The sequence below is a fragment of the Leifsonia sp. EB41 genome (assembly GCF_041262565.1).
Classification (GTDB): domain Bacteria; phylum Actinomycetota; class Actinomycetes; order Actinomycetales; family Microbacteriaceae; genus Leifsonia.
In genome coordinates, this window is record NZ_JBGCCJ010000001.1 from 3,422,522 (window position 1) to 3,480,192 (window position 57,671).

Genomic DNA, 57,671 nt, shown 5'->3' on the forward strand with positions numbered 1-57,671 from the left:
CACGCAGGTCGTCGTCAAGTGATGACACCTCGATAACGCGCACCCATCTCCAGAAAGGCAAGAGATTGGCCCACACCCCTGCCCTCGAGTGCACGGATCTGCTCGGGGAGACTCTCGCGTGAGCCTCGAAACGACCTCCTCCGACACCGATCGTCCGGAGGCGGACACGAGCCGCCCCGGCCGGTTCCGCTCGCGGCCACGGCTCATCGACACGATCCTCTGCGTCGTCCTCGGGCTGGCGAGCCTGCTGCTCGGCGTCTGGATCACGCCGCAGCACGCGACGGTCTCGCCGATCGACGAGTACGTCTACATCGACTACCTCGCCAAGGTGCCGACGCAGATCATCGTGCACAAGGGCGAGGAGACCGGCCAATACGCCCGGCTCTACCTGTCGTGCCACGGTGTGCGGACGATCGGCTTCTACCCCGACTCGTTCTGCGAGCACTGGACGGCCTCCGACGTCGCGCGCATGCCCAACACGGGCAAGACCACTGCGGACCTCTACACGCCGCTCTACTTCGGCGCGACGTGGCTCATGGCCCAGCCGCTCCGGCTCTTCGGCATCACCGACATCACCGACGCAGGGAGGCTGACCGGCTGGACCTGGCTCGCGGCCGGTGCGATCCTCCTCTACCTCTCACTGCGGCGGCTCCGGGTCCACCCCGCCACGGCGGCCGGTCTCGGCCTGCTCATGGTCGGCTCCCTCTCCGCGTACTGGTCGAACACCTACATCAGCACGGACGCCACCTCACTGCTCGCGGGCTCGCTCATGCTGTTCGGGCTGACGATGCTGAGCAGACCGGGCAGGCGCGGCGCGATCCTGTTCGTCCTGTTCGGCGTGCTGGTCACCCTCGCCAAGCTGCAGAACCTCATGGCGGTCGCCGCGGCGGCGCTGATCCTGCTGATCATGGCGGCGAACGACGCCTTCCGGTCCGAAGGCGTCTGGCGCGAACGGACGAGGACGTTCTTCCGCGACCGCCGGATACTGATCGCGGCGATCGCGGTCGTCGCCTCGCTGGTCGGCCAGGTCATCTGGATCCTGATCCGGAACGCCGCGACCGTCGGCACCTTCCCGGACCAGGGGGTCTCCACGCCGTTCGGCAAGAAGGCCTTCGTCGACGAGGTGTTCAAGTTCTTCCCCGGCGTCGCCAACGGGGCGATCCAGCCCAGCCAGGTGGGGTTCGCCGCCGTCATCGCGGCGACGCTGATGACCTGGGTGATCGTGGCGGGCGTCCTGGGCCTCCTGGCGGCGGCGAAGCGCGGCACGCAGCACGAGGCACTGGCGCTCGGGTCGTTCGTGGTCGCCCTGCTCGCCGGGCCGATCCTCGCGGTCGCGAACATCGCGGTGAGCGGGTACTACTTCTCGCTGCCGCCCCGGTACGGCATGTCGCTCATCCCGTTCTTCCTGGCCTGCGCGGGAGTGCTGTTCACGCGCGCGGTCTGGACCCGGTACCTGGCCCCGGCCGTCGGGCTGGCCAGCTACGTGGCGGTCATGAGCATCCCGGGCTGACCGCCGGACGAACGACGAAGGGGGCCGCTGCTGAGCAGCGGCCCCCTTCGTGTTGCGTACGGGCGTCTACGAGGCCGAGAACGGCGGGTAGGTCGGTTTCGACGGGCTGGCCTGGATGTCGAGCTGCAGCGCCGATATCAGCATCTGCGTGCCGAGCATGAGCGGGAGCGCCGCGAGCATGACGGTCGCGGCCGTGGCGACGACGGAGGCGGCGATCTGGAAGCACACCCAGATCGCGACGCCCAGACCGAACAGGGAGAGGATCAGGCCGAGCACGAGCAGGAGGGCGATCGGGGAGAACGACCACAGCACGTAGCGGTACCAGATCCGCCGCCAGAAGCCGCGGGTCAGCAGGCTGAGCAGCTCGGGCACGACCCGGCCGAGCTTGATGCTGGAGACCTCGTTGCCGTAGACCGCGGGAACGGGGACGTCGACGGCCGGCACCTGGAGGATGTTCAGGTGGATGAGCAGGTCGTTCTCGAACGAGTAGCGGCGCGCTACGTGATCGAGCGGGACCCGGCGCAGCACGTCGGTCCGGATCGCGGTGTAGCCGTTCTGCGGATCGAACAGGTGCCAGTACCCCGACGCGAGCTTCGTCATGAACGACAGCACGATGTTGCCGAAGATCCGGTAGCGGGGCATGCCGTGGAACGACTCCGGCGCGAAGAAGCGGTTCGCCTTGGCGAAGCCGTAGCCCTCCGTCGTCACGTGGTCGATCAGCGCCGGCAGGTAGGTGGGGTCCATCTGGGCGTCGCCTGCCATGATGACGTTGACGTCCGCGCCGAGCTCGATCGCCGCGCGGTGGCCGGTGATGATCGCGCCGCCGACTCCCTGGTTCTCCTCGTGGCGGATGAGGGTGATGCGGGGGTCCGGGTTGGCCTTCACCACACCGCTGGTGTCATCGGGGCTGTGGTCGTCGACGATCACGATGTGATCGACGTAGTCCGGCATGGTGTCGATCACCGTGGTGATCATCAGCTCTTCTTTATAAGCGGGCACCACTGCGGCGATCGTTGCGCCGTTGTACATCCTCAGTCCTCTCGGGCGGCCTCGGAGGCCGTGCTCGATCGTCGGGGGCCGGCGAAGACCCAGTAGCGATAGGCGAAGTAGTTCCACACCGTCGTGACGGCGGTCGCGATGACCTTGCCGCCTGCCCAGCTCAACGGGGACTGGTCGACCAGCGCGACGATGACGGACGTCGCCACGGTGTTCACGACGACCAGAAGAGTGTACTTGATCAGCGCAGGGCCATGCGGCACCTGCGAGTTGAAGCCCAGCACCCGCTGGATCGTGTACGTGAACGCGAAGCTGATGACGAAGGCCGTCGCGGCCGCGAGCCAGGTGGCCCAGCCGAACACCTCGTGGAACAGCCACAGCAGCGTGAAGTCGACGATGAAGGCCAGGCCGCCCGCGACGAGGTAGCGGACGACCGGATGGTCGGCGAACGCGCGCACCGGATGGGTGCGCTTGCTCTCCTCGGTGGGGCTCTCCTGCGGCGGCGGGCACGCTCATCCCTGCAGGACGGGCCGGCGCGCGATCACCTGGTCGATGACGCGGTGCGGAGCGAGGATCGTCGCGCGCTCGGCCGCGGCGTCGGCCGTGCCGTCGATCACGTCGAGGAATCGCCCGAACTGCGTCGTCAGCGGCTCCGCAGAGCTGACCAGCTCCGGGATCTCGATGACCGTCTGCTGCCGGTAACCGCGTCCGTCGTCGACCGAGTTCTCGGAGACGTGGTGGTAGACCGTGACATCGCGGCGGAGGAGGTCGACCTCGATCAGGCGGTCGCGCTCGTAGATCGAGAGCTGGCGGATCTTGCGCTGGCCGACCCGGCTCGCCGAGATGTGCGCGATGGCGCCGCCGGGGAAGTCGAGCAGGGTCTCCGCCACATCCTCGGCGTCCGCCAGAGAGTCGGGGTGGAAGTGCCCGAGCCGCGACTCCACATTGCCCGGCGCTGCGCCGATGATCCCGATCGCCAGGTCGACGTCGTGGACGAGGAGGTCCCAGGCGACGCCGGTGCGGATGCGCGGAGCGTACGGCGAGTGGCGGGTGGCGGTGACGTGAACAGGCTCTGCGATCAGCTCGCGCGCCGTCATCACGGCGGGGTTGTAGCGCTCGAGCAGGCCGCACATGAAGGGGAGGTCGCGCTCGTCGGCCAGCGCCAGGATCTCCTCGGTGCGCAGCAGGCTGTCGGCCACCGGCTTCTCGACCAGCAGCGGGGTGTCCTGGGACAGCACCTGCATGGCCAGGTCGTAGTGCGCCTCGGTCGCGGCCGCGACGACCACGCCGTCGATGTCGGACAGGTCGGGCAGCTCGGGAAGCCACTTCGCGCCGAAGCGCTCGGCGACCGCGGTGCCCACGGACTCCCGCGGGTCGACCAGCACGGTCAGCTCCGAGCGCGGGGACTGGGCGATCACGCGGGCGTGGTGGCTGCCCATCGTGCCGGCGCCCACCAGGGCGATGCGAGCGGCGGTCATGCTCCCGCCACCTTGCGCACGGCGGCGACGATGGTCGAGAGGTCGTCGTCGGAGAGGGCGTTGTGGACCGGGAGCGAGACGACCTGACGGGCGACCTGCTCGGCGACGGGCGCCTCCCGGCGCAGGACGCGCGGGTGGTCGCGGTAGGCGTCGTAGTCCCACAGCAGGCGCGGGTAGTAGACGCCGGCGCCCACCCCTTCGTCTGCGAGGCGCTGCACGAACGTGTCGCGGTCGACCCGCGCCTCGTCGGTGACGCGGATGGTGAACTGGTGCCACACGTGCGAGCGGCCGGGCAGCTCGCGGGGGGCGACGACGCCGGGGACGCCCTCCAGCCCCTCGATGAGGCGGGCGGCGTTGCGCTTGCGGGCCTCCACGATCGACGCGTAGCGCCCGAGCTGGGGGAGGCCCAGCGCGGCCTGAAGGTCGGTCAGGCGGTAGTTGTGGCCGGCCATCTCGTAGACGTACCTGGCGCGCATGCCCTGGTTGCGCATCACGCGCAGCTTGTCGGCGATCGCGTCGTCGTTCGTGGTGATCAGGCCGCCCTCGCCCGTGGTGAGGTTCTTGGTCGCGTACAGCGAGAAGGTGCCGAGGCCGTAGCTGCCGGCGAAGCGGCCGTCGTAGGTCGCGCCGTGGGACTGGGCGGCGTCCTCCAGGATGCGCAGGCCGCGCTCGGCGGCGAGCTCGGCGATCGGCGCCATGTCGGCCATCTGGCCGTACAGGTGCACGGGGAGCAGGACCTTGGTCGCCGGGCCGACGGCCTCCTTCAGGGAGGCGGGGTCGACGTTGAAGTCGTCGAAGCGGATGTCCGCGAACGTCGCGGTCGCACCGGCCTCCAGGATCGCGTTGAGCGTGGCCACGAAGGTGAACGGCGAGGTGACGACCTCGTCGCCCGGCTGCAGGTCCAGCGCCTGGAGAGCGGCGACCAGCGCGGTCGTTCCGTTGTTGACCGCGATCGCGTGCGGGACGCCGTGCATGCGCGCGAACTCGTCCTCGAGCCGCGCCACCTTCGGGCCTTGAGCGATGGACCCGGAGCGGAGGACCTCCAGGACCTCACGCTCTTCTTCCGGACCGAACTTGACCGTCGTGATGGGAATCATGGAGCCTTCGTGTGGTTAGGGTGTGTGGGTGCGGGAAAAGTATGCGCTGCCACCTTACCTTGTCTCTTCGAGCCGGGACTGCGAGCGATGAGCGACGCCGCGAACTCGATCCATCCGTCCGCGCAGCTCATCGGCGACGTCCGGCTCGGGTCGGGCAACACGATCGGCCCGCTCGCCGTCATCATCGGCCCGGTGGAGATCGGCGACGGGAACTGGTTCGGGACCGGCGCTCTCGTCGGCGCCCCTCCCGAGGTGCGGGGATTCGAACATCCGCGCGACGCCGGCTCGTTCTCCGCCGGTAACGGCGTGACGATCGGAAGCCGCAACACCATCCGCGAGTACGCGCAGATCCACCAGGGCTGGCACGACCGCACCGTGGTCGGCGACGACGCCTTCATCATGAACCAGTCGTACATCGCGCACGACTGCCTGCTCGGCGACGGCGTGACCCTGGCCTCCAGCGTGCTGCTGGCCGGGCACGTGCGACTGGGGGACGGCGCGAACCTCGGGCTGGGCGTCTCCGTGCACCAGCGCCGCATCGTCGGACCGGGGGCGATGGTGGGAATGGGCGCCGTCGTGACCAGGGACGTGCCGCCGTGGGCGAAGGCCTTCGGAAACCCCGCGCGTGTGCGGGGCGCGAACGCAGTGGGGATGCGGCGCGCCGGCCTTCCCGACGACGCGGTCGACGAGCTCGTCCGCCTCTACGCAGAGGGAGGCGCCGCGGAGCTGCGCCCGGAGCACCCCGACCTCGCACTGCGGTTCGCGGAGTGGGCTGAGTGGACGGATCCGGCCGGCAGGGCATAATCCGTCTGTGCCCTCACCCCGAATCGACGCCCCTGCCGCTGACGCGCCCGGCTCCGTGCCGGACGACGTCGCAGCGCGAGGCGACCTCGCGCCGGACGGCGCCCCGTCGCCCGCCCCGCAGCGGACCGCCTGGGTGTTCTGGACGGCCTTCGCCCTGTTCGCCGCGCTCTGCGTGAGCTGGGCGCTCGCCTCGCCGATCTTCTCCGTCCCCGACGAGAGCGCGCACGCCGTCAAGGCGATCGCGCAGGTGCGCGGTGAGCCCATCGGGCATGCCGAGCCCGGCATCCGGAACCTGGTCGTCGACCTGCCCGCGTCCTATGCGGTCAACCCGCAGATCATGTGCTTCGTGTACCACCCGAACACACCGGCCGACTGCGGGAGTTCCTTGGGCGCACCGGGTGGCACGCTCTGGTCCGCGAGCTGGGTGAGCGCGTACAACCCGATCTACTACTACGTCGTCGGCTGGCCGAGCCTGCTGCTGGGCGGTTCGGCGGGGATCTACGCCATGCGCATCGCGAGCGCGCTGTTCGGCGCGCTGTTCTTCGCCTGGGCCGTGCAGGCGGCGGTCGCGTCGCGCCGCGCCCGCTGGATGCCGCTCGCGCTGTCGTTCGCCGCGCTCCCGATGGTGGTCTACCTCAACGGGGCCATCAACCCGAACGGCGTCGAGATCGTCGCGGGCCTGGCGTTCACGGTCTCGCTCCTCCGCCTGCTGCGCCGGTTCGGGGCGGAGGCGCCGGAGTCGTCGTCCGCAGCCGGGCTGAGCCTGCCCTACCTGTGGACCATCGTGACGGTCTCCGGGATCGTGCTCGCGAACGCCAGGGCGCTCGGGCCGCTCTGGGTCGTCGTCCTGGTCGCGCTGTGCGTCGTCGCGACCGGAGTGCGCGCCTTCCTGGCCGTGTTCCGGCGGCGGACGTCGTATCCGTGGCTGGTGCTGCTCGCGCTCGGCGGCATCTTCTCCGTCGGCTGGACCCTCGTCGGCGGCAGCCTGTCCAGTCAGGCCGAGAAGGGCGACGCGCCGCTGGTCGGCGGGAGCTTCCTGTCGGGCGCGGCGTACATGGTCCGCGGCACCCCGTCCTTCCTGACGCAGGCGCTGGGCTACTTCGGCTGGTTCGACGCACCGCTGCCCGGGTGGGCCTTCTGGCCGGCCATCGCCGCTCTCGCGCTCCTGGGCGGGCTGGCGTTCCTCTCGGCACGGCGGCGCGAGCTCGTCACGCTCGCCGTGGGCTGCGCGGCGGCCTTCCTGGTGCCCGTCCTGGTGCAGGCGTACGGCACCCATCAGACCGGGGTCATCTGGCAGGGCCGGTACGGTCTGTTCCTGTACCTCTCGGTGGTCGCGGTCGCCGGGTGGGTGCTCGGCCGCGGCGGCGGGACGCGGATCGCCTTCCTCTCGGTTCGCGCGACCTGGGTGGTCGTCGGCCTGCTGTGGCTGTTCGGGGTCGTCGCGTTCGTGCTCGCCCTCCGCCGGTACGTGGTGGGGGAGAGCACGCCCATCACCCGGATGCTCCAGCACGCGCAGTGGCAGCCTCCGCTCGGCTGGATGACGCTTGTCGTCCTGTTCGTCGTGCTGTCGGCCGGGTTCGCCGCCTTCATCGGCCTCCTGGCCCGTCGCGCCGCGGCCGACGACCTGGCGCCGCGCGCAGGCGACGAGGCGCTCGCACGGTGAACGCGGACGAACCACTGCAGGTGGCCGTCGTCTACGACTGCCTCTACCCCGTGAACACGGGAGGCGGGGAGCGGGTCTACCGCGCGCTCGCCGAGCGGTTCGGCGAACGCGGCGCCGCGGTGGACTATCTGACCCGCAGGCAGTGGCCGGCCGGGCAGGCCCCGGCCACGGACTTCGCCATCCGCGAGATCTGGCAGGGCGAGATCGCCGACGCGCACGGCGACCGGATGCCGAGGGCCGCGGTCGCCTTCGCCCAGGCGACGTACCGCGCACTCCGCCGCTCGCGCGGGCGCTACGACATCGTCGTCGTGAGCGCGCTTCCCCCGCTCAACGTCCTCGCCGCACGGCTCGCGCTGCGCGGGACCAGGAGCTGGCTCGTGGCCGACTGGCTGGAGGTGTGGTCGCTGCGGAAGTGGTTCGAGTACTCCGGGCCGGTCGTCGGGTCCGTGGCCTGGCTGCTCCAGGTCATCGGCCTCCGGTTGAGCGACGAGGTCACCGTCAACAGCTCGTTCACGCTCCGCAAGGCCCGGCGGCGCGGTCGAGGCGGCCTGGTCCTGGGGCTGATGGACCTCGCCGGTGCGGTGGCGCCGAGCGCGGAGCGGGAGCCGGACCGGCACCTCATCCTCTTCGCCGGCCGCCACATCGCCGACAAGCAGCTCGGCTCGCTGCCGGCCGCGATGCGCGTGGTCCAGCGCTCGCACCCCGACGCGCGGCTGGTCGTCGCCGGGTCGGGACCCGAGACTCCCGCGCTGCTCTCCGCGGCGCGCGAGGCAGGCGTCGAACCGGAGGTCCTCGGACGCGTCCCCGACGCCGACCTCGAGGAGCTGATGGCGCGCGCGTCGGTGCTGGTGAACCCGTCCCGCCGCGAGGGGTTCGGCCTGGTGGTCGCCGAAGCGGCGTCGCACGGCACGCCCAGTGTCGTCGTCGCGGGCGAGGACAACGCGGCCGCCGACCTCGTGGTGGACGGGGTCAACGGCTTCCTCTCGCGCAGCGTCTCTCCTGCCGATCTGGGCGGCGCCGTCGTCAGGGCGCTGGACGGCGGCGACGAGCTGCGCGCGTCGACGAGGCGCTGGTTCGCCGAGGCCAGTGCCACCCGTAATCTGCGGGCGTCGGTGGACGAGCTCCTCCGGCGCTACGAGCGCGCCAGGACGGACTGAAACTCCGCGAGCGTGCGGTCGGCGGCGTGCTTCCAGGAGAACTCGCTCGCGCGCTCCAGCCCGGCTGCCCCGCGGCGGTCGAGCTCGGCGTCGTCGCGCGTCAGCTCGCCGATCGCGCGCGACCAGGCCGCGACGTCGGACGGGTCGAGGTACACCGCCGCGTCGCCGCCGACCTCCCGGAGCACGGGAAGGTCGGAGCACAGCACCGCGCGCCCGCGCGACATGGCTTCGAGCACGGGCAGTCCGAACCCCTCGAAGCGGGTCGGGAAGGCGACGAGCGACGACCGACGGAAGGCGCTCTCCAGCTCCTCGGCGGAGACCCACCCGAGGAAGTCGACGTCGGCGGAGACGCCGAGCTCGTCGGCGAGCGGCCGGAGCGGGTCGTCCGCGCCGCCTCCCGTGAGGGCGAGGCGGGGACGCGCCTCCGCGGGAAGGCCGGCGATGGCCCTCACGAGCGTCTCGACGTTCTTGTGCGGCATCCGGTTGCCGACGCAGAGCACCTCCGGCCGGGTGGCTGTGACGCGGGGCGACGGGATCGCGGCGGCGTCCCCGGCGAGCGGGATCGCGACCACGTTCGCAGGGTCGACGCCGAGTGCCCGCACGATGCCGGCGGCCGATGCGTCGCTCACGGTCAGCACCCGTGCCGCGTTCGCGACCGTCCGCCGGATCAGCCAGCGCAGGACGGCGCCGTGCCGGCCGGGAACCCACTCGGGATGCGCGAACGGCAGGACGTCATGGAGGGTGAGCACGACGGGCACGGAGGCGCGGTGCGGCCCGACGTTCGCGGGAGCGTGGATGAGATCGGCGCCGATCCGGCGGGCGTGCCTGGGCACCGCGCGCAGCTCGCCGAGCGCCCAGGCGACCCGGTCCTCGCCGCTCACTCCCGAGTACACGACGTCCCCGGGGAACCAGGACAGGTCCAGCTTCGCGGCCTCCGAGGAGACGAGACCGACGAACTCCACGTCGGCGTCGCGCCGCATCGCCCCGTAGAGCCTGCGCACGTAGGACTCCATGCCTCCCTTGCCTCCGGTCAGGAAGAGGAGGTCGACGAGGATGCGCGCGGTCATCCGGCCGCACCCTCGTGCGCGGCGACGCGCTCGGCCGTCTTCCTGCGCCGTGCCGTCTCGTAGAGCACGGCCTGGAAGAGCTCGCCGCCGAGCAGGACGGCGAAGATCCAGACCAGGTCGTTCGTCGCCACCACGGCGAGGGCGGCGAGGAAGGTCGCAACGGCCGCAGTCGCGCGCAGCAGGGTCAGCAGTTTCGCCTCGCCCATCCGGCGGAGGCTCGCGAAGGGGATCGTCGACGCCAGCGACGCCGCACGCCACAGGCAGGCGACGAACAGCGGGACGGCCGTCGCCGCCTCGGTCCAGGTGCCGTGGAAGGCGTAGCCGAACACCCCGAGCCACTCGCACACGACGATCACCACGATGGCGCCGACGACCGCTGCGGCGGAGACGACGATGTCCACGCGCGAGTGCGCCTTCAGCAGCCGGAGCCGCATGAAGTTCAGCGGGATGGCGAGCAGGCCGGAGACCGTCGAGATCGACGTGAACAGGACCGCCGACGCGGGTCCCAGCAGTGCCAGGACCGTCGCGTTCAGCAGGGGGTAGATGCCGCCGGTGATCGCGACGTCCGTGACCACCCAGCCCATCACGCGCGGCTCGGGTCGCGAAGCCTGGTGCGACACCGGCATCGAACGGATGACCGTCGCGACGAAGATGCCCGCGACGAGAGGGATCAGCGCCCACTCGATGTGGGCGAAGCCGGCGACGACCCCCACGAGTGCGCCGACGCCCACCGTCACGGCCGCCCAGAACTCGCGTGCGTCGAGCCGCTCCGCCACCGAGACGCCGCGGCCGACTTCGAGGGAGGCCACCAGCACGGGCAAGGCCACGCAGAGCACGACGGCGTTCGTGTACGCGACCGCGACCGCGATCGCGGCGAGCATCGAGAGCCCGGCGAGCCAGAGCGGGAAGGTGACCCTGCGCTCGGTGGAGGCGGAGCTGAGCCGCGACTCGACCACGACCGCGAACACGAGCTGCCCGACGAACGTGGCGACCATCGTCGCCACCGCGATCGCGCCCTGCTCGGGCAGCGGGAACACGCGTGATGCGATCGAGACGGTCGCGGCAGGGATGACGGCGAGCGGCACGCCACCGACGAGGGTGACGAACGAGACCATCGCCCTGCGCAGCCCCAGTTCGGGGGGCGGCTCGAGGCTCACTCGCCGCTGCTCATCGTGATCGTCACAGTCACCACTATCGCATCCCCGCGCTCCTGGCCGGATTCGGGCACGCTTGCGGTTATTATCAGATCGCTCTCACGCCCTGACAGACGACAGAACGGCCACGGTCATGACGACTACGGACACCCCCGCGCTGGCCGACGGCCCGTTCGCGCGAACGGTCGAGCCCGCCCTCCTCGCCCCCGCGGCACCCGCGGTGCCTGCGCCGTTCGTGGCCGCGGAGACGGCGGCCGACGCCATCGAGCTGTCGATCGTGATGCCGTGCCTGAACGAGGCGGAGACCCTCGCGACCTGCATCGACAAGGCCCAGGGCTACCTGCGGCGCAGCGGCGTCGTCGGGGAGATCATCATCGCGGACAACGGCAGCACCGACGGTTCGCAGCACATCGCCCGCGAACACGGCGCGCGCGTCGTCGACGTGCCGGACAAGGGGTACGGCGCGGCGCTCATCGGCGGGATCGCGGCAGCCTCCGGCACCTACGTCATCATGGGCGACGCGGACGACAGCTACGACTTCTCCGACCTGGACGCGTTCCTGGAGCGGCTGCGCGCCGGCGACGAGCTCGTCATGGGGAACCGGTTCCGCGGCGGGATCGAGCCGGGTGCCATGCCGCCCCTGCACAAGTACCTCGGCAACCCGGTGCTCTCCACCATCGGCCGCCTCTTCTTCCGCTCGCCGATCCGCGACTTCCACTGCGGACTGCGCGGATTCGACCGTGCCGCCATCCAGTCGCTGCGGCTGCAGACGACGGGCATGGAGTTCGCCAGCGAGATGGTCGTGAAGGCCTCCCTCGAGGGCCGCAGGGTCAGCGAAGTGCCCACGACGCTCAAGAAGGACGGGCGTTCCCGGCCTCCGCACCTGCGCAGCTGGCGCGACGGCTGGCGCCATCTGCGCTTCCTCCTCATCTTCAGCCCGCGGTGGCTGTTCCTCGTGCCGGGGACGGCCGCGTTCGCCATCGGCATGCTCGGCACGCTGTTCCTCAGCTTCGGTCCGCTGGTCGTCGGCGACATCGGCTTCGACGTGGCGAGCCAGGTGTACCTCGCGGCGCTCGCCGCCGTCGGCTACCAGGGTGTGATCTTCGCCATCCTGACCAAGATCTTCGCGCAGCACGAAGGTTTCCGCATCCCGCGCAGCCGCAACTTCGACCGGTTGGAGCGGCGGATCAGCCTGGAGTCGAGCGCTCTCGCCGGTGTTGCGCTGTTCCTCGTCGGCCTGGTGGTCGGGGTCGTCCAGTTCTCGGTGTGGGCGTCCTCCGGGTTCGGCGCCTTGCACGCCATCGCCACCGTCCGGGCGGCGATCCCGGCGGCCGTCCTGATGATCCTCGGCGCGCAGACCGTGATGGCGGGAATGTTCCTCGGCGTTCTGTCGGTGGGCCTGAAGCGACGCTGATGGCTGCTCCGAGCACGAGCGTCGCGCTCTGCACCTTCGATGGTGCGCGCTTCGTCGAAGAGCAGGTGCGCAGCATCCTCACCCAGGACCCGCCTCCGCAGGAGCTCGTGGTGTCGGACGACGGCTCCCGCGACGGGACCCTGGACATCGTCAGGAGGGTCGCCCAGGAGCCGTGGCCGACGATCGTGACCGTGCTGGAGGGCGACCGCCCGCTCGGGGTGACCCGGAACTTCCAGCGAGCGGTCAGCGCCGCCGACGGCGAGGTCGTGGCGCTGAGCGACCAGGACGACGTCTGGCATCCCGGGAGGCTGGCGACGCTCGGCGCGCGATTCGCCGCCGAGCCGGACCTCGTGCTGCTCCACACGGACGCCGACCTGGTGGACGCGGACGGCGCGCCCCTCGGGCGCACGCTCTTCGAGTCGCTGGAGGTGTCACCGCAGGAGCTCGAGGCCGAGCGGCAGGGTCGCGCATTCGACGCGTTCCTGCGCCGCAATCTGGCCACGGGCGCCACGGTCGTCTTCCGGCGGTCCCTGCTCGACATCGCCCTGCCGTTCCCGGAGCCGTGGGTGCACGACGAGTGGCTGGCTGCCATCGCCGCCGCGACGGGACGGGTCGACGTCGAGACCCGCGCGACGATCGACTACCGCCAGCACGGCGGCAATCAGATCGGCGTCGGCGCACCGACGCTCCGCCGCAAGGTCGGGCGCGTCCTCGAGCCGAGAGCGGACAGGAACCGGCTTCTCGCGCGGCGGTTCGCCGTGCTCGCCGACCGTCTGGCCGTGCTCGGAGACCTCGTGCGACCCGGCTATCTGGACGCGGCCCGCGCGAAGGCCGCGTTCGAGGCCGCCCGGGCGGCGATGCCGGGCAATCGCCTCGCCCGCGCCCTCCCTGTGCTGCGGCTCGCGCGCACCGGCCAGTACCAGAGGTTCGCGAGCCGCGGCACCGCCGACGTGCTCCGCGACCTCGTACAGCCCGCCTGAGGCCGTCCCTGGTACGGCGACGGCCTCAGGCCGATCGCGTCAGCCGAACATGCCCCAGCCCGAGCCGGCCGTGACGGACGCCGCGTAGCCGGGGATCGGGATGATCGTGTTCGGATAGTAGACGAGCGCCCCGTCGTTGCGCACGCCGATCAGGTCGCCGGAGCGCCCCGTCGAGCGATCGCCGGTCCCGGTGACCGAGGAGAAGGTGTTCCAGCCCCCGCCCATGAGCGCGGCGCCGCCCCAGCCGATCCCGCCGGACGACGTGCTGCCGGTGCCGGCGTAGAACCAGAGCGTCCCGTCGGACCGGGTTGCGACGAGGTCGGCCTTGCCGTCGCCGTTCGCGTCGCCGGAGTTCACGAAGGTGAAGCCGTTCCAGCCGTTGCCCACCTGGACACCCTGGCCGAACCACGCCGTCGAGGACGACGTGTGCCGGATGCCGGGGTAGAACCAGAGCGATCCGTCGGCGCGGGTCGCGATCAGGTCCTGGACGCCGTCGCCGTTGTAGTCTCCGGCGATGACCTGCGTGAAGACCCCCCAGCCGCTGCCGATCTGGACGCCTGCCGTATAGGCGCCGGACCCGGCCGCGACGGTTCCCGTGGACGGGTAGAGCCAGAGACTGCCGTCGTTCCGGACGGCGATCAGGTCGCGCGTGCCGTTGCCGTCGAAGTCCCCGCCGTCGATGACCCGGGTGAAGGAGCCCCAGCCCGATCCGATCAGGACCCCGGACGTGTATCCGGAGTTCACTCCGCCGGTCGAACCGCGGCCCGGATAGCACCAGAGCGTCCCGTCGTTCCTGATGGCCACCACATCGGGCTTCGCATCCCCGTTGAGGTCGCCTGCGCCGATGACGGTGGTGAACGTCTGCCAGCCGGAGCCGACGACCTGGGCGCCGCCGAAGGCCGCCTGGCCGCGTGCGGTTCCCGCGAAGAAGTTCAGCGTGCCGGAGCTCGTCCGGGAGAGCAGATCCGGCTTGCCGTCCCCGTTCGCGTCCCCCGGCGCGACGAGCAGGTCGCTCGCGCTCAATCCGGGGATCGTCACCTGGGTACCGGTGGTGAACCCGGAGGCGGAACCCTTGTAGAGCCAGAGCGAGCCGTCCGGACGGAAGCCGAGCAGGTCGTTCCAGCCGTCGCCGTCGAGGTCGCCGGCGCCGAGAACCTGGCTGAAGATGTTCCAGGAGACGCCGATCTGCACCCCGTTGGAGAAGCCGACGTTGCTCCCGGAGACCGCGCCTGTCCCCGCGTAGAGCCAGAGCGATCCGTCGGGACGCCGGGCGAGCAGGTCGGGCTTGTGATCGCCCGTCACGTCGCCGACGGCGATGAGGTCGGTGTAGATGTCCCAGCCCTGGCCGAGCACGACCGCCGGGCCGAAACCGCTGTGGGTTGCGTCGATGACGCCCGTGCCGGGGAAGAAGACCAGGGTCCCGTCCGTCTTCCGCGCGAGCAGGTCGGGTTTGCCGTCGCCGTTGAGGTCGCCCGCCACGAGGATCTGATCGTAGATGCCGAAGCCCGACATGATCTGGACCCCGTTGAGGTAGCCGGCGGAGGACCCGCTGGCTCCCGTCCCGGCGTAGAACCAGACGCTGCCGTCGGGCTTCCGAGCGAGCAGGTCGGGTTTGCCGTCGCCGTTCAGGTCGCCCGCCCCGATGATCGGCTGCGCCATCGCGCGTCCGGTGATCGCGAGCTGCTGGAGCGCGGCGGCGCTGCCGTTGAACACGTCCTGATCGCCGGGGAAGACGCCGGCGTCGGCCCACTGCCACATCGTGTACGCGCCCCAGCCGGCGGGGAGGGTGCCTGCGCCGTCCGAGACACTGCTCGGGTAGCGCGCGATGAAGAGCGGGTTGATGCCGAAGGCGGCGCTGTTGCCCGTGCACCGCGTCCACCAGTCCGTGGTCGAGTAGATCGCGGGGTAGCGGCTCGTGCGCTTGAAGACGGTGTTGGAGAAGTCGGCGATCCAGTTGACCATCGCCTGAGCGCTGAGGCCGTAGCAGGTCGCGCCGTAGGGGTTGTACTCGATGTCCAGGAGCGGGGGGAGCGTCCGTCCGTCCTGCGACCAGCCGCCGCCGTTGTCGACGAAGTAGTTGGCCTGGGTGGCGCCGGAGCTCGTGTCCGGCGTGGCGAAGTGGTACGCGCCGCGCGTCAGGCCGGCCGCGTACGACCCGCTGTACTGGCTGGCGAACTGGCTGGACACGTAGTCGGTGGACTCCGTCGCCTTGATGTAGACGAACTTCGCGCCGTTCGCGGCGACCTGCGACCAGTTGATGCCGGTCTGCCAGCCGCTGACGTCGAGTCCGGGCAGCCCGGGCGGGACGGCGCTCGGCGACGCGGTCAGGTTGGGCGAGGCCGTCTTCGAGCCGGGCAGGTTCTGCGGGATGGTCGATCCCATCGCGTGGTTGCGCGCTTTGTTCTGCGTGGCGAGGTCCGGGTCCTGGCCCGTGACGGGCGAAGTCCCGGATGACGGCGAGGGTGTCGGAGTGGGTGTCGGCGCAGCCGGGGCGGCTGTGGCGGCCGGCGCAGCAGTGGCGGCCGGGGTGGCCGGCGCGGGCGTCGCCGTGGCGCCGGCGGTCGCCGCCGGGGCCGGTGACGCCGTGCCCCCGGTGGCGGGGGCCGCGGTCGCCGGAGCGAGGCCGGCGCACGTCACGAGAGTCGCCACAGCGACGGCCGTGGCGACGGTGATCAGGGATGGGATTTTTTTGGTGTGCATCGGAAGCCTCCCGCTCGGGATGCGCCGCGTCGGGTCCCGGTCGGTGGGCCGCCGCGCACGATGATGGTATACGCGGATACGCAAGCAGTCAGCCGATCCGCCGCGTGTTCGGCGATGAACAGCCCACAAGTGGGGGCAGAAGGGCCGTCTCCTCGGACTGGTACTGTGACTGGCGATCGATTCGGGGAGGTAGCCGGTGCCACGGTTCACCAGTGCATTCATCATCGTGGCCGTGCTGGCGTCCACTGCTCTCACGGGGGTCGCGGCGCAGCCCGCCCTCGCAGCCGGACCGCCGTCGCCGTCGGCTCCGCCGCCGACCGCGACCGCGTCGCCGAAGCTCGCCGGTCACCCGCACAAGCGCACCTGCGCCGATCCGCGGCCCGGGCACGCGGCCTGCTTCGCCGAGGTCGTGGAGGGCGTCGCCTCCCCATCGGTGGGCAACCCGGTCGGGTACGGGCCGGCCGACCTCCAGGCCGCGTACAACCTCTCGACGGCGGCCACCGCCGGGGGCGGCGCCACCGTCGCGGTCGTCGACGCCTACGACCTCCCGTCCGCCGAGGCGGATCTCGCGGTCTACCGCTCGCGCTTCGGCCTCCCGGCCTGCACGAGCGCGAACGGCTGCTTCCGCAAGCTCGACCAGCGTGGCGGCACCGCTTACCCGAGCGTCGATCCGGACCATCATTGGGGCCCGGAGACCGACATCGACCTGCAGATGGTCAGCGCCGCGTGCCCGAACTGCCGCATCCTGCTCGTCGAGGCGGACGACAACAGCGTGGACAACCTCGGTGCGGCGGCGCAGACCGCCGTCTCGCTCGGCGCCAAGTACGTCAGCAACTCCTACGGCGCGCTCGACAACGCCGACTTCAGCGGCTACGACCACTACTACGACCACCCGGGTGTCGTCGTCACGGCGGCCAGTGGCGACGACGGCTACGGCACCCAGTTCCCCGCCGCCTCCCAGTACGTCACGGCCGTGGGAGGCACCTCGCTGTCCCCGGTCGCGAACCCCGCGCCGGGCGCACGCGCCTGGTCGGAGTCGGCGTGGAGCGGTGCGGGCAGCGGCTGCAGCGGCTACAGTCCGAGCCCGTCCTGGCAGACCGGGACCGGGTGCTCCACCAAGGCCGTCGCCGACATCTCCGCCGTCGCGGACCCGCAGACCGGTGTCGCAGGGTACGTCCCCACCATGACCGCGCCGTACTCGCCGGCCTGGCAGGTCCTGGGCGGCACCAGCGTCGCGTCGCCTCTGATCGCGGGCATGTACGCCCTGGCCGGCCAGCCCGCGACCGGGACCTACCCCGCGTCGTACCCGTGGGCGAAGCCGTCCGCGCTGAACGACGTGACCACCGGGTCGAACAGCACCGGCGGCTGCACCCCGGCGAACCTGTGCACGGCCGGCCCCGGCTACGACGGCCCGACCGGCCTCGGCACCCCGAACGGCGTGAGCGCGCTCGCCGCCGCGACGCCCGGCCCGACGACGGAGGCGATGGGCGACTTCAACTTCGACGGCGCGGCCGACGTCCTGGCGCGGACCACCTCCGGAGCACTCTCCCTGTTCCGCGGCAACGGCTCCGGCGGCTGGCTCGCGCCCGCCTCCGTCCCCGTCGGCGCCGGCTGGAACGGGATGACCGCGATCCTCTCGCCGGGAGACTTCGACGGCGACGGCCGCAACGACATCCTGGCGCGCGACTCCTCAGGAGCGCTCTGGCTCTACCCGGGCGACGGCGCGAGCGGCTGGCTCCCGCGCAAGCTGGTCGGCTCCGGCTGGAACGGCATGACGAGGATCATCGCCGTGCACGACTTCAACGGCGACGGCACCGCCGATGTCGCCGCGATCGACACGACAGGGGCGCTCTGGCTCTATCCCGGCAACGGTCACGGCGGCTGGCTGCCGCGCCAGGCGATCGGCTCGGGCTGGGGCGGTATGACGGCCGTGCTCGGCATCGGCGACTTCACCGGCGACGGGAAGCCGGACATCCTGGCCAGGAACGCCTCAGGGCAGCTCTGGCTGTACGGGCACACGCCGGCCGGCTGGGCGACCCCGAAGGTCGTCGGCTCCGGCTGGAACAGCATGACCGCGATCGTCTCGGTCGGCGACTTCGACGGCGACGGGCACGACGACGTCATCGCGCAGCGCTCCGACGGCGCGCTCGTCCTCTATCCCACGAACGGGCAGTCCGGCTGGGGCACGCCCCGGGCCATCGGGTCCGGCTGGAACATCATGTCCTGGATCGGCTGACCGGAGCGCAGGAGGGGCTCAGGCCCCGTCGCGGTGCGGCAGCCTGAGCCGCCAGCTCATACCCTGCGACGCTTTCACCGTGCAGATCACCATCAGCATCCAGCCGGACTCGATCAGGATCGAGCTCTCGAAGACGCTCGTGACCAGCAGGGCGACGAGCACGAGCGGCGCCCAGGCATAGACGACGCTGCGGCGGTTGGAGGCGAGCAGCCAGGAGCGGCCGAACGCCAGGGCGATGAGCGCGACGAAGATCAGGAGGCCGATGAAGCCGACCTGGAGATACACGTCCAGGTAGGCGTTCAGGCCGTCCGGGTGGTACGTGCCTGTCGCGTCCTGGATGGCGTTGAACGGGTAGAGGTCGGTCGGCCAGGCGCCGACCCAGCCCCAGCCGGCGATCTGGTTGATCGGGATGAGCTCCCAGATCTGGATCCAGAGCTTGTAGCGCACCTGGAAGTCCGCGCGGGCGTTGAGCAGATCGATCACGCGGGTGCGGTAGATCCACCCGGTGACCAGGATGGCGATGGTCACGACCGCGAGCGCCCACTGCACCAGCGTCCGGCGGTGAGCCGGCACCTTCCGCAGCAGGTACAGCGCGAGCGTGGCGAACCCGACCACCACCGACACGGCGGCGATGACGGGGGAGTGCGCCAGCAGGATGCACAGCGCGGCGAGCGTGATCGAGAACGCCGCCACCGTCGGCCGCACGGAGCGGGTGCGCAGCTCGACGAGGAACGTGACGAACGCGATCAGCGCGACGATGCTGAGCTGGTTGCGGGTGCCGAACAGGCCCTGGATCGGGCCTCCCGCCGCGATGTTGCCCGCGATCCCCAGGAAGCGGATCGGCAGGTCCAGCAGCAGACCGCTCAGGACCTCCAGCGCGAGCGACACGGTCAGCAGCACGCGGAGGGCGTCGCCGACCACCCGGACGATCTGGATGGCGTCGCGCACCAGGGCGATGTAGACGGCCAGGAACGCGAACAGGAGCTGGTAGAAGACCCCGCCGATCGTCGCCCACTGGTAGTCGCTCCAGATGATGGACAGCGCGCACCAGCCGACGAACAGCAGCGCGGAGATCGGCAGCAGGCCGTGCCACTCGATGAGCTTGCGCTGGGCGATGAACGACATCGCCGCAAGGACGGCGATGGTGCCGAGCACGCCGATGAGGCCGGGCCAGCCCATCAGCGCGCGGATCGCGTGCGTCGAGAATCCGGTCACCACCGCCAGCAGCGCGAGGGTGGAGTTGAATCGTGCCGATCCGAGGAACTCGGTCACCGCGGGCGGCACCAGGGTTCGACGGGGTTCGGCCATGAACAGAATCCTACGTGGCGGACTGCTTGGTCTTCAGGGCGAGCAGCGCGAGGAGGGCCCAGCCCCCTTCGATCAGCATGCGGCTCTCGGCGAGGCTCTGGGCGAGCAGGGCGGCAAGCAGCAGCAGCGGCAGGAGGGCGAGCGCGGTGTACGGCAGGTCGTCGGAGACCGCCACCCGCGGCCGGTCGACGGCCAGGAACCAGGACCGCCACAGCGTGCTCAGCACCAGGAGGGCGAAGATCACCACCCCGACGATCCCGAGCTGCAGCCAGACGTCCAGCCACGCGTTGTGCGCCTGCAGGTAGGTGACGCCGCTGCGCACGGCGAGGTCCTTGAACGGCGACACCCAGGGCGCCCAGTAGCTCACCCAGCCCCACCCGAACGCCGGGCGCTCCTGGGCGAGGTGGATGACGGAGTTCCAGATCGTCAGCCGGCCGGTGAGGTCCTCGCTCTTGCCGAGCAGCACGGGGATGCGGGAGGCGAACAGCACGACGGACACGACCACAACAATCGTGAGCGCTGCGGCGGTGAGGTACACCGGCCGCCTGTGCTCGGGGCCGGCGCGCCGCGTCCAGAGCGCGAAGCCGAGCACGACCGCCGTGACCACCGCGGCGATGAACACGGTCGAGGAGCGGGTCAGCGCGAAGGTCAGCACGGCGACGACGACCCAGGTGATCGCGGTCCCGCGGCGGATGCTGCGATCGGCGAGCTGGATGCCGAACACGACCAGCCCGAGCAGCGCGACCATCGCCAGCAGGTTGCTGTTGCCGAGGATCCCCTGGATCTGACCGCCGTGGAAGAGCAGGTCGCGGCTCCAGTAGAAGGCCGACGGGATGTGCGTCGGCGGCGCCGGCTGCACGGGCGTGAGCGGCAGCACGGGCTTGCGCACGAAGACGGAGACGATCAGCTCGAACAGCAGCGACAGCCCGAGGATCCAGCGGAACGCGTTCGCCAGGGCCGTGAGCAGCGCCTGCCAGCTCAGGCAGAACGCGAGGAACAGCGCCGCGCCCGTCGTGGCGAACTGAGCCACCAGCCCGAGCGCGGTCGCACCGGGATACGCCGACCAGGCCACGGAGACGACCGCGTATGCCAGGAAGAGCACCAGCGACTTCGGCAGTTTGCGCCAGCGCACCGCGGGCCGCAGCCGCACCAGGAGGACGACGCTCCCCACCGCCAGGACGGCGGCGAGCACGAAGTAGCCCGGCCAGCTGATCAGGTTGCGCCAGAAGTCCCCGGCGAACAGGGTGAACAGCACCAGCACCGCGAACACCGAGACCCCGGTGCCGGAGGCGCCGCGGGCGGCGTCGACGCGGTCGCGCAGCGGTTTCGATCCGCGCGCGGAAGGGGAGGGCCTGCTCACCCCCGAAGGATAGCTCACCGGTTCGGCGTCGCCAGGAAGAGTGTTCCCGCGCCGGCATATACCGTCAGCGTGCCCTCGTCCGCCGTCACCACGGCCGCCTCGCCGCGGGAGAGCCGCAGCGTGCCCGTGGCGCCGCGGAGCTCGACGTCCCCGGCCGTGCAGAGCGCGATCGCCGTGCCGGGCAGCTCGACCGTGGTGGACGGCACGTCGCCGCCGACCTCCACGCGCGCCAGCCGGAAGTCCGGCACGTCGGGCACGAACTCCTCGACGCCGGGCGCCGGCCGCTCCCGGACCATCGGGGTCACGGCGAACGGCGCGAAGTCGAGGATGCTCACCAGCTCCGGCACGTCGATCCGCTTCGGCGTCAATCCGCCACGCAGCACGTTGTCGGAGGCGGCCATCAGCTCGACGCCGAGCCCGCGGAGGTAGGCGTGGATGTTGCCGGCCGGGAGGTAGAGGGCGTCGCCGGGGCGCAGCGCGACCCGGTTGAGCAGCAGCGCGAGGACGATCCCCGGGTCGCCGGGAAAGGCCTCCGCGAGCATCCGGACGGTGTCGGCGTCGACGCCCTCCGCGGTCCTGGCCGCCTCGACCACGGAGTCGACCACCGCCGCCACCTCCGGCTCTCCGCCCAGCAGCCACTCGGTCGCGCGGCGCAGCGCCTGCTGCGGGTCGCCGTCGAGCGTGGCGGCGAACGCCGCGACCGCGGGGTCGCCGCCCGCCAGCCGTTCGAGCGCGGCGCGGCCGTCCGCGGGCTCCCGGAAGCCGCAGAGCGCGTCGAACGGGTCGGACAGCGCGAAGATCATCTCCGGCTTGTGGAACGGGTCCTTGTAGTTGCGCTCGGGGGAGTCCGGCGCCAGGCCTTCGGCGTTCTCGCGCTCGAACCCGGCGCGCGCCTGCGCCGACGAGGGGTGCGCCTGCAGCGACAGCGGCCCCGCCGCCGCGAGCACCTTGAGCAGGTAGGGGAGCTTCCCGGCCGTCTCGCTCCAGTGCGCGAGGTCGGCGGCTCCTCCGGCCTCCTCCGGGTCGAGGATGCGGGCGGGGGAGCCCGGGTGCGCGCCCAGCCACAGCTCCGCCTCCGGGGCCTCGCTCGGCGTCGTGCCGAGGAGGTGGGCGATCGCGGTGGTGGAACCCCACGCGTAATCGCGCGGGGTGTTGCCGATGCGCACAAACATCCGTGGTGTTCCCTTCGATCCGGTTAGACCAAAGTACCAATCGCTTTGCCGAGCCCGGGGCCGGTCCCTAGGCTGGCGGTCTCTGCCGACCGCATGCACTGGAGCACACATGGCCTTCGAATCCCTCGCCAGCGACTTCTACGGCTTCGAGAACCTCCTGACCGAGCGCGAGCGCGACTTCATCGCGAACCTGCGCGCGGCGCTCGAGACCGAGCTGAAGCCGATCGTCAACGAGTACTGGGAGCGTGCGGAGTTCCCGCGGCAGATCGTGGACGTGCTGCACGCCGCAGGAGCGATCGGCCTCGGCTTCGAGGAGACCGCGCCGTTCGAGAACTCGGCGGTCTTCCGCGGCTGGGTCGCCCTGGAGCTGGCCCGGGTCGACGCCTCCGTCAGCACCTACGTCGGCGTGCAGAACGGCCTGGCGCTCGGCGCGATCGGCGTCTGCGGCTCGACGGAGCAGCGTGCGGAGTGGCTGCCCAAGCTCGCCAGCGGCGAGGTGCTCGGCGCGTTCGGCCTCACCGAGCCGGACTCCGGCTCCGACTCCGCCCAGGGCCTGCGCACGGTCGCGACCCGCGACGGCGACGACTGGATCCTCAACGGTTCCAAGCGCTGGATCGGTAACGCCACCTTCAGCGACATCACCGTCATCTGGGCCAAGAGCGCGGAGGACGGCCAGGTGAAGGGCTTCATCGTCCCGACCAGCACACCCGGTTACACCGCGACCAAGATCGAGGGCAAGACGTCGCTGCGCATCGTCCAGAACGCGGACATCACGCTCGAGAACGTGCGCGTGCCCGAGTCGCTGCGCCTGCAGAACGCGAACAGCTTCCGCGACACGGCTGCCGTGCTGCGGCTGACCCGCGCCGAGGTCGCCTGGGCCGCCGTCGGCGTCGCGGTCGGCGCGTATGAGGCGGCGCTGCGCTACGCGAAGGAGCGCGTGCAGTTCGGCAAGCCGATCGCCAAGCACCAGCTCATCCAGGACCTCCTGGTGAAGTCCATCGGCGACATCACCGCCTCCATCGCCCTCTGCACCCGGGTCTCGCAGATGCAGGACGACGACGAGCAGCGCGACGAGCACTCGGCGCTGGCCAAGGCGTTCGCGACGGCCCGAATGCGCGAGACGGTGGCGCGCTGCCGCGAGCTGATGGGCGGCAACGGCATCGTCCTCGACTACGACGTCGCCCGCTTCTTCGCCGACGCGGAGGCGCTCTACTCCTACGAGGGCACCCGCGAGATGAACACCCTGATCGTCGGCCGCGCGATCACCGGCGAGGCCGCCTTCGTCTGACCGGCCACCCACCACCACGCCGCCGAGACGTGAGTAGTTGCGGGAATCGCGCGAGCTGAACCCGCAACGACTCACGTCTCGGTGGCTGTGTGCGCCCGCCTGGCGTCCATCCCGGGAACGATAAGGTGGCCGGGACCCCAGGATTGCGAATGAGCAGGAGGACGCCCGTGGCGTGGTTGGTGACCGGAGGGGCCGGCTACATCGGCTCCCATGTTGTTCAGGCGTTCCGGGCGGAGGGCATCGACGTCGTCGTGGTCGACGACCTGTCCAGCGGGCATGAGGAGTTCGTCCCTGCCGATGTGCCCTTCTACCGCGGCACCATCCTCGACGGCGCGCTGCTGGAGCGGATCTTCCAGGAGAACACCGTGAGCGGCGTCGTGCACGTCGCGGGCTTCAAGTACGCGGGCGTGTCCGTGCAGCGGCCGCTGCATACCTACGAGCAGAACGTCACCGCCACCGCCGTGCTGCTCGCCGCGATGCAGGAGGCGGGGGTCGACGCGATCGTCTTCTCCTCGTCCGCCGCGGTGTACGGCACCCCGGACGTCGACCTGGTCACCGAGTCCACCCCGAAGAGCCCCGAGTCGCCGTACGGCGAGTCCAAGCTGATCGGGGAGTGGCTGCTGCGCGACCAGGGCGTCGCCGCGAGCCTCCGCCACACCTCGCTGCGCTACTTCAACGTCGTCGGCTCCGGTGACCCTGCGCTGCGCGACACCAGCCCGCACAACCTCTTCCCGCTGGTCTTCGACGCCCTCGTCGCCGGCCGGACACCGCGGGTCAACGGCGACGACTACCCGACGCCCGACGGAACCTGCGTGCGCGACTACATCCACGTCGCCGACCTCGCCGTCTCGCACGTCGCGGCGGCCAAGCGCCTCGATGCGGGGGAGCCGATCCAGCCGGTCTACAACCTGGGCAGCGGCGACGGCGTCAGCGTGGGCGAGATCATGTCGACGGTGGCCCGCGTGACCGGCATCGCCTTCACCCCAGAAGTGGGGCCTCGACGGCCGGGGGACCCGGCGAGGATCGTTGCCTCAGGAGAGCTCGCCGCGCGCGACCTCGACTGGAAGATGCGCCACTCCCTCGAGGAAATGGTAGGCAGCGCCTGGGAAGCACGGCAGGCGGCGTCCTGACCTGCAGCTCGATGGGGGTAGACAGGTCGGGCGTGTCGCGATTGTTGTCGTGCCTCGGCGCGTCGTGAACTCTCGACCAGGCGTTAAGGCTTTACGATTCGCGACTTGACGGAAGCGAATGACAACGGTGTAATTATTGCGACACGACAAACGTGTACGTCAGTTAGAGGGTGGGGAACCGATATGGCAATTCCTGAATATCGTTCTGGGGTACCCGACGACTGGTTCGTGGATCCGGTGCGACTCGGGGTTCCGGGGGTCCGGGCGGCTGTCGAGGAAGACAACCCGCTCGCCTGGCAGTCCGACGCCCTGTGCGCGCAGACGGATCCGGAGGCGTTCTTCCCCGAGAAGGGCGGCTCCACTCGCGACGCCAAGCGGATCTGCACCTCGTGCGAAGTCCGGTCCCAGTGCCTCGAATACGCGCTCGCCAACGACGAGCGGTTCGGGATCTGGGGCGGGCTCTCGGAGCGCGAGCGTCGCAAGCTCCGCAAGCGCGCGGGCTGAGCCGGGTCGAATACGCGCCGCGCCCGATGCACTACCGGGATCGGCGCAGCCCCAACTTAGGCTGACTCCCGATGTATCCGAGAGTCACCGCCATCGTCGTCGCCCCGAGCGGCGGCAGCAGCCTGCAGCGCACTCTCGACGCCCTCGCGGCACAGACCCGACAGCCGGACGCCGTGATCGCCGTCGACTGCGCGAGCACGGACGACGCCGCCCGCCTCCTCGCCGACGCCAAGCCCACCCAGCTCCTCCGCAGCCCGGAGAAGCTGTCCTTCGGCACGGCCATCGCCACCGCCGTGCGCGTGCTCCCGCCCACCACCTCGTCCGACGAGCTGCTCTGGCTGCTCGCCCACGACACCGCGCCGGAGCCGGAGGCACTGGCCGCGCTGATCGGCGCTCTCGAGGTCTCGCCGTCCGTCGCCATCGTCGGCCCCAAGCTGGTGGACGCCGACGACGCCGCGTTCATCCGCGAGTTCGGCGAGTCGATGACGCCCTTCGGCGCCTCCCTCCCGCTGGTCGAGAACGAGCTCGACCAGGCCCAGCACGACGGCCTGAGCGACGTGCTCGCCGTGTCGGCCGCCGGGATGCTCGTCCGTCAGCCGGTCTGGGACGCCCTCGACGGCTTCGACCCGGCCCTGCCCGCCATCGACACCGGGCTCGACTTCTGCACCAGGGCGCGCCTGGCCGGCTACCGCGTGACGCTCGTCGCCCAGGCCAGGGTCGCCGTCGGCGGCGACGGCCTGGCCGGCCCCAACCTGTCGCGCAAGTGGTCGGTGCGCCGCAAGCTCGCGGGGGAGCGCCGCAGGGCGCAGCTCCACCGCCGGATGGTCTACGCGCCGGGCTGGGCGCTCGTGCCGCACTGGCTGACGCTCGTGCCGCTGGCGATCCTGCGCTCCATCGTGCGCCTGCTCCGCAAGGAGCCCGGCTCGGTCGGCGGCGAGCTGGGCGCGGCCTTCCGGGTCGCGTTCTCCGGGATGGCGGTCGGCAACGCCCGCCGCCGGCTCGCCCGTGCCCGCACCGTCGGCTGGGCGGCCATCGCGCCGCTGCGGCTGCCGTTCGCCGAAGTGCGTCGCGGCCGAGCGCTCAAGCGGGAGGCGGCGATGGTCCGCCAGCAGGGCGAGCGCCAGGAGCTCGACTTCTGGGGCACGGGAGGCGGCTGGGCGGTGCTCGCCATGCTCGCCGTCGGCGTGGTGCTCTTCTACCCGCTGGCCGGCTCCGGCGCGATCACCGGCGGCGGGATGCTGCCGCTGAACACCTCGGTCGGCGACCTCTGGGCGAACCTCGGCTACGGCTGGCGCGACATCAACCTCGGCTTCACCGGCGCCGCCGACCCGTTCTCCGCCGTGCTCGCCGTGCTCGGCACCCTCACCTTCTGGCAGCCGAGCGTGTCGCTCGTTGCACTCTGGCTGCTCGCCCTTCCGCTCGCGGCCCTCGGCGCCTGGCTCGCCGCCGCGCGGCTGACCGTCCGGCCGACCCTCCGGGCCTTCGCCGCCGTCGTCTACGCGCTGGCTCCGACGCTGTTCGTCGCACTGCAGGGCGGCCGTCCCGGCGCCGTGCTCGCGCACATCCTTCTGCCGTGGCTGTTCTTCGCGGGCCTCGCCGCCCGCCGGTCGTGGACGGCCAGCGCCACAACGGCCCTGATCGCGGCCGCGACCGTCGCCTGCGCCCCTGTGCTCATCCCGGCGCTCGTCATCGCCTGGATCGCCGCCATCGCGTTCGCCGGCCGCCGCGCCGCGCGCATCGTCTTCATCCCGCTGCCGGCCGTCGTGCTGTTCGCACCGCTGGTCTGGCAGCAGGCCTCCCGCGGGGCGTGGCTGTCGATCTTCGCCGACCCCGGCGTCCCGCTCGACGCCAGGCAGACGCCCGCGTGGCAGCTCGCGCTCGGCTTCCCGGACGGCGCGCTCGGCGGCTGGCACGCCCTCGCGCACGAGTTCGGGCTCGGCGCCCTGCCCGGCAACATCATCGTGCCCATCCTGCTCGCGCCGCTCGGCATCCTGGCGATCCTCGCCCTCTTCCTGCGCGGAACGGTCAGGGCGGTCGTCGCGCTGCTGGTCGCGCTCGCCGGCTTCCTCACCGCAGTGACGGCCCTGCACCTCGAGCTCGCTGTCTCCGGGTCGGCGGTCGTCCCGATCTGGCCGGGGAGCGCCGTGAGCCTCTACTGGGTCGGCCTCATCGGCGCCGCCGTGCTCGCGCTGTCGACTCTCCGGCGCGGTGCGCTCGCGCCGGCCTGGGTCGCGATGGTGGCCATCGCGATCGCCGCCGTACCCTCTGCGCTCGCCACGCACGACGGCCAGGCCCTGGTGACGGTGAGCGACGGGCGGACGATGCCGGCGGTGGTGACGGCGAAGGCCTCGACCCAGCCGCGCACCGGCACGCTGCGGATCACGCCCCAGCCGGACGGCGGCCTCCGAGCCGAGGTCGTCCGCGGAGCCGGGCAGACCCTCGACGGCCAGACCACGCTGAGCTCGACCGCGCGGTCGCTGTCGTCCGGCCAGCAGGAACTCGCGACGCTCGCCGGGAACCTCGCGTCGCGCAGCGGCTTCGACGCCTCGGGCGAGCTGAAGCGGCTCGGCATCGACTTCGTGCTGCTCACCCCGTCGGCGACGGCGCTGGACGAGCACGTCGGGGCCAAGCCGGACACCACGGCGGCCGACGCCACCCGGACGCGCGCGAGCGTCGCGATGGATTCGAACTCGCTGCTCGCCCCCGTCGGGCAGACCACCACCGGCTCGCTGTGGGCCTTCGACCGCGGCACGACCGTCGAGCCGCCGGCGGCGCTGATCCCGCCGGACGCGGGCGGGATGTGGCGCGTGATCGTGCTGCTCGTGCAGGGACTGATCGTCGGCTTCACGCTGCTGCTGGCCATCCCGACCACGCGGTCGGCCGACCGCGTCTCCGAGCTGAACTCCCGGCGCCCGGCGCGCAAGCACGGCGGGGAGCCTCCCGCCATCGAGCCGGACGACGAGCCGGACCCGCCGTCGGACGGCGACCTGCCCGTCTCGGGCGAGAGCCTCGACGAATGGGACGCGGAGCCGGAGGACGAGGCCGTCGTCGAGTCCGCGGACGAGGACGAGGCGCGCGAGGCGCACCCCGAGCCGGAGGAGACCACGGCCCCGAAGCCCGAGCCGAGCCAGGTCACGGCGCCTGAGCCCGCGCTGGCGGAGCCCGCGCTTCCGGAGCCCGCCACGGGGCCGAACGCCACCGCCCACGACTTCGCCCTCCAGGCCGCCGTCTCGTTCGACGCCCCGACCACGCTGGAGGAGGGCCTCGACGAGACCATCATCCGGCCCCGTCCCGCCATCGAGAGGAGCGACCGTGGCTGACCGCCGAGCCCTCGCCCAGGGCGGCGTCCGCGCGATCGGAGGCCTCGTCGGCATCGGGATCGCCGCCGCGGTCATCGCCGGCGCGACCCTGCTCCCGCTGTCCGGCTTCGCGATCGACGCGCCGTCGAAGACCGTCCACCCGGTCCCCGCCGACCAGCAGCGCGTGTGCCCCGGCCCCGCGCTCGCCCTCGCCGCCGACACCGGCCAGGCGTCGCAGCCGAGCGCCATCGGCAGATTCTCGACCGTCTACGGCACCGACGGTCCCGACACCCAGACCAGGAACCTCAAGCCGGACGCCTCCACCGACTCGGCCGACCAGGCCCCGCTGGCGCTGACGGCCGCGACCCCGCAGGGCGCGACCCGTCCTCCGCTCTTCGCCGGCGCCCAGGTCCAGAACGTCACCAGCCAGGACCTCGCCGGGCTGGCCGCGGCCTCCTGCGCCGAGGCGAGCGCCGACAGCTGGCTCGTGGCCGGCGCGACCACCCTCGGCCAGACGAGCCTCGTGCTGCTGTCCAACCCGACCTCCGTCGATGCGACCGTCAACCTCGACATCTACACCGAGACCGGCCGGGTCGCCGCGCCGGGCGCGACCGGCATCGTCGTCCCCGCCGGAGCGCAGAAGGTCGTTCCGCTCGCGGGCCTCGCGCCCTCCGCCACCGCCCCCGTGGTCCACGTGACCACCACCGGCGGCGCCGTCGTGGCCACCATGCAGCAGAGCTTCGAGCAGGGCATCGACCCGCGCGGCCTGGAGCTCGCCGGCCCCACGGGCCTGCCCTCCCGGGTGCAGACCATTTCCGGGGTGACGATCGCCTCGCTCGCCGCCGTCACCGCCGCGCAGTCCGCGGAGGCCGTCAGCGTCGAGTTCCCGACCGTGCGCGTCTTCGTGCCGGGGACCCAGGACGCCCAGATCACGATCGGCGCCGTGGGGGAGGCCGGCACGGCTGCGGGCAACTCGTACGCGCAGACCGTGAAGGCGGGCAATGTCGCCGAGATCCCGCTCGACCATCTCAAGGACGGGAACTTCGACGTCACCGTCCGATCGAGCGTCCCCGTCGTCGCCGCCGTCCGCACGTCGGTCATCGGGACCAAGACCCGTGACTTCGCGTGGTTCGTGTCCGCCCCGCCGATCACGGACTCCCAGCTCGTCGCCGTGCCGCCGGGACCCGGAGCGCGCCTGCACTTCGCCAACGCCGCCGACAAGGACGTCACGCTGAAGATCCAGCCGGCGTCCGGCGCACCGTTCTCCCTCAGGGTGCCGGCGGAGGGCGGCGCCGGCGCGGCGGTCGCCACCGGGCGGTACACGATCACCGGAGGCGACGGCCTCGTGGCCGGCGTCAGCTTCGCCGCGGACGGGGTGTCGAGCGCGTTCGCGGTCTCGCCCGCGGGCCCGCTCGCGGCCCCGATCGAGGTCTACCCGCACTGAGGCCGGGCTGCGACCGCGGTCCGGCTCAGAAGTGCCGGAAGCGGTCGGGCGCGAGGTCCCACGGGTCCTTGCCGAGCAGCTCGGCGACGGCGCGGAAGACGCAGCCCTCGATGTACATCCGGCGGTGCAGGTCGTCGTCGCGGTGCAGCTTGGTCAGCCGCTGGATGGGCACCCGGTAGAGCACGACACGCCTGCGCGCGTGGTCGACATACCAGCGGTCCACGCCGTCGCTCCCGGTGTTGCCCACCGGCGTGGCAGCGACCTCGAAGTGCACGTCCGCCAGCTCGTCCGGCCAGACGCCCTTGAGGTAGTCGGCGGTGGAGGCCACGGTCATGTCGAAGAAGTCGATGCGGTTCTGCAGCATCGGCAGATGCGGCCCGGTGACCGGCCCGCGCGCGCCGCGGCCGTGACGGCTGCGCCACCGGCTGGTCGCCGGAGGGTTGCTGCTGGTGCGGCGGTTGCGGGGCATGTCGCAATCCTACGTCGGCGGGGCTCCGGTAGTCTGAGGCCGATGTTGAGTCGCCCGTGTTCCCGTGTCGCGTGTCCGCGCGACGCTGTGTCGACGCTGACGTACGTCTACGCGGACTCGATGGCGGTGCTCGGCCCGCTCAGCCTCAATCACGAGCCGCACTCGTACGATCTGTGCGCCATCCACGCGGAGCGGCTGTCGGCCCCGCAAGGCTGGCAGATCGTCCGCCACGAGGTCTTCGGCGAGATCAAGTAGTGTGACCGGGTGCACACATCTGACTCGATCGACGACTACCGCGACGCCCTCTCCGGAGTGATCAAGACCTACGATGTGCGCGGGCTGGTCGGCAGCGGCCTGACCCCCGAAATCGTGACCGCGATCGCCGCCGCGTTCGTCGACGAGATCGGCGCTGCCGGGTCGGAGGTCGTGGTCGGCCACGACATGCGTGACTCCTCTCCGGAGTTCGCCGCCGCGTTCGCGCGGGGCGCGCAGGCCCGCGGCGCGGACGTCGTGTCGATCGGGCTGTGCTCCACCGACGAGTCCTACTTCGCGTCCGGCGCGCTGCAGGCGCCCGCCGCGATGTTCACCGCGAGCCACAACCCCGCCACCTACAACGGCATCAAGCTCTCCCGCGCCGGTGCGCAGGGCCTCAGCCTCGACACCGGCCTCGCCGCCGTCCGCGACCGCGCGGCCGTCTACCTGGCCGAGGGGATGGAGCCCGTCGCCGAGCCCGGCTCGTACCGCGAGCAGGACGTGTTGGCCGACTACGCCGCGTACCTGCGCGGCCTGGTCGACCTCAGCGACATCCGACCGATCAAAATCGTCGTGGACGCGGGCAACGGCATGGGCGGGCTGACCGTCCCCGCCGTGCTCGGCGAGGCGGCCGGGCTGCCCGCTCTGCCCATCGAGATCGTCCCGCTGTACTTCGAGCTCGACGGCACCTTCCCGAACCACGAGGCGAACCCGCTGGAGCCGGCGAACCTGGTCGACCTCCAGGCGGCGGTCGTGGAGCACGGCGCCGACCTCGGCCTCGCCTTCGACGGCGACGCGGACCGCTGCTTCGTCGTGGACGAGACCGGAGGCGCGGTGTCGCCGTCCGCCGTGGCCGCGATCGTCGCCCTCCGCGAGATCGACCGCGCCCGCGCGGAGGACCCGGACGCCGAGATCACGGTCATCCACAACCTGATCACCTCCAACATCGTCCCGGAGACGATCGAGGCCGCAGGCGCGACGGCCTACCGCACGCGGGTGGGCCACTCGCTCATCAAGGCGGCCATGCGCGAGTCGGGCGCGGTCTTCGGCGGAGAGCACTCCGCGCACTACTACTTCCGCGACTTCTGGAGCGCCGACAACGGCATGCTGGCCGCGATGCACATGCTGGCCGAGTTCGGAGCGCAGGAGCGCCCGCTGTCCGAGCTGGCGGCGGCGTACACGCCGTACTCGCAGTCGGGCGAGATCAACTCGACGGTGGAGGACGTCCCCGCCGCCTACGCGCGCGTCGTGGAGGCGTTCACCGGCCGCGCCGAGTTCGACGAGCTGGACGGCCTGACCATCACCGGCTACACGGACGAGACCGAGCCGTTCTGGTGGTTCTCGGTGCGCCCGTCCAACACCGAGCCGCTGCTGCGCCTCAACGTGGAGGCGGCGGACGCCCCCACGATGACCCGCATCCGCGACGAGGTGCTGGCGCTCATCCGCGCCGAATAACACCCTCCCGCCGTCATCGGACTGGTGCGATAACGCGGGCATGGGAGAATGTCGGCATGCCTTCCGCCGTCACTGACACCTCCCTGCCGTTCCGCGTCGCCGACCTCTCGCTCGCCGAGGCGGGCCGGCACCAGATCCGGCTCGCCGAGAACGAGATGCCCGGCCTGATGGCCCTCCGCGAGGAGTTCGGCCCCTCCCAGCCGCTCGCCGGCGCCCGCATCGCCGGCTCGCTGCACATGACCGTGCAGACCGCCGTGCTGATCGAGACCCTGGTCGCCCTCGGCGCGCAGGTGCGCTGGGCGAGCTGCAACATCTTCTCCACCCAGGACGAGGCCGCTGCGGCCATCGCGGTCGGCCCCACCGGCACGCCGCAGGCGCCCGCGGGTGTCCCCGTCTTCGCGTGGAAGGGCGAGACCCTCGACGAGTACTGGTGGTGCACCCAGCAGATCTTCGACTGGAGCGCGGAGGCCGCTGTCGCCGGCGCCGACTGGACCGGCCCCAACCTCATCCTCGACGACGGCGGCGACGCCACCCTGCTGGTCCACAAGGGCCGCGAGTTCGAGCTCGCCGGCGCCGTGCCGGCCGACGCGGAGGGCGACAGCCACGAGTACCGCGTCATCCTCGCCGCCCTGCGCGCCTCCCTGGCGACGTCGCCCGACCGCTGGACGCGCGTCGCCGACGGCATCCTCGGCGTCACCGAGGAGACCACGACCGGCGTCCACCGCCTCTACGAGCTGGCCAAGCACGGCGAGCTGCTGTTCCCGGCGATCAACGTCAACGACTCGGTCACCAAGAGCAAGTTCGACAACAAGTACGGCATCCGCCACTCACTGCCGGACGGCCTCAACCGCGCGACCGACGTGCTCATGGGCGGCAAGGTCGCGTTCGTCGCCGGCTACGGGGACGTCGGCAAGGGCGCGGCGGAGGCGCTGCGGGGCCAGGGCGCGCGCGTCATCGTCAGCGAGGTCGACCCGATCAACGCCCTCCAGGCGGCGATGGACGGCTTCCAGGTGACCACGCTGGAGTCGGTCATCGACCAGGTGGACATCGTCATCACCGGCACGGGCAACGTGAACGTCGTGACGCTCGACCACATCCTCGCGATGAAGCACCTCGCGGTCGTCGCGAACGTCGGCCACTTCGACAACGAGATCGACATGGCCTCCCTGGAGTCGCTGCCCGGCGCCGAGAAGGTGGAGATCAAGCCGCAGGTGCACGAGTGGCGGCTGCCGAACGGCCGCAGTGTCCTGGTGCTGTCCGAGGGCCGCCTGATGAACCTGGGCAACGCCACCGGCCACCCGAGCTTCGTGATGAGCAACTCGTTCGCCAACCAGGTGCTCGCCCAGCTCGAGCTCTTCGTCTCGACCGAGAACTACCCGATCGGCGTCTACGTGCTGCCGAAGCACCTGGACGAGAAGGTCGCGCGCCTCCACCTCGCCGCCCTCGGCGTGAATCTGACCACCCTCACGGACGAGCAGGCCGCCTACATCGGCGTGCCGGTCGACGGCCCGTACAAAGTCGACCACTACCGCTACTGATGGCGCTCGACTTCGCAGACCGGGAGCTCCCCGGCGGCCTCCTCCTGCGCCTGCGCCGGGAGGAGGACGCCCCGGCGCTCGCCGCCGCCTACGTCCGCAACCGCGGCCACCTGGCCCCCTGGGACCCGACGCGCTCGGAGGAGTTCTTCACCGAGGCCGGGCAGCGCACCCGCACGCTGGAACTCCTGGCGCTCCGTTCGCTGGAGACCGCGGTGCCGCTCGTGATCGTGGACGGTGATGAGATCGCCGGAGGGATGGACCTCAGCAACATCGTCCGCGGCGCCTTCCAGAGCGCGATGGTCGGCTACTGGCTCGACCGCGGCCACACCGGCCGCGGCCTGGCGTCGGTGGCGCTGACCGCCCTGCTCGACGCGGCCCGCGACGACTACGCCCTGCACCGCGTGCAGGCGGCGACCCTGCTGGCCAACCACGCCTCCCAGTCGGTCCTCACACGCGCAGGTTTCGAGCGGATCGGCGTCGCGCCGAACTACCTGAAGATCGCCGGGCGCTGGCAGGACCACGTGCTGTTCCAGAAGATCCTGCACGACTGAGCAGGCGTCCGGAGGGAACTCGTCACACCTCCGCGAACGCCCGCACCGGGAACGTCCCGAACCCCTCCACCGCCGGCGGCGCCGCCGTGAAGTGCGCGCCGCGGGCGGGCAGGTCGCCGAGCCGGGTCAGGTGCTCCACGACGTGGATGCCGTGCGCCAGCAGGATGCTGTGCGCCGGGCGCGAGCCGCCGCTCTCGGTGTCGTCGATGTTGAGGGAGTCGATGCCGACGAGCGTCACGCCCGCGTTCGCCAGGTGCTGCGCGCCGGCCTCCGTGAGGTAGGGCGCACCGGTCGCGTAGTCCGGCGTTCCGAAGCGGGTGTCCCAGCCGGTGTGCAGCAGCACGGCCGTGCCGGCCAGGTCGCGGTCGTAGAACGCCGACGCGGGGATGCCGCGCTCGGCGGCGTCCGCCAGGTGGAACACTTCGGCGGGCAGCCCGACCAGGGTCGCGAGGTCGAGCGAGGCGAGGTCGCCGCCGTCCGCGTAGCGGTGGTAGGGGCTGTCGAGGTACGTACCGGTGTTGCCGATCATCGTGATGACATCCATCGCGAACTCGGTGCCGGGGGCGTAGCGCGCGCGGGAGTCCTCCCGGGTGAGGTGCGGGGTGATGACCGGCTCGGGGAGGCCGGGGTAGGTGACCAGTCCGGCGCGGATGCGGTGGCTGAGGTCGACGACGCGGCGCGCCGGGGAGCCGGGCGACGGTGTCTCCATCCCACGGCTGCCGCGGTGCTGCTCGGCCACGATCCGCAGGTCCCGCAGCTCGACGGCGCCGACGAGCGCGAGGCCGAGGTGACGGACGAACAGCTCGGCGACCTCCTCCTCGCCGACCGACGCCGATGGCACGTCGAGCCGGAACCCCTCCGCGGTCAGCCCGCCGCCGTTGACGAACGACACGCTCGCGTCGAAGTGGGCACGGTACTCGGTCATCGGCGCTCCTGGGTGTGCGGATGGGGTCAGCGGTGCGGGACGCGTCAGCGATCGGGGAAGGAGTGCGGCAGCGCGTCGAGCACCGGCTCCAGGCGCTGCAGCCGCTCGGCCTCCAGCGCCAGCCCCGAGGCGTCCCGCTGCCGGCGGAGAACGGCCACCGCGACGAGGAACGCCTCGGCGTCGACCTGCGGCAGCGGCGACACGTACGGCGCCGCCTCGCGGGCGAGCTCAGTGCTCAGCCCGTACCGGGCGGCGGGGGTGAGCTGCGGAGCCTGCCGCACGAACTGCGCGATCCGGCGCGACAGCCGGTCGGGCAGCCTCCCGACGTCCGCGTTCTGCGCCCAGCCGGCGAGCTGCGGCGGCAGGTACAGCGTGAGCGGCTGCGGGTGCGGGACGCGCTCGAGCTGGCTGTAGGTGCCCGCCAGCAGGTCGCCGAGGCGCTTGGAGCGCGAGTTGAGGAGGCCGGTCAGCGCGGCGATGCCGCCGAAGGTCAGGTAGATCTCGAGCACGCCGGCGAGGGCGCGGATGAACGCGTGACGGAAGCCGATCGCGCCGCCGTCGTCGCGCACGATGCGGGCGCCGACCGCCAGCCTGCCGAGCGAACGGCCGCGGGTCAGCAATTCCATCCCGGTCGGGAGGATCACCATTCCGAACACCAGGATGAGGATGATCAGCGCGCGTACCAGCGCCTGGTCGAGTCCGCCGCCGGTTCCCACCAGGATGAGGATCAGCCCGAGCATGACGAGCATCGAGAACAGCCAGTCGATGATCGTCCCTGCCGCGCGGAGGATGTAGCTCGCCGGCTTGACGTCCAGGGTGACGGCCTCGCCCGTGACCAGCTCGCGCTCGGGCGCGGGACCCCCCGTCGAGAGGCTCGCCGTCGAAAGGCCCCCACTCGGGAGGAGGGGCGCGGATGCCGTCATGGCTATCATTCAAGCAGATGGATCTCGACGCATACACTGCCGCGCACAGCGCCGACTGGGAGAGGCTCTCCCGGCTGGCCCGCCGCCGACGCCTGGACGGCCGCGACGCCGACGAGCTGATCGACCTGTACCAGTCCGGGGCGGCCGATCTGTCGGCCATCCAGACCAGCGCGGGCTCGACAGCGGTGGGGGACCGGCTCTCGGTCACGCTCGCCTCGGCCCGGCTGCGCTTCACGGGCGCGGGCTCGAATCTGTTCTCGCAGCTGCCGCGGTTCTTCGCCCTGCAGCTCCCCGCGGCGCTCTACCGGATCCGCTGGATCGTGCTGGCCGTCGCGGTCGCGACCGTGATCGTCTCCACCCTGTACGCGCTCTGGATCAGCGGCAACCCGGAGGTGCTGCGCAACCTCGGCGACGACGCCGCCCTGAAGCAGTATGTGAACCACTCGTTCGTCGACTACTACTCGAACAATCCCGCGGCGTCGTTCGCGGGCCAGGTGTGGACCAACAACGCCTGGATCGCCGCGCAGTGCATCGCGTTCGGGATCACCGGGCTGTGGGTGCCGTACGTGCTCATCCAGAACGCGGTCGGGATCGGCACGGCGGCCGGGGTCATGTTCGCCTACGGCCGCGGCGACGTGCTGTTCTCGTACATCCTGCCGCACGGCCTCCTGGAGCTCACCAGCGTGTTCGTCGCCGCCGCGGCGGGCCTGCGGATCTTCTGGGCCTGGATCGCGCCGGGCGCCCGCACGCGCGGGCAGGCGCTCGCCGAGGATGGCCGCGCGCTGTTCACGGTCGCGATCGGCTGCGTGATCAGCCTGTTCGTCTCCGGCCTGATCGAGGGCTTCGTGACGCCGTCCGCGCTCCCGGTGTGGCTGAAGATCGCCATCGGCGCGCTCGCGCTCGCGGCGTACCTCTTGTACATGCTGTTCGTCGGCGGCCGCGCCGTGCGCGCCGGCGAGACCGGCGACCTCACCGAGTTCGAGGCCGGCGACCGCCGCGTCGTCGCCGGCTGAGCCACACGATTCGTGCCGAATGTCGCGTTTCGCGGCGCCAAAGGCACGATTCGTGCCGAATGTGCCGGCCGCGATTCGTGCCGAATGCGCGCAATAACGGCGTCGAAGGCGCGATTCGGCAGGAATGTGCGGGCGCTCAGAGGCGGCCGGCGGCCTTCAGCGCGAGGTAACGGTCGGCGAGGGCCGGCGGGAGGTCGGCGGGGGAGCCCGTGACCACCTCGCCGCCCAGGCGGCGCACGGCGGCCGACACACGCGCCACGTCGAGCAGCGCCCGTTCGGCGGAGGCTGCTCGGTAGACGTCCTCGCGGCGGTCGCGCTGCGTCGTCGCGGCCTCCGTGTCCGGGTCGGTCACGCTCGCCACCAGCACGAGGTGCTTGCGGGTGAGCTGCGGCAGCACGGAGAGGAGGCCGCGCGAGCCTGCCGGCGCGTCCAGCGAGGTCAGCAGCACGACGAGCGAGCGCTGGCTGGTCAGCGTCCCGACCTGGGCGGGCACGGCCGACCAGTCCATCTCGATGAGCGCGGGCTCGATGCCCGCCATCGTGTCCACCATCCGAGAGAGCAGCTCGGACCCGGCCGCCCCCTGCACGCGGCCGCGGACGACGCGATCGTACGCCACCAGGTCGACCCGGTCGCCGGCCCGGGAGGCCAGCGCCGCCAGTAGCAGCGACGCCTCGAACGCGGTGTCGATGCGCGGCTCGTCCGCGATGCGCGCCGCCGAGGTGCGGGCGGTGTCGATCACCAGCACCACACGCCGATCGCGCTCCGGCCGCCAGGTGCGGACCATCACCCGGGCGCCGCGGCCTCCGGTCGGGTCGTGCCGCCGGGCGGTCGCCCGCCAGTCGATCGACCGCACGTCGTCGCCGCGCACATACTCGCGCAGGGAGTCGAACTCGGTGCCCTGGCCGCGCAGCATCACGCTCGTGGTGCCGTCCAGCTCGCGGAGCCGCGCCAGCCGTGACGGCAGGTGCTTGCGGGCGTTGAACGGCGGCAGCACGCGGATGCGGCCGGGGGCGGAGAGCGTTGCCTGCCGCGCCCAGAGGCCCAGCGGCCCCAACGCGCGAACGGTGACCTGCTCCACCCGGCGCTCGCCGCGCCGCCACGGTGTCAGCGACGCCACGACGCGGCGGCGCTCGCCGGCCGGGACGCTGATCGCGGTGCGCGTGGGCTCCGCACCGGCCGACGGCTCCCACGCGTCGCGCAGCACGCCGCGCAGAGTCCGCGCGCCGGTGTTGGTCACGAAGAGCTCGCTCGCGGCCTCCGCGCCCAGGCGGACCCGAGCCGGCAGCTCCCTGCTCAGCCGCAGCCGGCGTGGGGAGGCCGCCAGCGCGAGGTCGATCGCTCCCAGCACCAGGCACAGCAGCACCCAGCCGCCGAGCGCGGCGTAGGCGGGCCCCGTCGCGCCGCCGAGCAGCACGACGGGGACGACGCCCAGCGCGAGCAGGGCGACGAAACGTCCGGACACGGTCATCGTCGGGGCCTAGATCGGAACCTGGACCTGCTGCACGATCGAGCGCAGCACGGCGTCGGCGCCCACGCCCTCCAGCTCCGCCTCCGGACGGAGCTGGATGCGGTGCCGCCAGACCGGCACGAGCATCGCCTGGACGTGGTCCGGCGTGATCGAGTCGTAGCCGGACAGCCACGCCCAGGACTTTGCGGCGGCGAGCAGGGCGGTCGTGCCGCGCGGGCTGACGCCGAGGCGCACCGAGGGGCTGCGGCGGGTGGCGCGGGCCAGGTCGACGATGTAGGCGAGCACGTCCGGGTTCGCGCCGACGGCGGCGGCAGCGGCCCGTGCGGACTCGAGCTGCCGGGCGTCGAGCACCGGCGTCACGCCCGCCCCGGCGAGGTCGCGCGGGTTGAAGCCGGCCGCGTGCCTGCGCAGCACCTCCACCTCGGCCTCGCGCTCCGGCACGTCGAGGGTGAGCTTCAGCAGGAACCGGTCGAGCTGGGCCTCCGGCAGCGTGTAGGTGCCCTCGTACTCGATCGGGTTCTGGGTGGCCGCGACGATGAACGGGTCGGGGAGGCGGCGGCTCACGCCGTCGACGCTGACCTGACGCTCCTCCATCGCCTCCAGCAGGGCCGACTGGGTCTTCGGCGGCGTGCGGTTGATCTCGTCCGCGAGCAGGATGTTCGTGAACACCGGGCCCTCGCGGAACACGAACCCGCCCGTCTGCGCGTCGTAGACGAGCGAGCCGGTGACGTCGCCCGGCATCAGGTCGGGCGTGAACTGGATGCGCGTGGTCGTCAGGCTCAGCGCCTCGCTGAGCGCGCGCACGAGCAGCGTCTTCGCGACACCGGGCACACCCTCCAGGAGCACGTGGCCGCGGGCGAGCAGCGCGATGATCAGGCCCGTGACCGCGCCCTCCTGGCCGACGACGGCCTTGCCCACCTCGGCGCGCACCCGCGCCAGGGCGTGCCGCAGGTCGGAGGAGCCGGGCGTCGGCGGCGCCGCGGCGCCGTCCGGTGCTGCCGAGGCCGAGTGGGAGCCGGTCGTGAGGTCGGTCATGGTTCCATTCTTCCGGTCGTTCGCCGAGTGTGTGGAGTGTGCGGAGAGTGCGGCGAGGCGGCGTCGGCCGTCGCGCTTTCGAGCTCGGCCAGCCGGTCGGAGAGCTCGACGAGCTCCCGGTCGCTGCCCGGACGCTGTTCCAGGAGCAGGTAGCGGATGCCGGCGTGGTCGCGGCCGGTGATCGCGGCGACGGCGTCGGCGACCTCCTCAGTGGTGGCCACGCGCGGGAGGCCGACCTGGGAGGCCAGGCGGCCGATCGCCCCGATGCGCAGGGCGTCGGCGGCGCGGAGCCGTGCGGACGACCGCTGGTACAGGCGGGCGCGGCCCTCCCGGGTCTCGCCGGCGCGCACGACGACGGGGAGGTGTTCGACCACCAGCGGCCCGAAGCGGCGCCCGCGCCAGACGGCGGCGGCGACGAACACCAGCGTCAGCAGTAGGAGGACCGGCGTCACCCAGCCCGGTGTCAGCGTCGCGAGGTCGGGCGGCCCGGTGACCGGCCGGTCGAGCAGGCCGGGCAGGTACCAGACCAGCGTGCGGTGCTCGCCGAGGAGCCCGAGGCCGAGGGCGGCGTTGCCGAGCCGGTCGACGCCGTCGTTCATGAGGGTGGCGGCGGACCCGAGCAGGTAGACGGTGCGGCCGTCGTAGGTCGTGTGCACGAGGGACGCGCGGCCTCCCGACGCCACGAAGCAGGCGGTGGCGTCGCCGGTCACGCGGAAGCTGCCGGGTGACGCGACGCCCTTGGTGTTGGCGGTGGGCCGCGGGTCGATCCGGACTGCGCGCTGGGCGACGGGCAGGTCGCAGCCGGCTGCGGCCGTGGAGCCGGGGTCGCCCGCCGCGTGCACGCCCGGGGCGAGGGCCTGCAGCGCGGCGAAGTCGGGCTCGACCAGCACGATGGTGCTCGCGATCGAGGTGAGCTGGTCGTAGCCCTGCCGGTCGAGGTTGCCCGCCGGGTCGTAGACGAGCACGGTGGTGTCGTCTCCCGCGGCGGCGCGCACCTCGTCGAGCGTCCCGGCCGTGCGCACGGTCACGCCCTGCTGGCCGAGCACCTGCACGAGGGCCTTGCCGCCGGCGGGGCCGGGGTTGGTGGCGCTCAGCGGGTCGCCGCCGATGCCGCGGTCGCCGTTCAGCAGCACGCCGGACAGCCCGACGATCACGGCGATGACGGCGAGGACGATCCACGGCACGGCGCGGCGCGCGGTGCGACGGACGGTGGGGGAGACCGCGGGAGCGTCGGCCGGGCCGGCCTCCGGCGCGGGCGGGCGCTCGGCTTCTGGTGCGAGGGTTCCGGTCATGCCAGGGTTCCGGTCATGCTCTCGGGGGCTTCCTGGGCCGGCCGCACCCGCTGGAGCCGCCCGTCGAGGTCGAGGAGGTGCCGGTATCCGGCCCCGGAGCCAGGTCGGTCGAGGTAGCGCACCTCGTCGAAGGTCCGGGCCGCCTGGCGCAGCTCGGCCGCCTCCGCGGCCGCCGCACGCGAGGCCTGAGAGGCGAACTCGGTCGCGGTGGTGCCGGGGCGGACCTCCACCAGGGTGCGCTCGTCGAGTGCGGCCGCGATGGCGCGGAACTGCTCCTCGATCGCGAGCGGCCAGTCCTCGGCGCGCGCCGCGTCGGCCGCCGACCGCCGCAGCTCGTCCGCCGACCGCGCGTCGCCGGCGCCGAACAGCGCGCGCGGTGCGGACGCCGCCCGCCGGTTGACCCTGGGCCGGCCGAACACGAGGAACGCAACCACGATGACGGCCGCGACGATCAGCACGACCACGACGAGGAGCACAGGACTCGCAGACCCGGTCGGACCGTTCAGCAGCGACGCGAGCCAGTCCTGCACCGCCTTGGAGGCGATGTCGAACCAGGTCGGCTTCGCCGTCTGGTACTCCGGCTTGGCGAGCTCGTTGCGGATCCAGTCCTGCGCCTGCGGCGAGCTCGGATCGACCGGGATGTCGAGGTGCACGCTCAGGCGCCCGGCCAGCCCGCGTTCGGGGCGGTCGCGTTCGGAGCGGTCGCGCTCGGCGCGGGCTGCGTGAACGGATCCGGCAGCTCCTGACCGGTCTGCCTGGCCTCCACGAACCGCACGAGCTCCAGGTCGAGGCCCTCCTTGCGCATCCGGAGGTCGATGTAGATCAGGCCGAGGGCGGCGGACTGGACGACGCTGCCGATCGCGCCCACGATCGCGCCGACGATCGCCGACAGCCCGTTCACGCCGAGCTGGCTGATGATGGCCTGACTGTACGAGTTCGGATCGGCGGTGCTGAGCGAGGTCGGCGCGAAGATGCCGCCCAGCATCCCGCCAATGATCGCGAACGGGAACGCGATGACCTGGGTCACGGCGTAGATGATCATCGCCAGCAGCACGATCACCCCGAACGTGCGCCAGAAGTAGCCGGTCGTGAGCCGCCAGGAGCGGGCGATCGCGGAGCGGAACGGGAGGCGCTCGATGACGAGCGCGCTCGGCACGATCGAGAGCTTGGTGTAGAGCCAGATGAAGACGGCCAGCAGGCCGAGGCTTCCGCCGATCCCGACCAGGACCGCGCCGAGCACTCCGGCCGTGCCGCCGAGCATCGCGAGGGCGATGATGATGGAGACCACGAGCGCGAGGGCGACCAGCCAGAACAGCGACCACAGGAAGGTCCAGCCGACCAGCGCGCCGAACCGGGAGCGGATGAGCTGCCAGAGCGCGCGCAGGTTCAGCTTCTCACCCAGCGTCTCGCGCGACACCTCGGCGACGATGATGCCCTGGAGGAGCGCGCCGAAGATCCCCGAGATGACGATGACGAGGACACCGAGCACGATGCTGCCGCCGACCGCGCCGGCGGTGATGGTGCTGCGATCGGCGGCGTCAGCCGTCGCGACCCGGGAGAAGAGGAGGTAGAGGCCGCCGTAGAGGATCGCGGTGACGAGGATCGCGGGGACCCCCTGGAGCAGGAGGGCCGCGCCGACGGTGATCTTCGGGTTGCGGCGCAGCGCCTGGAACGGCGCGCCGAGCAGGTTCCCGAACGACAGCGGGCGCAGCGGGATGAGTCCCGGCTTCGGCGGCGGAGCCCAGCCGGGCTGAGCGCCCGTGGCGTACGGCTGCTGCCAGCCCTGCTGCTGCCATGCCTGCTGCTGGTAGTCGTACTGCGGGTACCCGGGCTGTTGCGGGTAGTCCGGCTGCTGGGGGTAGCCCTGCGGCGGCGGGTAGCCAGGCTGCTGGGGGTAGCCCTGCTGCGGCGGGTAGCCAGGCTGCGGCGGCTGCTGCGGATACCCCGGCTGCTGCGGATACCCCGGCGCGTACTCTCCGTACCGCGGCTGCTCCGGCGCAGGCCCACCCGCCTGCTGCCCTGCAGGCGCGGAGCCGTCGGCCCCCGTGCCCTGGCCGTCCGGATCCCCGGACTCCCCAGGTGCCCGCCAGCTCTGGTCGTCGCTCACGCCGTGCCTCTCATCCCCCGTGTGGTGCGGTGCTCCCATGCTGGCACATCCACCGTCCCAGCGATGCCCCGTCCATAGGGCACGTGGACAACCCGGTTCTCCACAGTCTCGACGTGCCCACAGCCCGCATCGGGCCGGCATACAAGGCTCGCGCAGCCTCCTCGACTACGCTTGACCCGTTACAGCTGCGGCCCGCGCCGCCCGAGAGGGGTTCAGGGGAATCTTCGGACATGACTAGTCGCATCCTGGTGGTCGACGACGACACCGCCCTCGCCGAGATGATCGGCATCGTGCTCCGCACCGAGGGATTCGACCCCGTGTTCTGCGAGGACGGCGCGCAGGCGCTCGACATCTTCCGCGCGGCCAAGCCCGACCTCGTCCTCCTCGACCTGATGCTGCCCGGCCTCGACGGCATCGAGGTGTGCGGCCGCATCCGAGCCGAGTCCGGCACGCCCGTCATCATGCTCACCGCCAAGTCCGACACCGCGGACGTCGTCAAGGGCCTGGAGTCCGGCGCCGACGACTACATGGTCAAGCCGTTCAACCCCAAGGAGCTGGTCGCCCGCATCCGCACCCGGCTGCGCCCGGCCCCGACCAGCCCGCCCGCCGAGCAGCTCCGCGTCGGCGACCTCGTCGTCGACGTCGCCGGTCACGAGGTCCGCCGCGGCGACTCCCGCATCGCACTCACCCCGCTCGAGTTCGACCTCCTGCTCGCACTGGCCTCCAAGCCCCAGCAGGTGTTCACCCGCGAGATGCTGCTGGAGCAGGTCTGGGGCTACCACTACAAGGCCGACACCCGGCTGGTGAACGTGCACGTCCAGCGCCTGCGCGCCAAGGTGGAGCAGGACCCGGACAACCCCAAGATCGTCATGACCGTGCGCGGGGTCGGCTACCGCGCCGGCGCGGCGACCTGACCGGGAGCCCGCGATGCGCTTCCGGTGGCCCGACAGGGAGTGGTGGCGGCAGGTGCCGTCCGAACTGTCGCGCCTCTGGAGGCGCTCTCTGCAGCTCCGCACGGTCACGATCACGGTGCTCCTGACCGGCGTCGCGATCCTCGTCACGGGCGTCTACATGGCGCTCAGCATCAGCAACGACCTCTACCAGTCACGGCTGGATCAGGCGCTCCGCGACTCCAGCCGGGCCACCACGGCCGCGCAGTCGACGCTCAACGCGTCCGACATCTCGTCCAGCGACGCCGGCAAGAACCTGCTCAGCTCCACTCTTCAGTCCGTGCAGGCGTCGACCTCCAGCCGCCTGATCGCGGCGTATCGCGTCCCCGGCCAGGACACCAGCGTGCTCGCCCCGCCCGACCGCGGCAGCCCCGCGCTCAACCCGGTCATCTCCCAGGAGCTGCGCACCGCCGTCGAGAACGGCGGGACCAAGCAGTTCTACCAGTCGGTCGCGCTGCCGGCGACGTCGGACTCCACCGATCCAGGGATCGTCGTCGGCACCCAGCTCACCCTGCCGTCGTACGGCCGCTACGAGCTCTACATCGGCTACAACCTGAGCGACTCGGAGAGCACCCTGCTGTTCGTCCAGAACACGCTGCTGCTCGCCGGGCTGGCGCTCATCGTCCTCATCGGCGCGATCACCTGGCTGATCGTGCGCTTCGTGGTCGAGCCCATCCGGGTGGCCGCACGGACCAGCGAACGGCTCGCCGCCGGCGACCTCGCAGTGCGCATCCCGGAGAAGGGCGAGGACGTCTTCGCCTCGCTGGCCCGCTCGTTCAATGGGATGGCGGACAGCATGCAGAGCCAGATCAACCAGCTCGCGACGCTGTCCCAGCTCCAGCAGCGGTTCGTGTCGGACGTGTCGCACGAGCTGCGCACGCCGCTGACCACCATCCGGCTGGCGGGTGACGTGATCTACGACCAGCGCGGCTCGTTCCCGCCCGCGACCTCCCGCACGGCCGAGCTGCTGCACACCCAGATCGAGCGGTTCGACCGGCTGCTCTCCGACCTCCTGGAGATCAGCAGATACGACGCCGGCTCCGTCGTGCTCGACCCGGAGCCCACGAACCTGGTGCGACTGGCGGAGGAGGTCGTCGACGAGCTGCGGACGCTCGCCGAGCAGAACGGCTCGGAGCTCCGCCTGGAGGCACCAGGCGGCTACTTCGACGTGGGCATGGACCCCCGCCGCATCCGCCGCGTCGTGCGCAACCTCATCGGCAACGCGATCGAGCACGGCGAGGGCGCTCCGGTGGTGGGTCTCCGTCGACAGCAACGAGACGGCGGTCGCGCTCGCCGTCCGCGACTACGGCATCGGCATGAGCCAGCAGGACGTCAACCACGTCTTCGACCGGTTCTGGCGTGCCGACCCGTCCCGCAAGCGCACGCTCGGCGGGACCGGGCTCGGCCTTGCCATCTCGCTGGAGGACGCCACCCTGCACTCGGGCTGGCTGCAGGTCTGGTCGATGCCAGCGCAAGGGTCGTGCTTCCGGCTCACCCTGCCCCGGTTCACCGGCAAGGGCATCATCGCCTCCCCGATCCCGCTGCCTCCCGTCGACGCGGGGACGAAGCCCGCGCGCCCCGAGGGGCCGGCGGCGGACGACACCGGCGCGCTCGACCGCGGGATGGGGAACCTCGATCCGGCGCCGCGGCCGGGAAGCGAGGCGCGCGCATGATCCGGAGGACGTCCCGCGGACTCGGCGCCGCCGTCGCCCTGGTGCTCGCCCTGGCGCTCGCGGCGTGCGCGAGCATCCCCGACACCGGGCCCGTGCGCCAGGGCGGTCCCGTCGCGCAGGTCAACGACCAGCTCGACCTCGACTTCAACCCGTCGCCGCCCGAGAACGGCGCGACGCCGCAGCGGATCGTGCAGGGCTTCATCGACGCGGCCTCCAGCCCGAAGAACAACTTCCAGATCGCCCGGGAGTACCTCACCCGGTCGACGGCGGCCTCCTGGAACCCGGACGAGTCGGTCACCGTGGACGACGGCCGCAGCCGCACCTTCGACCACAGCGGCAACCAGTGGTCGGTCGACGTCAGCCCGGTCGCCAACGTGGACAGCGCAGGCAGCTACCATCCCGTCGCGAGCAAGGCGCCGGTCGGGCTCAGCTACCAGGTGGCCAAGGAGAACGGCCAGTGGCGCATCTCCGCGGCGCCCGCCGGGGTGGTCATCGACGATCCGACCTTCCGCGCCGTCTACAGCCAGCAGACGCTCTACTTCTACAACGCGGACTACTCCTACTTGGTGCCTGACGCCCGCTGGTTCCCCGCCCGCGTCGCGACGGCGGCGACCCGCGTGGCGAGCGCTGTGCTCGCCGGGCCGGCCAAGTGGCTGAGCGGCGCCGTGATCAGCGCCTTCCCCCAGGGCACGCAGCTCGCGGTCCCCTCGGTCACGACGTCGAACGGCACCGCACACGTGGACCTCAGCTCGGAGGCCGGCCAGGCGAACCAGCTCCAGCTGCAGAGGATGCAGCTCCAGCTGGAACAGAGCCTCGGGTCGCTGGCGTCGTCCGTCCAGCTCTCGATCGAGGGCAACCAGCAGCAGGTGCCGCCCCTGCCGGACGGGTCGGTGCCTCAGCAGGATCCGCCCGTGGACTCGCACGCCGTGGTCTACCGCGGGGAGTCGTTCGGCCTCCTCAACGGCTCGACCATCACCCCGCTGAGCGGACTCAGCGACAAGGTGGTGGCACTGGCGCCCAGCGCCGCGACGGTGAACGCCGCGCGCGACGAGGTCGCGGTGCTGTCGCGCGGGGCCGCGGTGCTCGTGCGGAAGTCCGGCGATCCGGTGCACGTCGACATCCGCCCGGGGCTCATCGCGCCTGCGCTGGACAACCAGGGCTGGCTGTGGAGCGTGCCCGCCGCGTCCCCCGACGCGCTCCAGGTCGCCGGCGCCAACGGGCAGCCGCACGCCGTGAAGGTGGACTGGCCCGGCGCGGTCGGCATCGTCTCCCTCGCCGTCTCGCGCGACGGGACGCGGGTGGTGGCGATCGTGCGCACGGCGACGGGCTACTCGGTGGTCGCCGCGGGCGTCGTCCGCGGGTCGGACGGCCTGCCGACGTCCATCACGGCCCCGATCGAGCTCACGGTCGGCGACGGCATCCCGACCTCGATCGCCTGGACGGGCGAGCTCACGGTCGTGGTGCTCAGCGCGACGAACGGCGACGCGACCGGGATCGCCGAGCAGACCATCGGCGGCACGACGTCGACCACGACGGGCCCCGCGACCGGGCGGACGATCGTGGGGGCGGGCGGCCTGTCGCGCTACCTGGTGCTCGCGGGGGACGGGACGCTGCAGGCGCCCACCGGGAGCGGATGGCAGACGCAGGCGGACAAGGTCGGCGCGGTCGCGGTGCAGCTCGGGCAGCCCTGAGCTGTCCTGCACGGCTCGGTTGTCCTCCACAGCTGACGGCGATCCACGACTTGTACACGGATCTGGTGATCGATGCCCGGCCGCGCGCTGCCGCGGCGAGGCTGGATCCATGACGATCACCAACGCCTCACCTCGCCCCGCCCTCAGCCCGGGCCTCCGCTCGACCATCCACTCGACCATCCGCGACGCCGTCCTCGACGCCGGCGCCGTGCTGCTCCCGGTGAGCTGCGCGGGATGCGCCGCGCCCGACCGCGCGCTCTGCGCCGACTGCGCCCGCGCCCTCACCCCCGAGGTGCGGCAGCGCACCGTCAGCGGTGTCGCCGTGTGGTCGGCGCTGGACTACGACGACGTCCCGCGCACCGTGCTCCTCGCCTACAAGGACGGCGGGCGGGTGGACGCGGTGCGTGCTCTGGCCGGTGCCCTGGCTCCGGCGCTCGCCGCAGCGGGCGGCCCGCGCGGCCGCGGTGCCGTCCCCGTCCTGGTCCCGTCCACCCGCGCGGCGTGGCGGCGGCGCGGCTACCACCCGACGGGGATGGTGCTCGCGCGCACCAGGGCGCTCGCGCCTCCGCTGTGGCACGCGCTCCGGCTCACCAGGCAGACCGCCGACCAGGCGGCGCTCGGGAACGCCCAGCGCGCGGACAACCGTGCGGGCAGCATGGTCGCGTCCCGGCGGCTGCGCGGCCGGAGGTGCGTGATCGTCGACGACATCGTGACCAGCGGGGCCACGATCGCGGAGGCCGCGCGCGCGATCCGGTCGGCCGGCGGCACAGTGGGCGGCGCCGCGACCATCGCCCATACGCCGCGCCGGCGACGATGACCAGCCCCGCGCGGCATGGTCCAGCGGACGTTCAGCAGAATCGTGGAATTCACCCGCTGATCACGGTTCCGTTACGTGCGGGGGAGCACTACGGTGGTCGAAAAGGCGCGAGTGATCCGCCCTTCGTGATCCGGGCGGACATCACGCCGGATCAGGGAGGTCTTCATGGACATCAACATCGTCGGACGCAACCTGGGAATCACTGATCGCTTCCGTGAGTACGCGACGGAGAAGGCCGATAAAGTCGCGCATCTCGCCGAGCGGGCGATCTCCTTCGAGATCAAGGTCAGCAGGCACAACGAGAAGCTGGGTTCCCAGAACGGCGACGACCGGGTCGAGCTGACCCTGGTCGGACCACGAGCCGTCGTCCGGTCCGAAGCGACCGGAACGGACAAGTACGCCGCGTTCGACATCGCGCTCGGGAAGCTTCTCGAACGTGTCAGGAGGGCCAAGGACAGGCGCAAGGTGCATCGCGGGCAGCACCGGCCGACCTCGCTGCGCGAGGCGAGCACCGACGGCTTCAGCGCGGTCGGGCTCGCGGCGGCCCCGGTGTCGGTGCTCGACCAGGTGCGCACCGGCAATGTCCCCGTGGTCTCCGACGAGACGGCGGAGGTGGGGGAGACCGAAGAGGAGTACAGCCCGGTCGTGATCCGCCAGAAGGTCTTCGCGAGCATCCCGATGACCGTCGACGACGCCCTCTATTACATGGAGCTCGTGGGCCACGACTTCTACCTGTTCGTGGATCAGGAGACCAAGCGCCCGAGCGTCGTCTACCGCCGCAAGGGCTGGGACTACGGCGTGATCGCCCTCGACGACGATGCCGAGGAGCTGCAGGAGGTCGCGACCGCGAGCCGCAAGCTCGGCTGACGTCCGCGTCGATGGCGTGCGCCCAGGCGGCGCACGCCATCGGCATTCACCGGTCTCGCAGTGCCCTCCCAGGGACCTTGGGACGTGCTCCGGGGAGGACCAAGTACGATGTTCTCTATCGTCGGCGGAGTATGCCGTGCGGCGTGCGTCCGCCGTGGCGCGGGCATCACCGGCCCGATCGATCAAAATGGAGTGCATCAGTGGCCTCAGTTCTTGAAAAGGTTCTCCGCGTCGGCGAGGGACGCACCCTCCGGCGCCTGGAGGCGTACGCGAAGGCGGTCAACGCTCTCGAGGACGACTTCAGCGAGCTGACCGACGACGAACTCATGCACGAGACCGTCGAGCTGCGCGAGCGCTACAGCAACGGCGAGTCGCTGGACGACCTCCTCCCCGAGGCGTTCGCCGCCGTGCGCGAGGCGTCCAAGCGGACGCTCGGCATGCGCCACTTCGACGTGCAGATCATGGGCGGCGCGGCCCTCCACCTCGGCAACATCGCCGAGATGAAGACCGGTGAGGGCAAGACGCTGGTGGCGACCACCGCGGCGTACCTCAACGCGATCACGAGCCGCGGCGTGCACGTCATCACCGTGAACGACTACCTGGCGAGCTACCAGTCCGAGCTGATGGGCCGCGTCTTCCGCGCCCTCGGAATGACGACCGGGGTGATCCTTTCTGGCCAGACGCCCGAGGAGCGCCGCGAGCAGTACGCCGCCGACATCACCTACGGCACGAACAACGAGTTCGGCTTCGACTACCTGCGCGACAACATGGCGTGGCAGGCGAGCGACATGGTCCAGCGCGGCCACTTCTTCGCGATCGTGGACGAGGTCGACTCGATCCTCATCGACGAGGCGCGCACCCCGCTCATCATCTCCGGGCCGTCCTCCGGCGAGGCCAACCGCTGGTTCAACGAGTTCGCCAGCCTCGCCACGCGCCTGACCGCCGACGTCGACTACGAGGTGGACGAGAAGAAGCGCACCGTCGGCGTGCTGGAGCCGGGCATCGAGAAGGTCGAGGACTACCTCGGCATCGACAACCTGTACGAGTCGGCGAACACCCCGCTCATCTCCTTCCTCAACAACGCGATCAAGGCCAACGCCCTGTTCAAGCGCGACAAGGACTACGTCGTGATGAACGGCGAGGTGCTCATCGTCGACGAGCACACCGGCCGCATCCTGGTCGGCCGCCGCTACAACGAGGGCATCCACCAGGCCATCGAGGCCAAGGAGGGCGTGGAGGTCAAGGCCGAGAACCAGACCCTCGCCACCGTCACGCTGCAGAACTACTTCCGCCTCTACAAGAAGCTGTCCGGCATGACCGGTACCGCCGAGACCGAGGCCGCCGAGTTCATGAGCACCTACAAGCTCGGCGTCGTCCCGATCCCGACGAACAAGCCGATGCAGCGCAAGGACCAGCCGGACCTCGTCTACAAGAATGAGAAGGCGAAGTTCGACCAGGTCGTCGAGGACATCGCCAAGCGGTACGAGAAGGGCCAGCCGGTCCTCGTCGGAACGACGAGCGTCGAGAAGAGCGAGTACCTGTCGCGCCTGCTCGCCAAGAAGGGCGTGCGCCACGAGGTCCTGAACGCCAAGAACCACGCGCGCGAGGCCGCGATCGTCGCCCAGGCCGGACGCCTCGGCTCGGTCACGGTCGCCACGAACATGGCCGGCCGTGGTACCGACATCATGCTCGGCGGCAACGCCGAGTTCATCGCCGTGGCCGAGATGAACGCCCGCGGGCTCTCGCCGGTGGAGACGCCGGACGAGTACGAGGAGGCCTGGGAGGGCGTCTTCGACGACGTGAAGGCGAAGGTCTCCGAGGAGGCCGAGAAGGTCATCGACGCGGGCGGCCTGTACGTGCTCGGCACCGAGCGCCACGAGTCGCGCCGCATCGACAACCAGCTCCGCGGCCGCTCCGGCCGTCAGGGCGACCCGGGCGAGAGCCGGTTCTACCTGTCGCTGACCGACGACCTGATGCGCCTGTTCAACGCGGGCGCCGCCGAGAGCCTGATGGGCCGCACCAGCGTCCCGGACGACATGGCCATCGAGTCGAAGGTCGTCAGCCGCGCCATCCGCAGCGCGCAGTCGCAGGTGGAGGCGCGCAACGCCGAGATCCGCAAGAACGTCCTCAAGTACGACGACGTCCTCAACCGTCAGCGCGAGGCGATCTACGGTGACCGCCGCCACATCCTGGAGGGCGACGACCTGCACGAGCGTGTGCAGAAGTTCCTCACCGACGTGGTGGACGACATCCTCGACCAGCACACCGGCGAGGGCAGCGGGGACGACTGGGACTTCGACGCGCTGTGGGCCGAGCTCAAGACGCTCTACCCGGTCGGCGTCTCGATCGACGAGGTCATCGCCGAGGCGGGCAACAAGGGCCGCATCAACCGCGACTTCATGCGCCGCGAGATCATGTCCGACTCCAAGATCGCGTACCAGAAGCGCGAGGAGTCGATCGGCTCCCCGGCGATGCGCGAGCTGGAGCGCCGCGTGGTGCTCTCGGTCATCGACCGCCGCTGGCGCGACCACCTCTACGAGATGGACTACCTCAAGGACGGCATCGGCCTGCGGGCGATGGCGCAGCGCGACCCGCTGGTCGAGTACCAGCGCGAGGGCTACGCCATGTTCCAGCAGATGATGGGCGCGATCCGCGAGGAGACCGTCGGCTTCCTGTTCAACCTCGAGGTGGAGGTCAACCAGGCTCCCGACGAGATCGCCCCGGCTGTGGCCGCGAAGGGCCTGAACCGCGCAGAGTCGGAAGCCCCCCTCAGCTACTCGGCCCCTGGCGAGCAGGGCGACGTCGAGGTGCGCAACCAGCGCGGACAGCTCGAGAAGGCGGCGACGGACCGCGCTCAGCGCCAGCAGCGCCAGGCGGCCCCCGCCCAGGCGGCGCCGCCGGCCCAGGGCGCGTCGCAGCGCGGCGCGTTCGGCCAGCGCGTGGAGGACGGGGACGAGGCTCCCGTCAACCGCGCGGAGCGCCGCGCCCAGGCCAAGAAGCGCTGACCCTCACGCGCTGAGCAGGTTCCCGGACGGCGGAGCGGTCGATGACCGCTCCGCCGTTCGTCGTCCGCGGCGCCGGCCCGCTACAGCACCGTGATCGCGGTGGCGCGCCAGCGCATCCGGTGGCGTTCCAGCCGGAGCGCCACCGCCCTCGATCGGGACGGCTGGTGGATCATCACGACCGCCTCCACGACCGAGTCCCCGAGCCGGTTGAGCACCGGCTCGCCGACGCGCACGCGGGGCCGCTTGACCTCGTCGCCCGTGACCGCCCGGGAGCGGGCGGCGATGACGGTGCGGCGCAGAAGCTGGATGAAGACGGAGTCGCTGACCCAGCGGCCGAGCTGATCGAGCGGGCGCGCGCCCGCCAGGATCTCGATGACGCAGAGCGCGAGCTTCGCGCAGAGCAGGCGGGCATCCTCGCCGATGCCCGAGTCCGTCCGCAGGCCGTCTCCGGAGGCCTGGAGCTCTGCGTCGAGCGTGCGTGGCTCGAAGGGCGCCAGGTCCGGTGGTGGACCCGGGACCGGCGGCGCCACGACCCGCTGCGGCGGTACGAGCCGGAGCGGCGGCCGGGCCGCGTTCGGCCGCTCGACAGCGGGCCGTTCGAGGACGGGGGAGAGGAGTGCGTTCATGCTGATGGTGCTCGATTCTTTCTCGTCGACGGTGTTCGTCGGTGCGTGGTGAACACTCAATCAGCGCGCCTCGCGGGTGGTCCAGGGCCTGAACGCGGGTGTGGACAACCGGTGCCGCGCGGGCTGTCTATAGTGGGGGAGTGTCGACCCTCAGTGATCTCGTCAATGCCCAAGGTCGTTCCTCCGAGGCGGACGTGGAGTGGCTCCACAGCCTCGTCGGCGACTGGCAGCTCCTGGCCGACCTGGCCTTCGCCGACATCGTGCTCTGGGTGCCGACGTCGGACGGCGACTTCGTCGCCGTGGCGCACGCGCGGCCGTCGAGCGCCGCGACGCTGTTCTACCGCGACTTCGTCGGCCAGCGGATCAAGCCCGAGTGGCGCCAGCAGGTCACCGACGCGTACCTGACCAAGCAGATCATCGACACCTCCGCCCCGGACTGGTACGAGGAGACCCCGACGCGCGTGCGCGCGGTCCCCGTGATCCGCCGGCTCAGCGTCCACTCGCCGCAGACGTCGGACGAGCCCGTCGCCGTCATCACCCGGCACACCAACCTCAGCGAGGCGCGCACCCCCAGCCGCCAGGAGCTGACTTTCAACGACTGCGCGAACGACCTGTTCGCCATGATCGCGACGGGCGACTTCCCCGACCTGGGCGCGCCCGCCGCTCCACGCCGCGGCGCTCCGCGCGCGGCTGACGGACTGATCCGGCTCGACGAGACCGGCATCACGACCTTCGCCAGCCCGAACGCGCTGAGCGCTTTCAACCGGATGGGCTTCACGGGTGAGCTGGAAGGCGAGTCGCTGGCGACGGTCACGACGAAGCTGCTCGCCGGCAGCCTCACGTCCGACGAGTCGCTCCCGCTGGTCGTCACCGGCCGTGCGCCCTGGCGCACCGACATCGAGGCGCGCGGCGTGACCGTGTCGCTGCGCACCATCCCGATCCGCAACCGCGGGGAGCGCGTCGGCGCGATCGTGCTGTGCCGCGACGTGTCGGAGCAGCGGCATCAGGAGCGCGAGCTCATCACCAAGGACGCGACGATCCGCGAGATCCACCACCGGGTGAAGAACAACCTCCAGACGGTGGCCTCGCTGCTGCGCATCCAGGCGCGGCGCACCCACTCCGAGGAGGCCAGGGAGGCGCTCAGCCAGGCTATGCGCCGCGTCGCCGCGATCGCGGTCGTGCACGACACGCTGTCGACGGGCCTCGCCCAGATCGTGGACTTCGACGACGTGTTCGACCGGGTGCTGCTGCTGGTGGCGGAGGTCGCCGCCAGCCACACCACGACGGTGCACCCGAAGAAGTCGGGCACCTTCGGCTCGCTGCCGAGCGAGTACGCGACCCCGCTGGCACTGGCGCTGACAGAGCTGGTCACCAATGCCGTCGAGCACGGTCTCGCGGGCCGTGAGGGCCAGGTGGAGATCGTGGCCGACCGCACGGAGGAGTCGCTGAGTGTGAAGGTCGTCGACAACGGCTCCGGACTCCCGGAGGGCAAGGTCGGCTCGGGCTTGGGCACGCAGATCGTGCGCACGCTCATCCAGGGCGAGCTCGGCGGCGCCATCGACTGGCACACGATGATGGGCCAGGGCACCGAAGTGACCATCGAGGTCCCGCTCCGCTACCTCACCACCGTCTGACCACCCAGCCCTGCATCGAGGGGCACGTTGTTGTCACTGTTCGCACCGAAAAGTGACAACAACGTGCCCCTCGGCGGGTGGGTGAGCGCGAAAACGCCGAGGGGCGCTTCCGGACGGTGACGTCTGCTAGGTGTTCGGAAGCGCCGCCTCGGCGGCGATGGTGCTGTGATTCGGGATGGATCGCTGTGTTCGTGGGCCCTGTGTCAGGACGCGCGGCGGGCGCGGGCGGCGCGGCGCTTGAGGGCGCGGCGCTCGTCTTCGGAGAGTCCGCCCCAGACTCCGGAGTCCTGACCGGTCTCGAGGGCGTACTGCAGGCAGATCTCGGTCACGGTGCAGCGCGCGCAGACCGCCTTCGCCTTGTCGATCTGGTCGACCGCGGGTCCCGTGTTGCCGACGGGGAAGAACAGCTCGGGGTCTGCGGTCAGGCAGGCGGCTTTGTCGCGCCAATCCATGAAGATATGCTCCTTGTTCGCTGGATGTTTCCTGGCCCGAGGGGGCCTAGAATGCAGGTAAGCAGCCGCGTTACAGGGTTCTTCAGATCCATGGGGAATGAGACCTGCCCACCACCCTGTGAGCACTAACTCGGCCTTGAATATGCTCCCATAGCAGTTGATTCGGATCAATAGTTCTGCATGGGATAACGCTGTGAACACGAGCACGAAACGTCAGGATGCTATAGTGACCGACCCCTCCGCGCCCGGCCTTCCCGCGTCCGATCCGGCGCGCTCCCGGCCTCCGCTGCTGATCGCGCTGGCAGTGATCCTGACGCTCGAAGCGCTGCTGGTCACGGGCCTCGCGGTCTGGCTGCTGTTCGAGCTTCTCACGACGACCCCCCAGTCGTACACCACCGCGGTCGCGATCACCATCCTCGTCGTGCTCGGCGCCGCCTGGCTGATCCTCACGCTCGTCGGCATCCTCCGGCTGCACGCTTGGGCGCGCGCCTCCACGGTGACCATCCAGATCCTGATGATCGCGGTGGCCGTCGGAAGCTTCGAGGGCCTCGTCGCGCGGCCCGACCTCGGCTGGGCGCTGCTCGTCCCCGCCGTCATCGCCGGCGTCCTGGCGCTCGCGCCCTCCGTCGTCCGGGCCACCGCGCGCCCCGTCGAGGCCGACGAGGAGCCCGATCGCAATACGGGGACACACGAATAGCGTGACGGCGGGAACAAGGCGCAGACTCGCACTGTTATGGCTGACATCGTGACTGAACTCTCCGCTCCGGCCCTCCCGTCCCCGTCCACCATCCAGACTGCAGAGGCCGGCTACGCCGACTGGCGCGCCTGGCGCCTCTCGTCCGTCGCAGCCCCGACCGGCAACCTCGCGCTCATCGAGACCCGCTGGCTCGCGGACGGCGAGGAGACCACTGCGGAGCAGGCGCTCGCCGGGCACCCCGCGACGGTGACCGCCACCGAGCTCAGCCGCCGCAACCTCGACACCGGCGCACCGGAGCGCGGAATCCGGCTCTGGGACGCCGCCTCGCCCGCGATCCGCGCGTTCGAGACGATCGACGCGTTCCCGTTCGACCCGTCCTGGATCGTGGAGGCCACCTTCACGCCGGTGAGCGGCGAGCGGACCATCCCGTTCGAGCACATCCGCGACAACGGAGGCACCCGCGACCTGGTCGTGCCTGGCGACATCACCTTCGAGCGCGACGGCGTCGACTACACGCTGAGCGCATTCGACGACGACGGGACGCTGCTGCTGGTCTTTGGCGACCCGACGAACGGCGACGACGGGCCCGACGGCAGCTACGCCTCCGGACGCTTCCTCTTCGTCACGCGCGACGGCGACCGCGCCGTCCTCGACTTCAACCGTGCCTTCGTGCCGCCGTGCGGCTTCTCGGACCAGTACAACTGTCCGCTGCCGCCGCGGAACAACCGCTTCCCCGTCCCGGTCACCGCGGGCGAGAAGCGCGTCGTGCTCCGCGACGGCGCCGCGCGCTGAGCCTCGGCTCCCCTCTGCTTCACCCCCTCGCACACCCCCACTCCACACAGCACAGGAGAACTCCGTTGAGAAAGACCCCCCTGCTCGCCACGATCGCGATCGGCATCGCCGCGTCCCTGGCACTCGCCGGCTGCTCCGGCGCGTCCTCGTCGTCCTCCGGCGGCACTGACGCGTCCATCGCCGTCGGCTCGCTCTACGAGCCCGTCAACCTGGACAACACCGCCGGCGGCGGCCAGGGCGTGACCGAGGCGCTGAACGGCAACGTCTACGAGGGCCTGTTCAAGCTCACCGACGACGGCAAGGTCCAGCCGCTGCTCGCCACGAAGTACACGACGAGCTCCGACGGCCTCACCTACACGTTCACCCTCCGCGAGGGGGTGAAGTTCCACTCCGGCAAGCCGCTCACCAGCGAGTCCGTCAAGACGAGCATCGAGCGCGTGCTCGCCACCGACTCCCAGTCGGCCCGCAAGTCGCAGCTCGCCGTCATCTCCGGCATCCAGACCCCGGACGACAAGACCGTGGTCATCTCGCTGAAGTCGCGCTCCATCTCGCTGCCGTACAACCTCAGCTACGTCTGGATCTACGGCCCTGGCACGACGAACTACAAGACGGCGGAGGACGGCACCGGCCCGTACACCCTCGGCACCTGGAAGCGCGGCAGCTCGCTGAGCCTCGAGCGCTGGAACGGCTACTGGGGCGGCAAGGCGAAGAACAAGGAGGTCGTCTACGACTACTTCACCGACGCCAGCGCCCTCTCCAACGCCCTGCTGACCAACCAGGTCGACGTCGTCACCAGCATCCAGAGCCCTGACTCGCTGACCCAGTTCGAGGGCAACAAGAACTACACGATCAGCAACGGCAAGTCGACGACGAAGGAGCTCCTCGCCTTCAACGACAAGGTGGCGCCCTTCAACAACGCGGAGGTCCGCAAGGCGGTCTACTCGGCGATCGACACCAAGAAGCTGCTCACCTCGATCTGGGGCAAGTACGGCACGCTCATCGGTTCGATGGTCCCGCCGAGCGACCCCTGGTACGAGGACCTCACCAAGGTCAACCCGTACGACACCGCACTGGCGAAGAAGGAGCTGGCCGCGGCCGGCCTCCCGAACGGCTTCGCGTTCACCCTCGACACCCCCACGTACGACCCGCACCCCGCGGTCGCGGAGTTCCTCAAGAGCGAGCTCGCGAAGGTCGGCATCACGGTGAACATCAACTCGATCTCGGCCGACCAGTGGTACACCAAGGTGTTCAAGAACCACGACTTCACCGCGACCCTGCAGGAGCACGTCAACGACCGCGACGTGGTCTGGTACGGCAACCCCGACTTCTACTGGGGCTACGACAACCCGCAGGTCACCACCTGGGTGAACGAGGCCGAGCAGTCCAGCACCACGGCGGAGCAGACCGCGAAGCTGAAGCTGGTCAACGAGCAGATCGCCAAGGACGCCGCCAGCGCGTGGCTGTACCTCTACCCGCAGATCGTGGTGGCGTCGAGCTCGGTGAGCGGCTACCCGGTGAACGGGCTGAACTCGCAGTTCTACGCGTACGACATCGTCAAGAAGTAGGCAGGCGGAGTCCTCCACAGAGGCTCCTCCTCGTCGAGTTATCCACTGATGCTCGGGAGGCCCGCACCGGGTCTCCCGAGCATCTACGCTGAATTGATCATGACCTCGTATCT

General features: G+C 71.3%; 48 protein-coding genes and 2 pseudogenes (2 of these 50 running past the window's edge). 30 read left to right on the top strand and 20 right to left on the bottom strand.

What is annotated here, in order from left to right; translation table 11 throughout:
* Positions 1-22: the end of a hypothetical protein gene (locus ABH923_RS16895; RefSeq protein ID WP_370056553.1), read on the top strand. Its footprint begins 2,534 nt before the window's first position; the window shows 22 of its 2,556 coding nt (coding positions 2,535-2,556); its start codon lies off the left edge, out of view; the stop codon is at positions 20-22.
* A gap of 96 nt (positions 23-118) precedes the next feature.
* The gene (locus tag ABH923_RS16900) at positions 119-1,510 is read left to right on the top strand and encodes a hypothetical protein (RefSeq protein ID WP_370056555.1); all 1,392 of its coding nucleotides are present in this window, start codon (positions 119-121) and stop codon (positions 1,508-1,510) included.
* A gap of 66 nt (positions 1,511-1,576) precedes the next feature.
* Here ABH923_RS16900 and ABH923_RS16905 read toward each other — a convergent pair whose 3' ends face one another.
* From ABH923_RS16905 to ABH923_RS16920, 4 genes are read right to left on the bottom strand one after another with little or no spacing between them, the layout of a single operon-like run.
* The gene (locus ABH923_RS16905; RefSeq protein ID WP_370056557.1) at positions 1,577-2,539 is read right to left on the bottom strand and encodes a glycosyltransferase family 2 protein; all 963 of its coding nucleotides are present in this window, start codon (positions 2,537-2,539) and stop codon (positions 1,577-1,579) included.
* 2 nt (positions 2,540-2,541) lie between these two features.
* Complete coding sequence (locus tag ABH923_RS16910) at positions 2,542-2,964, bottom strand: GtrA family protein (RefSeq protein ID WP_370056558.1); 423 nt, start codon at positions 2,962-2,964, stop codon at positions 2,542-2,544.
* Positions 2,965-3,018: 54 nt separating this feature from the next.
* A complete protein-coding gene (locus tag ABH923_RS16915; RefSeq protein WP_370056559.1) occupies positions 3,019-3,984 on the bottom strand; it encodes a Gfo/Idh/MocA family protein in 966 nt (321 codons plus the stop codon).
* Positions 3,981-5,081, bottom strand: a complete 1,101-nt coding sequence (locus ABH923_RS16920) for a DegT/DnrJ/EryC1/StrS family aminotransferase (protein ID WP_370056560.1) — start codon at positions 5,079-5,081, stop codon at positions 3,981-3,983. The genes ABH923_RS16915 and ABH923_RS16920 overlap by 4 nt, the downstream gene beginning before the upstream one ends.
* 87 nt (positions 5,082-5,168) lie before the next feature.
* Here ABH923_RS16920 and ABH923_RS16925 point away from each other — a divergent pair, with 87 nt between their 5' ends.
* The 3 genes from ABH923_RS16925 to ABH923_RS16935 are packed head-to-tail and all read left to right on the top strand — an operon-like array spanning position 5,169 to position 8,705.
* A complete protein-coding gene (locus tag ABH923_RS16925) occupies positions 5,169-5,885 on the top strand; it encodes a UDP-N-acetylglucosamine acyltransferase (RefSeq protein ID WP_370056561.1) in 717 nt (238 codons plus the stop codon).
* Positions 5,886-5,892: 7 nt separating this feature from the next.
* Positions 5,893-7,548 carry a DUF2142 domain-containing protein gene (locus tag ABH923_RS16930; protein WP_370056562.1) on the top strand — a complete coding sequence of 552 codons (1,656 nt, stop codon included), beginning with the start codon at positions 5,893-5,895 and terminating at the stop codon, positions 7,546-7,548.
* On the top strand, positions 7,545-8,705 hold the full coding sequence (locus ABH923_RS16935) for a glycosyltransferase family 4 protein (RefSeq protein ID WP_370056563.1): 1,161 nt from the start codon (positions 7,545-7,547) through the stop codon (positions 8,703-8,705). Before ABH923_RS16930 ends, ABH923_RS16935 begins: the two co-directional genes overlap by 4 nt.
* On the opposite strand, the gene ABH923_RS16940 is transcribed toward ABH923_RS16935, so the two are convergent.
* Positions 8,681-9,772, bottom strand: a complete 1,092-nt coding sequence (locus ABH923_RS16940; protein ID WP_370056564.1) for a glycosyltransferase family 4 protein — start codon at positions 9,770-9,772, stop codon at positions 8,681-8,683. The genes ABH923_RS16935 and ABH923_RS16940 overlap by 25 nt on opposite strands.
* A complete protein-coding gene (locus tag ABH923_RS16945; RefSeq protein ID WP_370056565.1) occupies positions 9,769-10,929 on the bottom strand; it encodes a hypothetical protein in 1,161 nt (386 codons plus the stop codon). The genes ABH923_RS16940 and ABH923_RS16945 overlap by 4 nt, the downstream gene beginning before the upstream one ends.
* 130 nt (positions 10,930-11,059) lie before the next feature.
* On the opposite strand from ABH923_RS16945, the gene ABH923_RS16950 reads away from it, so the two are divergent.
* Together ABH923_RS16950 and ABH923_RS16955 are read left to right on the top strand one after the other, a co-directional pair.
* Positions 11,060-12,340, top strand: coding sequence for a glycosyltransferase family 2 protein (locus tag ABH923_RS16950; RefSeq protein WP_370056566.1), 1,281 nt, complete (start codon positions 11,060-11,062; stop codon positions 12,338-12,340).
* A complete protein-coding gene (locus ABH923_RS16955) occupies positions 12,340-13,320 on the top strand; it encodes a glycosyltransferase family 2 protein (RefSeq protein ID WP_370056567.1) in 981 nt (326 codons plus the stop codon). Before ABH923_RS16950 ends, ABH923_RS16955 begins: the two co-directional genes overlap by 1 nt.
* A 39-nt stretch (positions 13,321-13,359) precedes the next feature.
* Here ABH923_RS16955 and ABH923_RS16960 read toward each other — a convergent pair whose 3' ends face one another.
* Positions 13,360-16,020, bottom strand: a complete 2,661-nt coding sequence (locus tag ABH923_RS16960) for a GH25 family lysozyme (RefSeq protein WP_370056568.1) — start codon at positions 16,018-16,020, stop codon at positions 13,360-13,362.
* 196 nt (positions 16,021-16,216) lie between these two features.
* On the opposite strand from ABH923_RS16960, the gene ABH923_RS16965 reads away from it, so the two are divergent.
* Positions 16,217-18,256, top strand: a complete 2,040-nt coding sequence (locus ABH923_RS16965; RefSeq protein ID WP_370056569.1) for an FG-GAP-like repeat-containing protein — start codon at positions 16,217-16,219, stop codon at positions 18,254-18,256.
* A gap of 18 nt (positions 18,257-18,274) precedes the next feature.
* On the opposite strand, the gene ABH923_RS16970 is transcribed toward ABH923_RS16965, so the two are convergent.
* The 3 genes from ABH923_RS16970 to manA are packed head-to-tail and all read right to left on the bottom strand — an operon-like array spanning position 18,275 to position 22,096.
* Positions 18,275-19,564, bottom strand: coding sequence for an O-antigen ligase family protein (locus tag ABH923_RS16970; RefSeq protein ID WP_370056570.1), 1,290 nt, complete (start codon positions 19,562-19,564; stop codon positions 18,275-18,277).
* A gap of 10 nt (positions 19,565-19,574) precedes the next feature.
* Entirely contained in the window at positions 19,575-20,924 is a 1,350-nt protein-coding gene (locus ABH923_RS16975; protein ID WP_370056571.1) for an O-antigen ligase family protein, read from the bottom strand.
* A 14-nt stretch (positions 20,925-20,938) separates the two neighbouring features.
* Entirely contained in the window at positions 20,939-22,096 is a 1,158-nt protein-coding gene (gene manA / locus ABH923_RS16980; RefSeq protein ID WP_370056572.1) for a mannose-6-phosphate isomerase, class I, read from the bottom strand.
* A 109-nt stretch (positions 22,097-22,205) separates the two neighbouring features.
* Between manA and ABH923_RS16985 the strand changes: the two genes are divergently transcribed.
* The 5 genes from ABH923_RS16985 (at position 22,206) to ABH923_RS17005 (ending at position 29,761) form a co-directional block, all read left to right on the top strand.
* Positions 22,206-23,384: an acyl-CoA dehydrogenase family protein gene (locus ABH923_RS16985; RefSeq protein WP_370056573.1), complete on the top strand. Its 1,179-nt coding sequence runs from the start codon at positions 22,206-22,208 to the stop codon at positions 23,382-23,384.
* Between the two features lie 167 nt (positions 23,385-23,551).
* A complete protein-coding gene (gene galE / locus ABH923_RS16990; protein WP_370057385.1) occupies positions 23,552-24,514 on the top strand; it encodes a UDP-glucose 4-epimerase GalE in 963 nt (320 codons plus the stop codon).
* A 183-nt stretch (positions 24,515-24,697) separates the two neighbouring features.
* Positions 24,698-25,018, top strand: coding sequence for a WhiB family transcriptional regulator (locus ABH923_RS16995; protein WP_370056574.1), 321 nt, complete (start codon positions 24,698-24,700; stop codon positions 25,016-25,018).
* 71 nt (positions 25,019-25,089) lie between these two features.
* A complete protein-coding gene (locus tag ABH923_RS17000; RefSeq protein WP_370056575.1) occupies positions 25,090-28,338 on the top strand; it encodes a glycosyltransferase in 3,249 nt (1,082 codons plus the stop codon).
* The gene (locus tag ABH923_RS17005; RefSeq protein WP_370056576.1) at positions 28,331-29,761 is read left to right on the top strand and encodes a DUF5719 family protein; all 1,431 of its coding nucleotides are present in this window, start codon (positions 28,331-28,333) and stop codon (positions 29,759-29,761) included. The genes ABH923_RS17000 and ABH923_RS17005 overlap by 8 nt, the downstream gene beginning before the upstream one ends.
* 25 nt (positions 29,762-29,786) lie before the next feature.
* Here ABH923_RS17005 and ABH923_RS17010 read toward each other — a convergent pair whose 3' ends face one another.
* On the bottom strand, positions 29,787-30,230 hold the full coding sequence (locus ABH923_RS17010; protein WP_370056577.1) for a metallopeptidase family protein: 444 nt from the start codon (positions 30,228-30,230) through the stop codon (positions 29,787-29,789).
* A 42-nt stretch (positions 30,231-30,272) separates the two neighbouring features.
* On the opposite strand from ABH923_RS17010, the gene ABH923_RS17015 reads away from it, so the two are divergent.
* Genes ABH923_RS17015 through ABH923_RS17030 form a run of 4 tightly spaced genes read left to right on the top strand, consistent with a single transcriptional unit; the run spans position 30,273 to position 34,026 of the window.
* Positions 30,273-30,485, top strand: coding sequence for a DUF3499 family protein (locus tag ABH923_RS17015; RefSeq protein WP_370056578.1), 213 nt, complete (start codon positions 30,273-30,275; stop codon positions 30,483-30,485).
* A gap of 9 nt (positions 30,486-30,494) precedes the next feature.
* Positions 30,495-31,937: a phosphomannomutase/phosphoglucomutase gene (locus ABH923_RS17020; protein ID WP_370056579.1), complete on the top strand. Its 1,443-nt coding sequence runs from the start codon at positions 30,495-30,497 to the stop codon at positions 31,935-31,937.
* A 56-nt stretch (positions 31,938-31,993) separates the two neighbouring features.
* Entirely contained in the window at positions 31,994-33,475 is a 1,482-nt protein-coding gene (gene ahcY, locus ABH923_RS17025; protein WP_370056580.1) for an adenosylhomocysteinase, read from the top strand.
* Positions 33,475-34,026: a GNAT family N-acetyltransferase gene (locus tag ABH923_RS17030; RefSeq protein WP_370056581.1), complete on the top strand. Its 552-nt coding sequence runs from the start codon at positions 33,475-33,477 to the stop codon at positions 34,024-34,026. Before ahcY ends, ABH923_RS17030 begins: the two co-directional genes overlap by 1 nt.
* Before the next feature lie 22 nt (positions 34,027-34,048).
* Here ABH923_RS17030 and ABH923_RS17035 read toward each other — a convergent pair whose 3' ends face one another.
* Together ABH923_RS17035 and ABH923_RS17040 are read right to left on the bottom strand one after the other, a co-directional pair.
* Positions 34,049-34,951, bottom strand: a complete 903-nt coding sequence (locus tag ABH923_RS17035; RefSeq protein ID WP_370056582.1) for a cyclase family protein — start codon at positions 34,949-34,951, stop codon at positions 34,049-34,051.
* A 44-nt stretch (positions 34,952-34,995) separates the two neighbouring features.
* Positions 34,996-35,874: an RDD family protein gene (locus tag ABH923_RS17040; RefSeq protein WP_370056583.1), complete on the bottom strand. Its 879-nt coding sequence runs from the start codon at positions 35,872-35,874 to the stop codon at positions 34,996-34,998.
* A gap of 17 nt (positions 35,875-35,891) precedes the next feature.
* Between ABH923_RS17040 and ABH923_RS17045 the strand changes: the two genes are divergently transcribed.
* Entirely contained in the window at positions 35,892-36,887 is a 996-nt protein-coding gene (locus ABH923_RS17045; RefSeq protein ID WP_370056584.1) for a stage II sporulation protein M, read from the top strand.
* A 136-nt stretch (positions 36,888-37,023) separates the two neighbouring features.
* Here the strand turns inward: ABH923_RS17045 and ABH923_RS17050 are convergent, their stop codons facing one another.
* From ABH923_RS17050 to ABH923_RS17070, 5 genes are read right to left on the bottom strand one after another with little or no spacing between them, the layout of a single operon-like run.
* Entirely contained in the window at positions 37,024-38,355 is a 1,332-nt protein-coding gene (locus ABH923_RS17050) for a DUF58 domain-containing protein (protein WP_370056585.1), read from the bottom strand.
* A gap of 9 nt (positions 38,356-38,364) precedes the next feature.
* Positions 38,365-39,390 (bottom strand): AAA family ATPase, encoded by a 1,026-nt coding sequence (locus tag ABH923_RS17055; RefSeq protein WP_370056586.1) that lies wholly within the window; start codon positions 39,388-39,390, stop codon positions 38,365-38,367.
* Positions 39,387-40,682: a DUF4350 domain-containing protein gene (locus tag ABH923_RS17060; protein ID WP_370056587.1), complete on the bottom strand. Its 1,296-nt coding sequence runs from the start codon at positions 40,680-40,682 to the stop codon at positions 39,387-39,389. Before ABH923_RS17060 ends, ABH923_RS17055 begins: the two co-directional genes overlap by 4 nt.
* A complete protein-coding gene (locus ABH923_RS17065; protein ID WP_370056588.1) occupies positions 40,679-41,335 on the bottom strand; it encodes a DUF4129 domain-containing protein in 657 nt (218 codons plus the stop codon). Before ABH923_RS17065 ends, ABH923_RS17060 begins: the two co-directional genes overlap by 4 nt.
* 2 nt (positions 41,336-41,337) lie before the next feature.
* Positions 41,338-42,789 (bottom strand): hypothetical protein, encoded by a 1,452-nt coding sequence (locus tag ABH923_RS17070; RefSeq protein ID WP_370056589.1) that lies wholly within the window; start codon positions 42,787-42,789, stop codon positions 41,338-41,340.
* 230 nt (positions 42,790-43,019) lie between these two features.
* On the opposite strand from ABH923_RS17070, the gene mtrA reads away from it, so the two are divergent.
* The 7 genes and pseudogenes from mtrA (at position 43,020) to secA (ending at position 51,792) form a co-directional block, all read left to right on the top strand.
* Positions 43,020-43,703 carry an MtrAB system response regulator MtrA gene (gene mtrA / locus ABH923_RS17075; RefSeq protein WP_179607562.1) on the top strand — a complete coding sequence of 228 codons (684 nt, stop codon included), beginning with the start codon at positions 43,020-43,022 and terminating at the stop codon, positions 43,701-43,703.
* Between the two features lie 13 nt (positions 43,704-43,716).
* A pseudogene (mtrB, locus tag ABH923_RS17080) lies at positions 43,717-44,934 on the top strand (MtrAB system histidine kinase MtrB); the annotation flags it as partial.
* Positions 44,935-45,046: 112 nt separating this feature from the next.
* Positions 45,047-45,412: pseudogene (locus ABH923_RS17085) on the top strand (ATP-binding protein); the annotation flags it as partial.
* On the top strand, positions 45,409-47,103 hold the full coding sequence (locus ABH923_RS17090) for an LpqB family beta-propeller domain-containing protein (RefSeq protein ID WP_370057386.1): 1,695 nt from the start codon (positions 45,409-45,411) through the stop codon (positions 47,101-47,103). The pseudogene ABH923_RS17085 and the gene ABH923_RS17090, both read left to right, overlap by 4 nt.
* Positions 47,104-47,212: 109 nt before the next feature.
* Entirely contained in the window at positions 47,213-47,920 is a 708-nt protein-coding gene (locus ABH923_RS17095; RefSeq protein WP_370056590.1) for a ComF family protein, read from the top strand.
* A gap of 165 nt (positions 47,921-48,085) precedes the next feature.
* Positions 48,086-48,787, top strand: a complete 702-nt coding sequence (hpf, locus tag ABH923_RS17100) for a ribosome hibernation-promoting factor, HPF/YfiA family (protein WP_370056591.1) — start codon at positions 48,086-48,088, stop codon at positions 48,785-48,787.
* Between the two features lie 200 nt (positions 48,788-48,987).
* A complete protein-coding gene (gene secA, locus ABH923_RS17105; protein ID WP_370056592.1) occupies positions 48,988-51,792 on the top strand; it encodes a preprotein translocase subunit SecA in 2,805 nt (934 codons plus the stop codon).
* 80 nt (positions 51,793-51,872) lie between these two features.
* On the opposite strand, the gene ABH923_RS17110 is transcribed toward secA, so the two are convergent.
* On the bottom strand, positions 51,873-52,418 hold the full coding sequence (locus ABH923_RS17110; RefSeq protein WP_370056593.1) for an Rv3235 family protein: 546 nt from the start codon (positions 52,416-52,418) through the stop codon (positions 51,873-51,875).
* Between the two features lie 140 nt (positions 52,419-52,558).
* On the opposite strand from ABH923_RS17110, the gene ABH923_RS17115 reads away from it, so the two are divergent.
* Complete coding sequence (locus ABH923_RS17115; RefSeq protein ID WP_370056594.1) at positions 52,559-54,052, top strand: sensor histidine kinase; 1,494 nt, start codon at positions 52,559-52,561, stop codon at positions 54,050-54,052.
* A 203-nt stretch (positions 54,053-54,255) separates the two neighbouring features.
* Here the strand turns inward: ABH923_RS17115 and ABH923_RS17120 are convergent, their stop codons facing one another.
* Positions 54,256-54,504, bottom strand: a complete 249-nt coding sequence (locus ABH923_RS17120) for a WhiB family transcriptional regulator (protein ID WP_018190103.1) — start codon at positions 54,502-54,504, stop codon at positions 54,256-54,258.
* Between the two features lie 226 nt (positions 54,505-54,730).
* Between ABH923_RS17120 and ABH923_RS17125 the strand changes: the two genes are divergently transcribed.
* The 4 genes from ABH923_RS17125 to ABH923_RS17140 form a co-directional block, all read left to right on the top strand.
* A complete protein-coding gene (locus ABH923_RS17125; RefSeq protein WP_370056595.1) occupies positions 54,731-55,201 on the top strand; it encodes a hypothetical protein in 471 nt (156 codons plus the stop codon).
* A 36-nt stretch (positions 55,202-55,237) separates the two neighbouring features.
* Complete coding sequence (locus ABH923_RS17130) at positions 55,238-55,993, top strand: DUF1684 domain-containing protein (RefSeq protein WP_370056596.1); 756 nt, start codon at positions 55,238-55,240, stop codon at positions 55,991-55,993.
* 65 nt (positions 55,994-56,058) lie between these two features.
* On the top strand, positions 56,059-57,558 hold the full coding sequence (locus ABH923_RS17135; protein WP_370056597.1) for an ABC transporter substrate-binding protein: 1,500 nt from the start codon (positions 56,059-56,061) through the stop codon (positions 57,556-57,558).
* A gap of 99 nt (positions 57,559-57,657) precedes the next feature.
* Positions 57,658-57,671: the 5' portion of an ABC transporter permease gene (locus tag ABH923_RS17140; RefSeq protein WP_370056598.1), read on the top strand. It continues 949 nt past the right edge of the window; the window shows 14 of its 963 coding nt (coding positions 1-14); the start codon lies at positions 57,658-57,660; the stop codon falls past the right edge of the window.

Excerpts from the sequence above, each read along its gene's own strand:
- ABH923_RS17000 (WP_370056575.1), top strand. The coding sequence starts at position 25,090 with ATGTATCCGAGAGTCACCGCCATCGTCGTCGCCCCGAGCGGCGGCAGC.
- ABH923_RS17010 (WP_370056577.1), bottom strand. The coding sequence starts at position 30,230 with ATGCCCCGCAACCGCCGCACCAGCAGCAACCCTCCGGCGACCAGCCGG.
- ABH923_RS16940 (WP_370056564.1), bottom strand. The coding sequence starts at position 9,772 with ATGACCGCGCGCATCCTCGTCGACCTCCTCTTCCTGACCGGAGGCAAG.
- ABH923_RS16955 (WP_370056567.1), top strand. The coding sequence starts at position 12,340 with ATGGCTGCTCCGAGCACGAGCGTCGCGCTCTGCACCTTCGATGGTGCG.
- ABH923_RS17040 (WP_370056583.1), bottom strand. The coding sequence starts at position 35,874 with ATGACGGCATCCGCGCCCCTCCTCCCGAGTGGGGGCCTTTCGACGGCG.
- ABH923_RS16960 (WP_370056568.1), bottom strand. The coding sequence starts at position 16,020 with ATGCACACCAAAAAAATCCCATCCCTGATCACCGTCGCCACGGCCGTC.
- ABH923_RS16985 (WP_370056573.1), top strand. The coding sequence starts at position 22,206 with ATGGCCTTCGAATCCCTCGCCAGCGACTTCTACGGCTTCGAGAACCTC.
- ABH923_RS16905 (WP_370056557.1), bottom strand. The coding sequence starts at position 2,539 with ATGTACAACGGCGCAACGATCGCCGCAGTGGTGCCCGCTTATAAAGAA.
- ABH923_RS17055 (WP_370056586.1), bottom strand. The coding sequence starts at position 39,390 with ATGACCGACCTCACGACCGGCTCCCACTCGGCCTCGGCAGCACCGGAC.
- ABH923_RS16950 (WP_370056566.1), top strand. The coding sequence starts at position 11,060 with ATGACGACTACGGACACCCCCGCGCTGGCCGACGGCCCGTTCGCGCGA.
- manA (WP_370056572.1), bottom strand. The coding sequence starts at position 22,096 with ATGTTTGTGCGCATCGGCAACACCCCGCGCGATTACGCGTGGGGTTCC.
- ABH923_RS16920 (WP_370056560.1), bottom strand. The coding sequence starts at position 5,081 with ATGATTCCCATCACGACGGTCAAGTTCGGTCCGGAAGAAGAGCGTGAG.
- ABH923_RS17015 (WP_370056578.1), top strand. The coding sequence starts at position 30,273 with ATGTTGAGTCGCCCGTGTTCCCGTGTCGCGTGTCCGCGCGACGCTGTG.
- ABH923_RS17045 (WP_370056584.1), top strand. The coding sequence starts at position 35,892 with ATGGATCTCGACGCATACACTGCCGCGCACAGCGCCGACTGGGAGAGG.
- ABH923_RS17035 (WP_370056582.1), bottom strand. The coding sequence starts at position 34,951 with ATGACCGAGTACCGTGCCCACTTCGACGCGAGCGTGTCGTTCGTCAAC.
- ahcY (WP_370056580.1), top strand. The coding sequence starts at position 31,994 with ATGCCTTCCGCCGTCACTGACACCTCCCTGCCGTTCCGCGTCGCCGAC.
- ABH923_RS16995 (WP_370056574.1), top strand. The coding sequence starts at position 24,698 with ATGGCAATTCCTGAATATCGTTCTGGGGTACCCGACGACTGGTTCGTG.
- hpf (WP_370056591.1), top strand. The coding sequence starts at position 48,086 with ATGGACATCAACATCGTCGGACGCAACCTGGGAATCACTGATCGCTTC.
- ABH923_RS16970 (WP_370056570.1), bottom strand. The coding sequence starts at position 19,564 with ATGGCCGAACCCCGTCGAACCCTGGTGCCGCCCGCGGTGACCGAGTTC.
- mtrA (WP_179607562.1), top strand. The coding sequence starts at position 43,020 with ATGACTAGTCGCATCCTGGTGGTCGACGACGACACCGCCCTCGCCGAG.
- ABH923_RS17060 (WP_370056587.1), bottom strand. The coding sequence starts at position 40,682 with ATGACCGGAACCCTCGCACCAGAAGCCGAGCGCCCGCCCGCGCCGGAG.
- ABH923_RS17095 (WP_370056590.1), top strand. The coding sequence starts at position 47,213 with ATGACGATCACCAACGCCTCACCTCGCCCCGCCCTCAGCCCGGGCCTC.
- ABH923_RS17030 (WP_370056581.1), top strand. The coding sequence starts at position 33,475 with ATGGCGCTCGACTTCGCAGACCGGGAGCTCCCCGGCGGCCTCCTCCTG.
- ABH923_RS16925 (WP_370056561.1), top strand. The coding sequence starts at position 5,169 with ATGAGCGACGCCGCGAACTCGATCCATCCGTCCGCGCAGCTCATCGGC.
- ABH923_RS17050 (WP_370056585.1), bottom strand. The coding sequence starts at position 38,355 with ATGACCGTGTCCGGACGTTTCGTCGCCCTGCTCGCGCTGGGCGTCGTC.
- ABH923_RS17090 (WP_370057386.1), top strand. The coding sequence starts at position 45,409 with ATGATCCGGAGGACGTCCCGCGGACTCGGCGCCGCCGTCGCCCTGGTG.
- ABH923_RS17120 (WP_018190103.1), bottom strand. The coding sequence starts at position 54,504 with ATGGATTGGCGCGACAAAGCCGCCTGCCTGACCGCAGACCCCGAGCTG.
- ABH923_RS17130 (WP_370056596.1), top strand. The coding sequence starts at position 55,238 with ATGGCTGACATCGTGACTGAACTCTCCGCTCCGGCCCTCCCGTCCCCG.
- ABH923_RS16915 (WP_370056559.1), bottom strand. The coding sequence starts at position 3,984 with ATGACCGCCGCTCGCATCGCCCTGGTGGGCGCCGGCACGATGGGCAGC.
- ABH923_RS17110 (WP_370056593.1), bottom strand. The coding sequence starts at position 52,418 with ATGAACGCACTCCTCTCCCCCGTCCTCGAACGGCCCGCTGTCGAGCGG.